The sequence below is a fragment of the Nocardia coffeae genome, assembly GCF_019890715.1.
In the GTDB taxonomy this organism is placed as follows: Bacteria; Actinomycetota; Actinomycetes; order Mycobacteriales; family Mycobacteriaceae; genus Nocardia; species Nocardia jiangxiensis.
Genome location: NZ_JAINZY010000007.1, coordinates 1 through 56238 on the forward strand (window position 1 = coordinate 1; position 56238 = coordinate 56238).

55 protein-coding genes (1 of these 55 only partly in view) are annotated in these 56238 nt (G+C 67.3%); 29 read left to right on the plus strand and 26 right to left on the minus strand.

The window, feature by feature from the left end:
- Positions 1–396 precede the first annotated feature (396 nt).
- Positions 397–885 carry a TIGR03618 family F420-dependent PPOX class oxidoreductase gene (locus K7711_RS24565; protein ID WP_222971820.1) on the minus strand — a complete coding sequence of 163 codons (489 nt, stop codon included), beginning with the start codon at positions 883–885 and terminating at the stop codon, positions 397–399.
- Between the two features lie 175 nt (positions 886–1060).
- Here K7711_RS24565 and K7711_RS24570 point away from each other — a divergent pair, with 175 nt between their 5' ends.
- From K7711_RS24570 to K7711_RS24585, 4 genes are all read left to right on the plus strand, one after another.
- Positions 1061–1423 carry a winged helix-turn-helix transcriptional regulator gene (locus K7711_RS24570; RefSeq protein ID WP_308014927.1) on the plus strand — a complete coding sequence of 121 codons (363 nt, stop codon included), beginning with the start codon at positions 1061–1063 and terminating at the stop codon, positions 1421–1423.
- A 376-nt stretch (positions 1424–1799) separates the two neighbouring features.
- Entirely contained in the window at positions 1800–2399 is a 600-nt protein-coding gene (locus K7711_RS24575) for a DUF6642 family protein (RefSeq protein ID WP_222971821.1), read from the plus strand.
- A gap of 516 nt (positions 2400–2915) precedes the next feature.
- Positions 2916–3950, plus strand: coding sequence for a glycosyl hydrolase family 18 protein (locus K7711_RS24580; RefSeq protein WP_308014928.1), 1035 nt, complete (start codon positions 2916–2918; stop codon positions 3948–3950).
- 21 nt (positions 3951–3971) lie between these two features.
- Positions 3972–4772 (plus strand): LysR family substrate-binding domain-containing protein, encoded by an 801-nt coding sequence (locus K7711_RS24585; RefSeq protein ID WP_222971823.1) that lies wholly within the window; start codon positions 3972–3974, stop codon positions 4770–4772.
- Positions 4773–5051: 279 nt separating this feature from the next.
- Here K7711_RS24585 and K7711_RS24590 read toward each other — a convergent pair whose 3' ends face one another.
- On the minus strand, positions 5052–5330 hold the full coding sequence (locus K7711_RS24590) for a DUF2631 domain-containing protein (RefSeq protein ID WP_222971824.1): 279 nt from the start codon (positions 5328–5330) through the stop codon (positions 5052–5054).
- A gap of 116 nt (positions 5331–5446) precedes the next feature.
- Here K7711_RS24590 and dxr point away from each other — a divergent pair, with 116 nt between their 5' ends.
- Both dxr and K7711_RS24600 read left to right on the plus strand, forming a co-directional pair.
- On the plus strand, positions 5447–6586 hold the full coding sequence (gene dxr, locus K7711_RS24595) for a 1-deoxy-D-xylulose-5-phosphate reductoisomerase (RefSeq protein WP_222971825.1): 1140 nt from the start codon (positions 5447–5449) through the stop codon (positions 6584–6586).
- Positions 6587–6607: 21 nt separating this feature from the next.
- Positions 6608–7822, plus strand: coding sequence for a M50 family metallopeptidase (locus K7711_RS24600; protein WP_222971826.1), 1215 nt, complete (start codon positions 6608–6610; stop codon positions 7820–7822).
- Positions 7823–7889: 67 nt separating this feature from the next.
- Here K7711_RS24600 and nfi read toward each other — a convergent pair whose 3' ends face one another.
- Positions 7890–8558, minus strand: coding sequence for a deoxyribonuclease V (nfi, locus tag K7711_RS24605; RefSeq protein WP_235747745.1), 669 nt, complete (start codon positions 8556–8558; stop codon positions 7890–7892).
- A 43-nt stretch (positions 8559–8601) separates the two neighbouring features.
- Positions 8602–9477, minus strand: coding sequence for a polysaccharide deacetylase family protein (locus K7711_RS24610; protein WP_222971828.1), 876 nt, complete (start codon positions 9475–9477; stop codon positions 8602–8604).
- A 65-nt stretch (positions 9478–9542) separates the two neighbouring features.
- Here K7711_RS24610 and K7711_RS24615 point away from each other — a divergent pair, with 65 nt between their 5' ends.
- Positions 9543–9920, plus strand: coding sequence for a MerR family transcriptional regulator (locus K7711_RS24615; RefSeq protein ID WP_222971829.1), 378 nt, complete (start codon positions 9543–9545; stop codon positions 9918–9920).
- A gap of 121 nt (positions 9921–10041) precedes the next feature.
- Positions 10042–10446: a hypothetical protein gene (locus K7711_RS24620; RefSeq protein ID WP_222971830.1), complete on the plus strand. Its 405-nt coding sequence runs from the start codon at positions 10042–10044 to the stop codon at positions 10444–10446.
- 3 nt (positions 10447–10449) lie between these two features.
- On the opposite strand, the gene K7711_RS24625 is transcribed toward K7711_RS24620, so the two are convergent.
- Together K7711_RS24625 and K7711_RS24630 are read right to left on the minus strand one after the other, a co-directional pair.
- Positions 10450–11787, minus strand: coding sequence for an MFS transporter (locus K7711_RS24625; RefSeq protein ID WP_222971831.1), 1338 nt, complete (start codon positions 11785–11787; stop codon positions 10450–10452).
- A 216-nt stretch (positions 11788–12003) separates the two neighbouring features.
- Positions 12004–12666, minus strand: a complete 663-nt coding sequence (locus K7711_RS24630) for a nitroreductase (protein ID WP_222971832.1) — start codon at positions 12664–12666, stop codon at positions 12004–12006.
- A gap of 319 nt (positions 12667–12985) precedes the next feature.
- Here K7711_RS24630 and K7711_RS24635 point away from each other — a divergent pair, with 319 nt between their 5' ends.
- Both K7711_RS24635 and K7711_RS24640 read left to right on the plus strand, forming a co-directional pair.
- Positions 12986–16267 carry a protein kinase domain-containing protein gene (locus K7711_RS24635; RefSeq protein WP_222971833.1) on the plus strand — a complete coding sequence of 1094 codons (3282 nt, stop codon included), beginning with the start codon at positions 12986–12988 and terminating at the stop codon, positions 16265–16267.
- A gap of 396 nt (positions 16268–16663) precedes the next feature.
- Positions 16664–16975, plus strand: coding sequence for a helix-turn-helix domain-containing protein (locus K7711_RS24640; protein ID WP_235747746.1), 312 nt, complete (start codon positions 16664–16666; stop codon positions 16973–16975).
- A gap of 265 nt (positions 16976–17240) precedes the next feature.
- On the opposite strand, the gene K7711_RS24645 is transcribed toward K7711_RS24640, so the two are convergent.
- From K7711_RS24645 to K7711_RS24655, 3 genes are read right to left on the minus strand one after another with little or no spacing between them, the layout of a single operon-like run.
- On the minus strand, positions 17241–17456 hold the full coding sequence (locus K7711_RS24645) for a hypothetical protein (protein WP_222971834.1): 216 nt from the start codon (positions 17454–17456) through the stop codon (positions 17241–17243).
- A complete protein-coding gene (locus tag K7711_RS24650; RefSeq protein ID WP_222971835.1) occupies positions 17453–17770 on the minus strand; it encodes a hypothetical protein in 318 nt (105 codons plus the stop codon). Before K7711_RS24650 ends, K7711_RS24645 begins: the two co-directional genes overlap by 4 nt.
- Positions 17767–17928 carry a hypothetical protein gene (locus K7711_RS24655; protein WP_222971836.1) on the minus strand — a complete coding sequence of 54 codons (162 nt, stop codon included), beginning with the start codon at positions 17926–17928 and terminating at the stop codon, positions 17767–17769. Before K7711_RS24655 ends, K7711_RS24650 begins: the two co-directional genes overlap by 4 nt.
- A 285-nt stretch (positions 17929–18213) precedes the next feature.
- Here K7711_RS24655 and K7711_RS24660 point away from each other — a divergent pair, with 285 nt between their 5' ends.
- From K7711_RS24660 to K7711_RS24680, 5 genes are all read left to right on the plus strand, one after another.
- A complete protein-coding gene (locus K7711_RS24660; protein ID WP_222971837.1) occupies positions 18214–19086 on the plus strand; it encodes a helix-turn-helix domain-containing protein in 873 nt (290 codons plus the stop codon).
- Positions 19083–19286: a DUF397 domain-containing protein gene (locus K7711_RS24665; RefSeq protein WP_222971838.1), complete on the plus strand. Its 204-nt coding sequence runs from the start codon at positions 19083–19085 to the stop codon at positions 19284–19286. Before K7711_RS24660 ends, K7711_RS24665 begins: the two co-directional genes overlap by 4 nt.
- A gap of 296 nt (positions 19287–19582) precedes the next feature.
- Positions 19583–20740, plus strand: coding sequence for a flavodoxin-dependent (E)-4-hydroxy-3-methylbut-2-enyl-diphosphate synthase (gene ispG / locus K7711_RS24670; protein WP_222971839.1), 1158 nt, complete (start codon positions 19583–19585; stop codon positions 20738–20740).
- A 163-nt stretch (positions 20741–20903) separates the two neighbouring features.
- Entirely contained in the window at positions 20904–21767 is an 864-nt protein-coding gene (locus K7711_RS24675) for a GNAT family N-acetyltransferase (protein ID WP_308014929.1), read from the plus strand.
- 72 nt (positions 21768–21839) lie between these two features.
- On the plus strand, positions 21840–23693 hold the full coding sequence (locus K7711_RS24680; RefSeq protein WP_222971840.1) for a penicillin-binding transpeptidase domain-containing protein: 1854 nt from the start codon (positions 21840–21842) through the stop codon (positions 23691–23693).
- Between the two features lie 418 nt (positions 23694–24111).
- Here the strand turns inward: K7711_RS24680 and K7711_RS24685 are convergent, their stop codons facing one another.
- The 3 genes from K7711_RS24685 to K7711_RS24695 form a co-directional block, all read right to left on the minus strand.
- Positions 24112–24273 (minus strand): hypothetical protein, encoded by a 162-nt coding sequence (locus K7711_RS24685; protein WP_157186380.1) that lies wholly within the window; start codon positions 24271–24273, stop codon positions 24112–24114.
- 205 nt (positions 24274–24478) lie between these two features.
- Positions 24479–24991: a peroxynitrite isomerase gene (locus K7711_RS24690; protein ID WP_051193447.1), complete on the minus strand. Its 513-nt coding sequence runs from the start codon at positions 24989–24991 to the stop codon at positions 24479–24481.
- A 90-nt stretch (positions 24992–25081) separates the two neighbouring features.
- Complete coding sequence (locus K7711_RS24695) at positions 25082–25540, minus strand: hypothetical protein (protein WP_222971841.1); 459 nt, start codon at positions 25538–25540, stop codon at positions 25082–25084.
- Positions 25541–25861: 321 nt separating this feature from the next.
- Here K7711_RS24695 and K7711_RS24700 point away from each other — a divergent pair, with 321 nt between their 5' ends.
- On the plus strand, positions 25862–26677 hold the full coding sequence (locus tag K7711_RS24700; protein ID WP_222971842.1) for an ABC transporter permease: 816 nt from the start codon (positions 25862–25864) through the stop codon (positions 26675–26677).
- Positions 26674–27486, plus strand: a complete 813-nt coding sequence (locus K7711_RS24705) for an ABC transporter permease (RefSeq protein WP_222971843.1) — start codon at positions 26674–26676, stop codon at positions 27484–27486. The genes K7711_RS24700 and K7711_RS24705 overlap by 4 nt, the downstream gene beginning before the upstream one ends.
- A gap of 6 nt (positions 27487–27492) precedes the next feature.
- Here the strand turns inward: K7711_RS24705 and K7711_RS24710 are convergent, their stop codons facing one another.
- Entirely contained in the window at positions 27493–28356 is an 864-nt protein-coding gene (locus tag K7711_RS24710) for a helix-turn-helix domain-containing protein (protein ID WP_040825841.1), read from the minus strand.
- An 802-nt stretch (positions 28357–29158) separates the two neighbouring features.
- Between K7711_RS24710 and K7711_RS24715 the strand changes: the two genes are divergently transcribed.
- Complete coding sequence (locus K7711_RS24715) at positions 29159–29602, plus strand: DUF4254 domain-containing protein (RefSeq protein WP_040825839.1); 444 nt, start codon at positions 29159–29161, stop codon at positions 29600–29602.
- Between the two features lie 18 nt (positions 29603–29620).
- Here K7711_RS24715 and K7711_RS24720 read toward each other — a convergent pair whose 3' ends face one another.
- The 6 genes from K7711_RS24720 to K7711_RS24745 all read right to left on the minus strand — a co-directional run bounded on the left by K7711_RS24720 (position 29621) and on the right by K7711_RS24745 (position 35745).
- On the minus strand, positions 29621–30418 hold the full coding sequence (locus tag K7711_RS24720; RefSeq protein ID WP_222971844.1) for an ABC transporter permease: 798 nt from the start codon (positions 30416–30418) through the stop codon (positions 29621–29623).
- Between the two features lie 2 nt (positions 30419–30420).
- Positions 30421–31311 carry a 2-aminoethylphosphonate ABC transporter permease subunit gene (locus K7711_RS24725; RefSeq protein WP_222971845.1) on the minus strand — a complete coding sequence of 297 codons (891 nt, stop codon included), beginning with the start codon at positions 31309–31311 and terminating at the stop codon, positions 30421–30423.
- Positions 31312–31615: 304 nt separating this feature from the next.
- Positions 31616–32794, minus strand: a complete 1179-nt coding sequence (locus tag K7711_RS24730) for an ABC transporter ATP-binding protein (RefSeq protein WP_222971846.1) — start codon at positions 32792–32794, stop codon at positions 31616–31618.
- A gap of 23 nt (positions 32795–32817) precedes the next feature.
- On the minus strand, positions 32818–33864 hold the full coding sequence (locus K7711_RS24735) for a 2-aminoethylphosphonate ABC transporter substrate-binding protein (protein WP_372460193.1): 1047 nt from the start codon (positions 33862–33864) through the stop codon (positions 32818–32820).
- Positions 33865–33917: 53 nt separating this feature from the next.
- On the minus strand, positions 33918–34601 hold the full coding sequence (locus K7711_RS24740; RefSeq protein WP_222971848.1) for a phosphonatase-like hydrolase: 684 nt from the start codon (positions 34599–34601) through the stop codon (positions 33918–33920).
- Positions 34602–34629: 28 nt separating this feature from the next.
- Positions 34630–35745, minus strand: coding sequence for a TIGR03364 family FAD-dependent oxidoreductase (locus K7711_RS24745; RefSeq protein WP_222971849.1), 1116 nt, complete (start codon positions 35743–35745; stop codon positions 34630–34632).
- 279 nt (positions 35746–36024) lie between these two features.
- Between K7711_RS24745 and K7711_RS24750 the strand changes: the two genes are divergently transcribed.
- Positions 36025–36729, plus strand: a complete 705-nt coding sequence (locus K7711_RS24750) for a GntR family transcriptional regulator (protein WP_222972172.1) — start codon at positions 36025–36027, stop codon at positions 36727–36729.
- A gap of 12 nt (positions 36730–36741) precedes the next feature.
- Here K7711_RS24750 and K7711_RS24755 read toward each other — a convergent pair whose 3' ends face one another.
- Positions 36742–37749: an LLM class flavin-dependent oxidoreductase gene (locus K7711_RS24755; protein WP_222971850.1), complete on the minus strand. Its 1008-nt coding sequence runs from the start codon at positions 37747–37749 to the stop codon at positions 36742–36744.
- Positions 37750–37872: 123 nt separating this feature from the next.
- Here K7711_RS24755 and map point away from each other — a divergent pair, with 123 nt between their 5' ends.
- From map to K7711_RS24770, 3 genes are all read left to right on the plus strand, one after another.
- On the plus strand, positions 37873–38736 hold the full coding sequence (gene map, locus K7711_RS24760) for a type I methionyl aminopeptidase (RefSeq protein WP_222971851.1): 864 nt from the start codon (positions 37873–37875) through the stop codon (positions 38734–38736).
- A 375-nt stretch (positions 38737–39111) separates the two neighbouring features.
- Positions 39112–40647 carry a cobyric acid synthase gene (locus K7711_RS24765; RefSeq protein WP_222971852.1) on the plus strand — a complete coding sequence of 512 codons (1536 nt, stop codon included), beginning with the start codon at positions 39112–39114 and terminating at the stop codon, positions 40645–40647.
- Between the two features lie 157 nt (positions 40648–40804).
- Complete coding sequence (locus tag K7711_RS24770) at positions 40805–41368, plus strand: alpha/beta hydrolase (RefSeq protein WP_222971853.1); 564 nt, start codon at positions 40805–40807, stop codon at positions 41366–41368.
- Between the two features lie 10 nt (positions 41369–41378).
- On the opposite strand, the gene K7711_RS24775 is transcribed toward K7711_RS24770, so the two are convergent.
- Complete coding sequence (locus K7711_RS24775; RefSeq protein ID WP_308014930.1) at positions 41379–42395, minus strand: alpha/beta hydrolase; 1017 nt, start codon at positions 42393–42395, stop codon at positions 41379–41381.
- Positions 42396–42641: 246 nt separating this feature from the next.
- Here K7711_RS24775 and mqo point away from each other — a divergent pair, with 246 nt between their 5' ends.
- Positions 42642–44141, plus strand: coding sequence for a malate dehydrogenase (quinone) (gene mqo / locus K7711_RS24780; protein WP_235747748.1), 1500 nt, complete (start codon positions 42642–42644; stop codon positions 44139–44141).
- Between the two features lie 21 nt (positions 44142–44162).
- Positions 44163–44612: a GNAT family N-acetyltransferase gene (locus tag K7711_RS24785; protein WP_040825820.1), complete on the plus strand. Its 450-nt coding sequence runs from the start codon at positions 44163–44165 to the stop codon at positions 44610–44612.
- 54 nt (positions 44613–44666) lie between these two features.
- Here the strand turns inward: K7711_RS24785 and K7711_RS24790 are convergent, their stop codons facing one another.
- Positions 44667–45413 carry an EI24 domain-containing protein gene (locus K7711_RS24790; protein WP_308014931.1) on the minus strand — a complete coding sequence of 249 codons (747 nt, stop codon included), beginning with the start codon at positions 45411–45413 and terminating at the stop codon, positions 44667–44669.
- A gap of 212 nt (positions 45414–45625) precedes the next feature.
- Between K7711_RS24790 and K7711_RS24795 the strand changes: the two genes are divergently transcribed.
- A complete protein-coding gene (locus K7711_RS24795; protein ID WP_222971856.1) occupies positions 45626–47620 on the plus strand; it encodes a magnesium chelatase subunit D family protein in 1995 nt (664 codons plus the stop codon).
- Positions 47621–47904: 284 nt separating this feature from the next.
- Here K7711_RS24795 and K7711_RS24800 read toward each other — a convergent pair whose 3' ends face one another.
- The gene (locus K7711_RS24800; protein WP_222971857.1) at positions 47905–48753 is read right to left on the minus strand and encodes an NAD-dependent protein deacetylase; all 849 of its coding nucleotides are present in this window, start codon (positions 48751–48753) and stop codon (positions 47905–47907) included.
- Positions 48754–48871: 118 nt separating this feature from the next.
- Here K7711_RS24800 and cobO point away from each other — a divergent pair, with 118 nt between their 5' ends.
- From cobO to K7711_RS24815, 3 genes are read left to right on the plus strand one after another with little or no spacing between them, the layout of a single operon-like run.
- Positions 48872–49486, plus strand: a complete 615-nt coding sequence (gene cobO, locus K7711_RS24805; protein WP_222971858.1) for a cob(I)yrinic acid a,c-diamide adenosyltransferase — start codon at positions 48872–48874, stop codon at positions 49484–49486.
- A complete protein-coding gene (locus tag K7711_RS24810) occupies positions 49480–50940 on the plus strand; it encodes a cobyrinic acid a,c-diamide synthase CobB (protein ID WP_222971859.1) in 1461 nt (486 codons plus the stop codon). Before cobO ends, K7711_RS24810 begins: the two co-directional genes overlap by 7 nt.
- Positions 50933–51352 carry a cobalamin biosynthesis protein gene (locus K7711_RS24815; protein WP_222971860.1) on the plus strand — a complete coding sequence of 140 codons (420 nt, stop codon included), beginning with the start codon at positions 50933–50935 and terminating at the stop codon, positions 51350–51352. Before K7711_RS24810 ends, K7711_RS24815 begins: the two co-directional genes overlap by 8 nt.
- A gap of 30 nt (positions 51353–51382) precedes the next feature.
- Here K7711_RS24815 and K7711_RS24820 read toward each other — a convergent pair whose 3' ends face one another.
- From K7711_RS24820 to K7711_RS24830, 3 genes are read right to left on the minus strand one after another with little or no spacing between them, the layout of a single operon-like run.
- The gene (locus K7711_RS24820; RefSeq protein WP_222971861.1) at positions 51383–52417 is read right to left on the minus strand and encodes a DUF2293 domain-containing protein; all 1035 of its coding nucleotides are present in this window, start codon (positions 52415–52417) and stop codon (positions 51383–51385) included.
- A 53-nt stretch (positions 52418–52470) separates the two neighbouring features.
- Positions 52471–53601, minus strand: coding sequence for an Rv3169 family protein (locus K7711_RS24825; protein ID WP_235747749.1), 1131 nt, complete (start codon positions 53599–53601; stop codon positions 52471–52473).
- Between the two features lie 5 nt (positions 53602–53606).
- On the minus strand, positions 53607–54743 hold the full coding sequence (locus K7711_RS24830; RefSeq protein ID WP_222971863.1) for a phosphotransferase family protein: 1137 nt from the start codon (positions 54741–54743) through the stop codon (positions 53607–53609).
- A 287-nt stretch (positions 54744–55030) separates the two neighbouring features.
- On the opposite strand from K7711_RS24830, the gene K7711_RS24835 reads away from it, so the two are divergent.
- Positions 55031–56238, plus strand: the 5' portion of a protein-coding gene (locus tag K7711_RS24835; RefSeq protein ID WP_235747750.1) for a DoxX family protein. It continues 145 nt past the right edge of the window; only the first 1208 of its 1353 coding nucleotides appear in the window; the start codon lies at positions 55031–55033; its stop codon lies beyond the right edge, outside the window.

Here is a 56238-nt window from a genome sequence, read left to right on the forward strand (position 1 = left end):
CCACCCCCCACACCCCCCCCGCCTCGCCGCAACCCTCACCGACATCGCCGCAACCCTGCAGACCCCCACCGACCCCGGCGACCCGTCCCCCTACGGCACCCCCCTCCCACAGGGCTTGGAGAACACCCTCGACGACAACGGCCACCCCGCCGACGTCCTCCCGGACCATCCGCAGTAGCAGTCCGATGCCCATGGCCGCCATGCGGTCCGTTCCTTCGCGGCCTCGACCAGGACCACGCCGTCACGTCCCCTACAGCAACAGCGTGATCGAAGGCACCGACACCAAGACCATTCTGTGGAACCTGAAATGTCGAGCCGGTGAGAGGCGGGGTGGCGCTGGCTGACGTGAGCATGCCAAACCGTGAGTTCAACCGTCGGCACGCGAGTAGCGACTTGTCAGTAGTCGGTGGTGAGGGTGTCACCGTAGAGTTTGGACACGTGGAGCCTGATCACTAGCCGGTTGTCCTCGACCATGTTTGCGAGGAAAGTCGCTTCGTCGGCGGGGTTGTCGAATTCGGGGAACATCGCGAGCATTTCACGGCCGGTGGCGTCTCCGGGAGTGGTGCTGACGGGGGAGATTTCGGCCGTGCCCTCGGCGACCGCGAAGGTGAGCTGGTCGGCGCTGCTCACGTAGAGTGCGGCATGCGGGTCCTGGGTGAGCTGGCGCACTTTGACGCGATCGGCGGTCGAACCGATCGAGATCATGCGCGGGGCGGGATCCCATCTGTAGGCGACCGTTGACAGATGAGGGTGCCCGTCGCGCTTGACCGTTGCCAGTGCCCCCATCCGATGGGTGCCGAGGAAATGCTCCAGCCTCGAGGCGGACAGTCGCATCGGTGCCGCGCCGCGGCCTGGTTCGTACGAGGTTTCGTGGATGTCGGTCATGGACTGCCCTCCGTTGTCTTGGTGCACTATTTGTTACTAAGTGCATGATCTGTCACCATGACCTTCGGCGGAAGGAGGCACTTTGATGTCTCAGGGGCACATGGATGTTCCAGTGCAGGTAGAAGCGGTCAACGTTGGCGAGCCTGTAGATTCACCCGTCGGCCAGGCGTGTTCGGTGCTCGAGGTTCTCAATCGGATCAGCGGCAAATGGGCTATCGGCATCCTGCTGCTCACCACGCAGCGGCCGATGCGATTCACGCAGCTCGAGCGTGATATCGAAGGTGTGAGTCGGCGCATGTTGACCCTGACCCTCCGTAACCTCGAGCGTGACGGTCTGGTCGTCCGGACGGTCTATCCGACGGTGCCTCCTCGGACCGAATACGAAGCGACGCCGATGGCCCGAGAGCTGTACGAGACGCTGCTGGCATTGACGGGCTGGGCCGACCGTCACCGGCACGAGATCGATTCTGCGCGTGAAACTTACGACCATCAGTCGAGGTCCGAGGGCGCGGCGGCCAGGTCATTGTTTCGAACTTGACCAGTGGCTTGCCGAGGGGCACCGCCGCGCGGAATTCGTGCATGTCCACGCCGATGAGCCGGCCCATTCCTCGTCGACCCACGACCAGAAGGCGCGGCCGCTCTGCCGACCAGGGGTTACCGGCGCGGCCCACCGATTCGATTCCCGCAGACCCTCTTCCATCAGGAAGTCATAGAACAAGCGCACCGGCACAAGCCGCTGCTGAATCGCGGTAGGCCGAGACCGAGACTGACGTAATAGCCGGGGTTATCGCAGTCCCCGCGAAGAGACGTCGTCCGTGCACGGCTGCGGGCCTACCCTGGAATGGCGACGGTCGGCTGGAGTCGGTTCGCCGGAAACCGCAGTGGACATGGGGAATTGAGGGAGGGAGACCGCAGTGAAGCCACCGGGTGTGTTGTGTCTGGAGGGGGATTGGGAGAACTCGTTGGAGAGCCGACTCAGTATCGAGTCCGCGCTCCGTTTGCTCGAGCGTGCCGGAAGGATTCGGTTGGTCCACCGTGACGTCGGAACGTATGCAGAGCTCGAGCATTATGTCGACCGCTGGCTGAACGGCGAGTTGAAGGGATATGACTTCGCCTATCTCGGCTTCCACGGCACTGCCAACACCCTTTCCGTCGGCGATGGTGACGTCTCCCTCGCCGAGTTCGCCGACCTCGTAGATGGGCGATGCGCTGGGAAAATCCTTTACTTTGCATCGTGTAGGGTGCTCGCGTCCTCGGACCAGACTTTGATGGCGTTCTGCAAACAAACCGGCGCACGGGCGGTCGCCGGCTATACCCGCGATGTCGATTGGGTGGAGGCGGCCGCTTTCGAACTCTTGATGGTCTCCGATCTCATGGGCTCGGCCAACATGAGATCGGCCTACTACAGGCTGCGGAAGGATCATCCCGAGCTGACGAAGAAGCTCGGGTTCCGGATGGCCCACTCGCTGTGGGCATCTGAACGATCGATCGCTACCGCCGCCCTGGAAAAGTGAGCGTCGTGCACGTGGAATCCATTGTCGACAAATGTTTGGCGGGCCGGTTTTCAGCTGCCACGTAACCGCATCCTGTCGGCTCGACCACCGGAAGTGCACCAGAGCCGGAACTCCGGTGGATTCGCAGTCCTGATCTGCTCTCGGTCCTGCGAGCCGAACTGTGGTGATTCGGCGGGACGGGCCGGCGAATTTCGGCGACATCGCTCGCCGTGACGAAAAAGGTTGCGACGCAGACGAAGTGGCTGATCGCGGGGTCTGATGGATTCGGCAGGACCGGCATCCCGATCTCGGCTGATGCCCTTGCGCGACCTGCAATCCGATGCGGGATCTGAAGTCTGCCTCGGGGGACTGTGGAACTCTGCGTATCGGGACCGATTTCGTCGTCGTTGGTCCCGGGGAGGGATGTGCGAGGCGGACCGGAGGGGTCGGGAGCGTCGGCTCGACAGGGAGATGTCGTGCGGTCGGTACGATCCCGGGATGCGGTGTGGGGGAGTGGTGAGGCGCGGGACGGCGAGTGTGGGTGCTTGGTGGCGGGGATGGTCTTGGTGGCGGCGGGTTCTGGCGGTTGTGGTGCTGGTCGTCGTGGTGGTGATGGTTGTGGTCGGTGTGGGGGTGGTGGGGTTGCTCGTCGAGGATGCGGGCACGCCTGCCGCTGGTGCGCATACTCGCGGGCGGGACGCTTACTGGTTGGGGCATGCCTGGGTGGACGGGCGTAAGGGTGAGGCGGATGTGGCGGCGCTGGCGAAGCAGTTGTCGGGGACCGGGGTTCGGGATCTGTACGTGCACACCGGGCCGTTGTCGGACGACGGTGGGGTGCGGGCCGAATTGTTCTCGCGGGCAGGGTGGTTCGTCGCGGCGGTGCATCGGATGGCGCCGGGGGTCCGGGTGCAGTCCTGGTTGGGGGATGTGGTTGCGCCCGCGTTCGACGGATTGCACATGAACGATCCGGCGACGCGGGATCGGTTCGCGGGATCCGTGGCTCGGGTGCTGGAGCTCGGATTCGATGGTGTGCACCTGGATTTGGAGCCGGTTCGTTCGGGCTCTCCGGACTATCTGACGATGCTCGATCGGGCTCGCGCGGTCACCTCGGCCCGGCACGCGCTGCTGTCGGTGTCCACGCCGCAACTCGAGCCGCTGCCGGGTGTGCACCACGTCGGCGCGGTGCTGACCGGGAACGGAAAGTATTGGTCGCGAGGGTATTTCGCCGACGTTGCGCGCCGGGTCGATCAGCTGGCGGTGATGTCCTACGACACCTGGATGCCGTGGCGTCCGCTGTACAGCGGCTACGTCGCCGAGCAGACCGCCCTGGCGCTGGAGGCCGCTCCGGCCACGGTGGATCTGCTGATGGGTGTGCCCGCGTACTGGGCGGACGACTACGGCCACCACGGAAATGCCGAGACGGTTCCGGCGGCCCTGCGCGGCATCCGACTCGGGCTCGGCCGCACCGCGCCGGGGCGGGAGTCCTTCGGGGTCGCGATGTACGTCGATTTCACCGCGACGTCGCAGAACTGGTCCGACTACCGGCGCGACTGGGGTGCGGTGCGCGGATAGGTATCCCATACCCTTGGTCGGGTGAACGAGTGTGCTCCCGATGCGCTGCGGGTCGGATACGTGCCGGGCGTGACCGTCGCCAAGTGGGCCAGGATCTGGTCGGAGCGGTTCGCGGACGATTCACTGGCCGTGATCGGGATCCCGCAGTCGCAGCAGGAGTCCGCGTTGCGCGACGGTGCGGTCGACATGTGCTTCGTCCGCCTGCCCATCGACCGCGAGGGTATGCACGCGATCCCGCTGTACCACGAACTGCCCGTCGTCGTGGTGCCGAAGGATCACCCGATCGCGCTGTTCGAGGAGGTCGCCACCACCGATCTCACCGACGAGCGGATGCAGGACGCGGACGATCTGGACGCGCTGTCGGGCACGCTCGAACTCGTCGCGGCGGTGGGCGGCGCGGCGATCATGCCGCATTCGCTGGCCCGCCTGCACCACCGCAAGGACCTCGTCTACCGCACGGTCACCGACCTCCCGCCGACCGAGATCGCCCTGGCCTGGCCCATCGACCTGGACAATCCGGCCGTGGAGGATTTCATCGGCGTCGTCCGCGGCCGCACCGCCCGCAGCACCCGTGGCCAGCAGGAGGACGTTTCGTCGGGCGGCAAGAGTAAACCCGCGGACGGCAAGGCAGCCGACGGTAAGGGAGCGCAGTCGGGGCGAGCACGTTCGACTGGAGGTAAGACCGGGACGGGCAAGACGGGCGGCGGCACTGCCGGTACCAGGTCGGGTGCCGGGAAGGGCGGTGGCGCGCAGAAGAAGGGCGCACGATCAGGAGGTAGCAAGACCGGCCAACGAGACGTACGCGGGCGGCGGGGTCGCTGAGGTCCTGCGGCTCGAGACCGGGAGTCCTGTCGATCGGGGCGAGAGACCGTCACGGGCGTGTTCAGCCGAAGTGTCGACTGCCGCGCGAGCCGTCGGACGCACCCGGGTGCCTGGCTTGTGTGGCGCCCTTGGCTCGCTTGATTACCTTGCGTTGCAAAAGTTTCCGACGCAAGACCGGACACGGCAGCAGCTCTTGCAACGGACCCGGACAGCGAAAAGCCGCCCGGGACGATTACTCGTCACGCCCCCGCAGGGCTCCAGGCGGCCGGTTACCCGCTTTTACTTGGGCTTGTTCTTCAGCACGGTGTCGCGGATCAGAACGCCCGCGATGGCCGCGGCGAACAGGATCAGGTAGATGTAACCGGTCCAGCCGGTGGAGGCGCCCTGCTGGTTCTCGTACAGCATGGCGAGCAGAATGACGATGACGACGACGCCCGCAACCTTGAAGGTCATCCGGGATTCACCGCTCCAGCCGAAGGCTGCGGAGGGAACCTCGGCGGGGTCGACCTTGGTGACGACGCCGCTGCTCTCGGCGTGTTCCATTTCCGTGCCGGCCACTGCTCGCTCCCATCGGTTACAGGTAGAACTGTCGGTCATCATCGTTACATACGACTGCCCGTCGTAGCCAGTGGGGTGAGCAGGTGTCGGCGTCCGTAGTGCGGAACAATGAAGTGGTGTCCGACATAGTGAGAGTCCTGCTCCTGGGCAGCACCGGTTCCATTGGTACGCAAGCGCTCGAGGTGATCGCCGAGAACCCGGACCGCTTCCAGGTGGTGGGGCTGGCCGCACGGGGCGGCAACACCGACCTGCTGGCGCAGCAGATCCGGGCCACCGGCACCACCGAGGTCGCCGTCGCCGATCCCGCTTCCGCCGCGAAACTCGGTGTGTCCCTTGCCGGTCCGGACGCGGTCACCGAACTCGTGCGCCGCACGGACGCGGACGTCGTACTCAACGCGCTGGTCGGCTCGCTCGGACTCGAACCGACCCTGGCCACCCTGGAATCGGGTCGCCGCCTGGCGCTGGCGAACAAGGAGTCGCTGGTCGCGGGCGGTTCGCTGGTGACCCGGGCGGCCAAGCCCGGTCAGATCGTCCCGGTGGACTCGGAACATTCGGCGATGGCGCAGTGCCTGCGCGGCGGACGGGCCGACGAGGTGGACCGTTTCGTGCTCACCGCCTCGGGCGGCCCGTTCCGCGGCTGGACCACCGAGATGCTCGAATCGGTGAACCCGGACGAGGCCAAAGCGCATCCGACCTGGTCGATGGGCCTGATGAACACGCTGAACTCGGCAACCCTGATCAACAAGGGCCTCGAACTGATCGAGGCGCACATGCTGTTCGGCATTCCCTACGACCGCATCGACGTCACCGTGCATCCGCAGTCGATCGTGCACTCCATGGTCACCTTCGCTGACGGTTCGACGATCGCGCAGGCCAGCCCGCCGGATATGAAACTGCCGATCGCCCTGGCCCTGGGCTGGCCGGACCGGGTACCGGGCGTCCTGGCGCCGTTGGATTTCACGCGGTCGCACACCTGGGAGTTCGAACCGGTCGACAGCGAGGTCTTCCCGGCGGTCGAACTGGCCCGGCAGGCGGGGCAGGCGGGCGGAACCGTGACCGCGGTCTACAACGCGGCCAACGAGATCGCGGTGCAGGCATTCCTCGACGGGCTGATCGGTTTCCCCGGTATCGTGCGCACGGTCGCGGCTGTGGTCGAGTCGGCCGACCAGTGGCGCGTGGAACCCAGTACCTTGGACGAGGTGCTCGCGGCGGACGCGTGGGCGAGGCAGCGTGCGCGCACGTACGTAGGCAACTGACGCAGGAGGGTTCGACACCGCATGGGGTTCGTGTTCGGGTTCGTGCTGTTCGCCCTCGGTATCACGGCGTCGGTGGCGCTGCACGAGTGTGGGCATATGTGGGCCGCCCAGGCCACCGGTATGAAGGTGCGCCGCTATTTCATCGGATTCGGCCCGAAGGTGTTCTCCTTCCGCCGCGGTGAGACCGAGTACGGACTCAAGGCCCTGCCGCTGGGTGGATTCTGCGATATCGCCGGGATGACCGCGCTGGACGAGATCGATCCGGCGGATCTGGATCGGGCGATGTACCGGCAGAAGACCTGGAAACGCCTGGTTGTGATGGTCGGCGGCATCGTGATGAACTTCGTGCTGGGCTTCATCCTGATCGTGATCCTGGCCGTCGGCTGGGGTCTGCCGCGGCTGGATTCGCCGCCGGACAACCAGATCGCGGTCGCCTGCGTGGGCGCGGACAATGCCGACGGCACCCACCAGAAGTGCAGCGGCGAGGGTCCGGCCCAGCTGGCGGGTATGCGGCGTGGCGACAAGATCGTCGCGGTGGGCGGCGTCGCGGTGCAGAGCATCCAGCAGATCGCGTCCGAGACCAAGGACCGCACCGGACCGATCGACTACACGGTCGAGCGGGACGGCAAGACGCTGCACATCACGGTCGATCCGGTGCGGGTGAACACCTACCCGGTCGATTCGAAGACGAACAAGCCCGCCGCGACCCCGGTGACGGCGAGCAAGATCGGCGTCTCGCAGGACTACTACGACACCCAGCACTACAACGTCCTCACGGCCATCCCGGCCTCGATCGGGTTCACCGGCGAGATGTTCGGCAAGACCTTCGAATCGCTGGCGCAGATGCCCACCAAGGTCGTGAACCTGTGGCACGCGGTCACCGGCGGCACGCGCGACCCCAATACTCCGGTCAGCGTCTACGGCGCCAGCAAGATCGGCGGCGAGACCGTCGAGCACGGCCTGTGGAACGTGTTCATCCTGGTGCTCGCGAGCCTGAACTTCTTCCTGGGCGCGTTCAACATCCTGCCGCTGCTGCCGCTGGACGGCGGGCATATCGCGGTGGTGCTCTACGAGAAGGTCCGCAACATGCTGCGCGGTCGGCGCGGTCTGGAGGCGGGCGGCCCGGTCGACTACATGAAACTCCTACCGGCCACCTATGTCGTCGTGGTGATCGGCGGGGCGTACATGATCCTGGTGCTCGTCGCGGACATCGTGAATCCGATCAAACTCTTCTGAGCGACAGGCTTTTTCGCCGCACGCCGGTCGGCCCGGTGTGCGGCGAGTCGGGCACTCGGGGCACGCCTCATGCGTTCTCGTGCAACAGGGTTCGGCACAGATGGTCGGCCTGGCGGGTGGTCTCGGGTTGGCGGTAGCGCGGTGCGAGGGCGAGTGCGGTCGCGCAGGCGGTATCGAGCGAGATGCGGTGTCCTACCGAGACGAAGACGGGTTTGACCCCGGGCTGGGTGCGCACCGCCCGCCCGACCACCTCGTCGTCCAGGAGGATGTCGCTGACCGAGCCGCGTTCGCGTCCGGGCTCGGAAGCGTTGCCCCACACCGATTTCGCGACACCCATGGTGGGCACGCCGGTCAGCAGGCCGAGATGGCACGCCAGGCCGAAGCGCCGCGGATGCGCCAGCCCCTGCCCGTCGCAGATCAGCAGATCCGGTGTGGTGCCGAGCTTTTCGAGTGCGGTAATGACGGTCGGCAACTCCCGGAACGCGAGCAGTCCCGGAATGTACGGGAAGTCGGTCGTGCCTCGCGCGGTGGCCGTGTCGACCGGATCGAGTGTCGCGGCGTCCAGAACCACCACGGCCGCAACGACATTGCCCTGTTCGTCGTAGGCCGAATCCAATCCCGCGATCGTCTCGAACCGCGGTGGTCGCGGATCGGTCCGATCCACCTGCGCACGCAGCCGGTTCTGTAGCGCCACGGCCGCATCCGGGTCGTCCGGAAGTTCCGCCGTCATCGCCATCCGCATATCGTCTTTTCTAGCACTCCGGCGGATTTTCCGGAAACTATTCGCTGGTCAGGGCGTTTTTCCGGTAGTGTGCGGCGATCTCGTCGCTGGTGGTGACCCAGACGCCCGGGTGATTCGTGACGTAGTCCAGGGCCTCGTCCAGATAACGGCGGCGGAACGCCTGACCGGTGACGAACGGATGCAGTGCCAGGGGCAGCACACGTCCGCTCTCGGCCGAGTCCTCGTACAGCTGATCGAGCTGGTCGACGACCATTCGCACGAAGTCGGGTCCGGTGAGCCCCTTGCTGACGAAGATCCCGATGTCGTTGAGCTCCACCGAATACGGGACGCTGAGCATCCCTGGGACGTTCAGCGGGTAGGGCTGGTCGTCGTTGGTCCAATCCAGGATGTAGTCGACGCCCAGTTCGGCGAGCAGCCGCGGTGTTTCGAAGGTTTCGGTCAGGCCGGGGCCCATCCAGCCGCGCGGGCGCTGCCCGGTGCTGCGCTCGATGTCGGTGACGATGTCGCGCAACGCGATTCGCTCCTGCTCCGGCGGCAGTCCGGTGTGCATGTGGCTGTTGCTGCTGCCGTGCGCCAGCCATGCCCAGTCGCGGTCCACGCCCGCGCGGACGATCTGCGGATACCGCTCGCCCACATCGGAATTCAGCAGTGCGCTGGCCCGGATGCCGTACTTGTCCAGGGTGTCGATCAGCCGCCAGATGCCCACCCGCGGGCCGTAGTCACGCCAGCCGTAGTTGAGCGAGTCCGGGGTCAGCGCGGTGGTGCCCGGATAGGTCGCGGTGCCGGGCAGATCGACGTAGAAGTGCTCGATATTGAGTCCGACGTAGAAGGCCACGCGCTTGCCGCCGGGCCAGTGGATCGGCGCGCGATCGATGATCGGGCTGTAGTCGAACAGGGTGATGTCTGTGCTCATATCGCTATGCTCGAACCCTCACACATGTGTGAGGGTCAACCGGAAGTCGTTGTGAGGAGCGGCATATGCGGATCGGCGAACTGGCGCGGCGCGCGCAGACCACGCCACGTCTGCTGCGCTACTACGAGGAGCAGGGGCTCATTCGTGTCGGCCGCTGTGCCAACGGGTACCGCGATTACGGCGAATCTCTCGTCGATCAGGTGATGCACATCCGCGGCCTGCTCGACGCGGGCCTGCCGACGCGGATCATCAAGCAGATCCTGCCGTGTCTGCGGGATCCGAGTGATATCCACTTCGCCGACGCGACGCCGGAGATCATGGCCGTCCTGGAATCCCAGCGTGATCGCCTGACCGATCGCGTCGAACTGCTCACGCGCAACCGCGACGCCATGACCGCCTACATCGACTCGTTGCGCGGCTGTATGCGGCCTGTCGCGGGATGATCGGCCGGGGCCGGGTGGCGGCTGCGGGGTGATGTGCGGGACCATGGTCGTGCGGCGCGCGGTATGGCGCCGTGATGCGTTCTGAGTGTGTCCAGCGATCCATGTCCGCTACACAGGAGGAATGACGACCATGTCGATTCTCGGCAAGTTCCGGCATACCGCTCGATTGACCACCGTCGCAGGTGGGGTGGGTGCGGCCGTCGCGTTGGCCGCGGGTACCGCGTTCGCGGCCAACGGCATCGATGTCACGGGCATCGGGCCCACCAATGTCATGGTGAAGTACAGCTGCGATCCCTCTGCCGGGGTAACCGCGGTGAAGGTGATGGCAGGTGCGCCGGATGCCGACCAACCGTCCGCGACGGGTTCACAGAACCAGTTCACCTGTGACGGGGCGCAGCACTCGGCCGTGGTGATCCTGCAGGGCACGCCGATGGCGAGGGGACAGCGTGTTCAGGTCCGTGCCGCACTGGTGGACCGGAACGACACCGTCGTGAAGGGTACGGCCAAGGTGGCTACCCTCGGGTGATGCTCAGGCGGTGAGCCTGTCGTCCTCGTCGATGAATCGCGTCGCGATGACGCTCACCACGGCGGTCGCCACGAGATATCCGCAGGCCAGCCACGGTGAACCATGCGTCACGGCGATCAGCGCGGTGACGATCATGGGTGTGATGCCCGAGGCGTAGATCCCCGAGAACTGATAGACGAACGACAACCCGGTGTACCGCACCTCGGGCGGATACAACCCTGCGTACAGCGTGCCCTGCGCACCGTAGAACAGCGCGTGCGCGCCGCCGAACACCACGATGATCGCCACGGCGAACAGCACGATGTTGCGCGTCTCGAACACCGCGAAAACCGGATACACCAGCAGCCCGTACGCGGCGATGCCCGCGATGTAGACCCGGCGCGGGCCGAATCGGTCGGTGAGCAGTCCCGAGATCGGGATCAGCGCGGCCATCACCACGGCTGCGATGGTGACCGAGACGAGCACCGGAACCTGACGCAAACCCAGGCGGCCGGTGGCGAAGGTGATTGCGAAGACGCCCCAGGTGTTGAACGCCGCACCCTCACCCCAGCGCGAGAGCAGACCGAGGAACGTATTGCGCCGGTTGCGCACGTTGCGGAACAGTTCGACCACCGGCACCTTGGAGATCCGGTTGAGCCGGTCGATCTCCCGGAACGCGGGCGTCTCGTCGATCCGCAGCCGCACGATCAGACCGATCACGACCAGCACCACGCTCGCGCCGAACGCGATGCGCCACCCATAGCTCAGGAAGGCGGGCTCGCTCAGCGTCGAGCGCAGCAGTGCGAACACTCCGGTGCCCAGGGCCAGACCCAGCGCCAGGCCGATCTGCGGATAACTGCCGAAGATCCCGACCTTGCGTCGCGGACTGTATTCCACCGCGAGCAGCACAGCCCCGGCCCATTCCCCGCCGAGTGCGAATCCCTGCAGAATTCGCAACAGCAGCAACAGGATCGGCGCGGCGATCCCGATCGCGCTCGCGGTCGGCAGTACGCCCATCAGCGCGGTGGACACGCCCATCAGCGCCATCGTCAGCGCCAGTGTCCGTTTGCGCCCGATCCGATCGCCGATGTGCCCGAAGACGAGTCCGCCGATGGGCCGCATCAGGAATCCGACCGCGAACGTCGCGAACGACAGCATCGTCCCGACGAAACTGCTCGTATGCGGGAAGAACAACTTGCCGAACACGATTCCGGCGGCAGTGGAGTACAGGAAGAAGTCGTACCACTCGACGGTGGTCCCGATCAGGCTCGCCGCGATCGCGGTCCGGGTTTCGGTGACCGTCAGATGTCGGTCATCTTCCACCGCGCCTTCGTGCACCGACGCGGATTCCAGCAACGACATGGGTGATCCTCTTCTTCTCCAGCGTCGACTCGACCAGCCAGAGTAGGGGCGCGGCGCAGCGCTCAGAAGGGTTCTGATCACCGAGATTTCAGCCGGGAACGGCCTGGTCCGGGTGTTCGGGGATGGTGTGGTGTTCCCGCCGCCAGACCTCGAGGTCCGGCGCGGCGGCGTAGCGGCGGGCCACGTGGAGCATGGCCGAGTGGCCGCGGCCGATGCTCAGTCCAGGAACGTCACGGTCTCGGACAGTGGGGCTCGGACGCTGTGCGGGTGCGGGACTTCGGGGTCGGGGTGGCCGATGGACATGCCGCAGAACAGGATTCGCTCCGGTGGCGGTGCGATCGTCTGGGCCACGGCGCGGTGGTATTCGGACCAGGCGATCTGGGCGCAGCTGTGCAGACCCTCCTGACGCAGTAGCAGCATCACCGTTTGCAGGTACATGCCCGCGTCGGCCCATTGCGGGGCGGGCATGTCGCGGTCGAGGTAGCAGAACAGGGCGGTGGATGCGCCGAAACAGTTCCAGTTCTGGGCTCTGGCCTGGGCGCGTCCAGCGGCGTCGTCGCGGGCGATGCCGATCGCGCCGTAGCGGCGCGCGCCCATATCGGCAATGCGCTCCCGATACGGCGAACCCATATCGGGCGGGTAGACCGCGAACTCCCGCTCGTCCCCGGAATCACCCGCCGCGATCCGGTCGCCGACCCGTTTCTTCAACTCCGCCAACGGATCACCGCTGAGCACATAGATGTGCCACGGCTGCAGATTACCCCCGGACGGCGACCGAGTCGCCGCCTCGAGCACCCGCTCCAGGACCGCCCGATCCACCGGCTCACTGGTGAATGCCCGAATCGACTGTCTGGTCCGCACCGCATGGTAGACGTCCACCTCGCCATCCTACGGACACCGACGGACCGGATGATTCCTTTGTACGACAACGACTTTCGAAAGAAGGAACGCGGGAAGGTCCGCAGACTCCGGGTTGCGTGCGGACTGCCGGGCGATGCGTGAACGTGTCCGGCACGACCACAGCTGTGACGATGCGCGCGCACAGCGGCCGCCTGGTGCTCGGTGGCGCGGCATCCGCGGTTCGGCACGATCACGCGATCCGGGCCGAAACCCCGATTTCAGGCGATAAAGTGGACACGGCGAACGATCAGCAAAGGATGCCCGCTGTCCACGAACCCGCCGGATGCCCCAGTGGCCGATGAGTGACGACGACTCTCTCCATACCCGTCGTGAGGTTGTCACACCTCTCACGGCGGAGTTGGAAGCTGCAGGTTTCGAGGACGCGGTGGAGGTCGGCCGCGGCGGATTCGGCGTGGTGTACCGGTGCTGGCAGGCGGCGCTGGACCGGACCGTCGCGGTGAAGGTGTCGACCGATGACCTGGACCCCGACAGCAGAGCGCGCTTCCTGCGCGAACAGCGGGCAATGGGCCGCTTGACCGGGCATCCGAACATCGTGACAGTCCTCGAGGTCGGCACCACCGCCGGCGGCAGACCGTACCTGGTCATGCCGTTCCACTCGGCGGACTCCTTGGAGGTGTGGCTCCGCAAGCACGGACCGCTCTCCTTGGAGCGAACGCTGTCGATCGGGGTCAAGATCGCCGGAGCGCTCGAGAGCGCTCACCGTCTCGGCATCGTGCACCGCGACGTCAAGCCGGGGAATATCCTGCTCACCGAATACGGCGAACCGGCCCTGACGGACTTCGGCATCGCACACATCACGGGCGGTTTCCGCACCGCCGCGGGCACCTTGACGGGATCACCGGCGTACACCGCTCCGGAGGTTCTCGAAGGCGACACACCGGGTCCTGCCTCGGATGTGTACGGGCTGGGCGCGACGCTGTTCAGCGCCTTGACCGGTCACGCGCCGTTCGAGCGCCGCGAGGGCGAGAACGTGCTGACGCAGTTCTTGCGGATCACCACCGAGCCGGTGCCGGATCTGCGGGTCAGCGGCCTCACCGATGACGTGGTGTCACTCGTGGCGGCGGCGATGAGCCGCGACCGCACCGCCCGCCCGACCGCCACCGCGTTCGGCAGCTCCCTGCGCCGGATTCAGCAGCGTCACCGATTCCCGGTGGATGCCATGGCACTGCCCACCGAGCCGGGCCGGAAGGTCGATGTTCGGGAAACTCCCGTTCCGCCGCAGTATCTGGTGACCCCGGGGGAGCCGGGAAGCGGCCGGGGCCGTGGCAATCTGCCGTCGGAGTTGACCAGCTTCATCAACCGGCGCAGCGAGCTGGCCGAGGTCAAGAACCTCCTGTCCTCGTCCAGGCTGGTGACACTGACCGGAATCGGGGGTGTCGGAAAGACACGTTTGGCGTTGCGTGCGGCCTCCGCCCAGCAACGCGACTTCGCCGACGGAACATGGCTCGTGGAACTCGCCGAGCTATCCGACCCGGCACTCCTGGTCGACGCGATCGCAGCCGTTCTCGGCCTCCGGGATGTCCCGGGAGCATCGTTGCTCCAGGTGGTGATGCGCTTCTCCGCCGCTCGCGAGATGCTGCTGATCTTGGACAATTGCGAGCACCTCGTCGATGCGACGGCGAAACTGGCCGACACCCTGCTGCGCAGTTGCCCGGATCTGCGGATCCTCGCTACGAGCCGCGAGGCGCTGAACATCGCCGGAGAATCGGTGGTCCAGGTTCCGCCGTTGACGATTCCGGACCAGGACCGGGAACTCACTCCCCAGCGGACGCCCCGTTTCGACGCCGTGACTCTGTTCACCGATCGCGCGGCCGCAGCTCTGCCGGGATTCCAGCTCGATGAGCGAAACCAGTCGGCGATTGCGCAGATCTGTGCCCGCCTCGACGGCTTGCCGCTCGCGATCGAGCTGGCGGCGGCTCGGCTGCGTTCGATGTCGCCGACGCAGATCCTGCGGCACCTCGATGACCGCTACTCGTTGCTGACCCAGGGAAGCCGGGCCGCGCCCACGCGGCAGCAGGCTCTGCGGTCCTGTATCGACTGGAGTTACGACCTGTGTACGGCGGCGGAGCAGCGGCTGTGGGCCCGGCTGACGATCTTCGCCGGGTCTTTCGGACTCACCGCCGCCACGGAGGTGTCCGGCGCCGCGCTGACACCGGAGGACGTGCTCGACGTGCTGTCGTCGCTGGTGTACAAGTCGATTCTGGTCCGGGAGGAGGTCGGTACCTTCGTCCGTTTCCGGATGCTGGAAACCCTGCGCGAATACGGTCGGGAGAAGTTGCAGGAATCCGGTGAATACCAGGAGCTGAGGCGACGGCACGCGGAATGGTATCGACGGCTGGCCCTGGAGGCCGAAGCCGAGTGGCTCAGCGCCCGGCAACCGTACTGGCTCGCCCGCCTCGGCAGGGAGAAGCCGAGCCTTCGCGAAGCACTCGAATTCTTCATCGGTGATGGGACCGCGGAGTCGGCCCACGCGGCCCTGCAGATCGCTGTCGCACTGCACGGGTTCTGGTTCTTCGGCGGACTCTACGGCGAGGGTCGATCGTGGATCGAGCGTGCGCTGGCGTGTCCCGAGGCCCGGTCGATACCCGATCGCGTACCAGCGTTGTGGGTCGACCTCCAACTCGCCGCAGCGCACGGGGACCTCCGTACCGCTGAAACTTCTCTGGCGGAAGTGCAGTCGCTCGCGGAACAGGACCGCAGTCCTGTGATCCAGGCTTACCTCGATCACGCCGAGGGCACCTTCGCACTCCTGAGCGGCGACGCCGCAGGCGCATGCACATCGCTCGAGAGCGCGGTGCGGCGACTGCGCTCCCAGCCGGACTCCGGACTGTATGTCAGTGCCCTGACCTACCTCGGGTGGGCCTGTGAGGTGCACGGTGACCGGGAACGGGCGGAGGAATACTGCCGACAGCTACTGGCCGTCACCGAAGCGTCCGGCGAGCTGGCCTATCGCTGTGCCGCCCTGCGCGGAATGGGTGTAGCGGCGTGGCAGCAGGGCGATCAGGACCGCGCAGAGGGGTTGATCCAGACCGCAGTGCGTCTCTGCCACGAGTTGAACAGTCCGGTTTCGGTATCTTTCGTTCTTCAATCCCTGGCATGGATCGTGGCGGATATCGATCCCGAGCGGGCCGCGCTGCTGATGGGCGCCACCGACACCATCTGGCCGGCCGGGAACAGCGCAACGATCGTGTCGCCGGACATGTCGCCGCTGCACCGGAAATGCGGTGAGACAGCACGCCGCGCACTCGGCAATCGGAAATTCGCCAGTGCGTTCCGGCGCGGTCAGGCGATGGGCATGGATGCCGCACTCGCCTTCGCGGTCGGAAAGGACAGCGCCACCGCGACCTCCCGCCCCTCCGAACTCCTGACCAATCGTGAGCGACAGGTCGCCGACCTGGTCGCTCAGGGCCTGAGCAACAAGCAGATCGCCGCGAAACTCGTGATATCCCAACGCACCGCCCAGGGCCACGTCGAACACATCCTCGCCAAGCTCGGATTCAACTCCCGCGTGCAGATCGCCGCCTGGGTGATCGAGGACCCGAGCAGACAGAGCACCTGACGCGATCGACCGATCCATCACATCGACACCGAATATGTTGCTGGAGCTGCTATCCGGGAGGAGCGTTTCGACTCTGCTGCCTGCGCGTAGTTCGTCGACCAGCACTGCAAGGTGTATGCCAGTCCACCCGCCGATTGTACATAGCATTGATCCTATATAGGATCAATGCTATGGGGATCTATGCGGTCGAGATCGAGCCGGAAGTCGCTGACTGGCTGCGCTCGCTGTCGGATCGAGACTTCGGTCGCGTAGACACCTACGTGGGCATGCTCGCCGAGAAGGCGGAGACATTGAGCGAACCGTGGTCGCGCAACCTCGGCGATGGGGTGCGTGAGCTGCGGTTTCATCTGACCACGAGCACGCCCGGATCAGCTTCGACAGGGAGGCGACAGAACGATGAGCGACCACACGAATATGGATGCGCTGCGGCGTGAGCGGTTCGATCGGCCGGACTTCGATGCGGACGAGTACGGCGCCGGTCGGGAAGAGGCCAGGCTGGCGATCGAGTTCGCAAATGCCATTCGCGAACGCCGTCTCGAACTCGGGCTCACGCAGACTCAGCTGGCGCAGCGAGCCGGGCTGCACCAACCGGATGTCTCGCGTCTGGAATCCGGTGGCGGCACCCCCACGATCGGCATGCTCGAACGGCTTGCTCACGCGTTGGAGCTGCGGTTCGTCGCTCGATTCGAGAAGCCCGACGCCGCCTGACCCGATGTTCCTGGTCCGACGAGGATCAACCGGACCAACTCGTACCACTCCATCGATGAGTTCCACGGTTGTCGCGATCGACCGACAATCGACGTGGCTGGGTGATGTCTGGGGAACTGCGGGAGAGTTCGACTTTCGGTGCCCGGAAGGCTTTTCGCACAATGGATTTCCGGTCTGGGGTCTTGTGTTGTGTTGGTCGTTCTGCCTGCTGATGTGACCAGCTGTGATGGTTGGTCGGTGTAGGCGATCGGTGGTTCGGGGATTGTTATGTGTCGAGCCAGGTTTCGATGTCGTCGAGGGATTCGGCGGTGTGGATGGGGGTGTTGTCGGTGATGTCTAGTAGTTGCCAGGTGTAGGGGGTGGGGTTTTGGCGGACGAGGCGGTAACCCTGGGTGGTGGCTCGGGTGGTGAGGGCGATTGCTCGGATCAGCAGTGGGGGGAATTGTGTTGGGGTGGTTGGGGGTTCGTCTCGGTTGGTCATGGGCGGTGCCAGGGGCGGTAGGAGTCGGGGGTGATGTGGCCGGCGGCTACGAGGGCGGCGAAGGCGGCGCGTTTGCGGGCGCAGGTGTGGTCGCGGTGGAGTTGCATGTCGCGGTGGGCTGTGGCGAGGGTGAACGGTTTCGGGGGAGGGCTGCAGGACGGAACAGTGGAGCAGTGGGGTTGGCGCGAGTCACGGGGTTGTGGGGTGGGGCGGGGGTTCGGCCACAGGCAGCCGAGGGCGAGCAGGACGACCGCGCAGCCGGTGAGGACGGTGACGATGCTCGACAGCTCGTCCCAGGCGGACATCGGGTTCATCGGGCATCACCCTGGCCGTGCGACTTTCGGGCGGGACGCCGGTTGATTCGGTAGTTCAGGTGGCGCTGCGTCCGGTCGTGGGCGAGGTCGGGTCCGGCGTGTTCGCGCACTCGCGACGGGATGACGATGGTGTCGCCGGTTCTGGTGTAGTGCAGCATCTTCCGTTTCTTTGCTCGATGGATCGGATGTCGGCGCGGAAAAGCGCAATGCGGAAAAACGTTGTGGCATCGGCTGAATAGACCACTGATGGGTGAGATCCGGTGGCCGCGAACGTATGCCAGTAAATCACCGAACGGGTACGGTTGGGGGCCGTCGTTGGATTTCGCCCGGGAACGAAATCACTCCACATGGTTTGGAACGTTCGGAGCATTCCATGTGAAATGGAATGAATCTGAACGTCGCGTACGACGGTGGTCCCGCAAATGAAAGGTTGGTGTTTCCCTGTGTCGGTTCGATTGAGCAACAGCACCCTGCCGCGCCGTGTGCTCGGCCGTCGTCTGCGTGAGTTCCGGGAAGAGCGGAAGATGAGCCGGACCCACGCTGCCCGAGCATGCGAGATGGGCTCGCAGACGTTGTGGCGCTTGGAAACCGGCCGCAGTAGCGAGATCAAGCGTGTGACCGTCAATCTGCTGTGTGACCTGTACGGGGTCGTCGAGGAGGACCGACGGATTCTGCTGTGGTTGGCTACGGAGTCGCGCAAGGATGGGTGGTGGCAGTCCTTCGTTGGCGGGTTCACGGCCTGGGCGGAGCTGTTTATCGGTCTCGAGGCCGCGACCTGCAGCTACACGACCTGGCAGTCGGCGATTCTGCCTGGGTTGCTTCAGCTTCCGGAGTACCGGCGAGCGCTGTGGGAGCTGCGGGGGCAGCCGGTGGACATCAATACCGAACTCGGGCTACTCGCGAAACGTCAGGAAAGGCTTGGCGATCCGAGTTTCAAGTTGAAAGCCCTCATAAATGAATCGGTACTGCGTCAAAACGTCGGTGGCAACGATGTCATGGTCCAACAGATGCGCCATCTCCTCGAGATCGGTCGGCTCCCGAATGTTTCAGTTAGAGCTGTTCCATTCGGTGCTCCGGTGCACCTCGGTTTGCACAGCAAAGACTTTGTCTTCCTGGAGTTTCCGGAGCATCCGAATCCTGCTCTCACGGAGTCGCCGGTCATCTATGTCGAAAACTCTGCCGGTGCGCTCTACCTCGATAAGCCTGCCGAGATCGAAATGTATCGCGCCGCTCGGGCCGACATCGAACGAGTAGCCTTGAGCAAGAACGACACCCGCAGTCTCATCGAGGCGAGGCAGAAGGAGTACGGATCATGATCGTCGATCTATCGGGTGCGCGGTGGTTCAAGAGCAGCCGGAGTGTGAGCGGCGGAGACTGCGTCGAGGTGGCCCATCTGAACGGCGGCATGGTCGGCGTCCGTGATTCGAAGAATCCCGCCGGTCCGGCATTGATCTTCGGTTCGGCCGAGTGGGACAGGTTCACCGATCGCCTCGCGGAGGGTGGGTTCGATCGATAGGGCTCCACAGGAGCAGCGTTCCACCATCTGGGACCAACCGCTGTCGAGCGCTGGAGTGTGTGATCGGTCACACCGCTGACGAGTCCTGAACCGGGCCCAGTGGTGCGTCAGATGTGAAACCTGTTGCACAGAACCAGGCGTCGCCGCGCGCCGAATACCTTTCTGTACGGCTCAATCCCTGCCGCAGGCCCTTCCCGCCTGCCCTGCATCGAGGCTCACACAGCGCCCGCCAATCCGGCAGCACTAGACTCGGCGAAAGATCCGGTGGAGCAGATATGGAAAGTAGGCAGCCGAACGTGACCAGTGCCATCGCATTGGGTATGCCCGCCGCACCAGCGGCGGTCCTGTCACCGCGACGCAAAACGCGCCAGCTGATGGTCGGCACTGTGGGGGTGGGTAGCGATCACCCCATCTCGGTGCAGTCCATGACCACCACCAAAACCCACGACATCAACGCCACCCTTCAGCAGATCGCGCAGCTCACCGCTTCGGGCTGCGACATCGTGCGCGTGGCGTGCCCCCGGCAGGAAGATGCCGACGCGCTGGCCACCATCGCCAGCAAATCCAAGATCCCGGTGATCGCCGACATCCACTTCCAGCCGCGCTACATCTTCGCCGCCATCGACGCGGGATGTGCTGCGGTGCGGGTGAATCCGGGCAACATCAAGGAATTCGACGGCCGCGTCGGGGAGGTCGCCAAGGCGGCCGGCGCCGCGGGCATTCCGATCCGCATCGGCGTCAACGCCGGTTCGCTCGACAAGCGGATGCTGGAGAAGTACGGCAAGGCCACCCCCGAAGCGCTGGTCGAATCGGCGCTGTGGGAAGCCTCGCTGTTCGAGGAGCACGGCTTCGGCGATATCAAGATCTCGGTCAAGCACAACGATCCGGTGATCATGGTCGAGGCGTACCGGCAGTTGGCCGCGCAGAGCGACTATCCGCTGCACCTTGGCGTCACCGAGGCGGGCCCGGCCTTCCAGGGCACCATCAAGTCGGCGGTGGCGTTCGGCGCGCTTTTGAGCGAGGGGATCGGCGACACCATCCGCGTCTCGCTGTCCGCGCCGCCCGCCGAAGAGGTCAAGGTCGGCGACCAGATTCTGCAGTCGCTGAATCTGCGTCCGCGCAAACTCGAGATCGTGTCCTGCCCGTCCTGCGGTCGCGCGCAGGTCGACGTCTACACCCTGGCCAACGAGGTCACCGCCGGACTCGACGGACTCGAGGTGCCGTTGCGCGTGGCCGTGATGGGTTGTGTCGTCAACGGTCCCGGTGAGGCTCGTGAGGCCGACCTGGGCGTCGCCTCGGGTAACGGCAAGGGCCAGATCTTCGTGAAGGGCCAGGTCATCAAGACCGTCCCGGAACATCAGATCGTGGAAACCCTCATCGAGGAGGCCATGCGCATCGCCGAGGAGATGGGCGAAGGCTCTGGTACGGGCGAGCCGGTCGTCACCGTCAGTTGATGGTCTCCCGGCCGTGAACGGCCGGGTTTCCTGACCGAATTTCGCGCTGAGGCGGGTTCCTGTGTCACAGGGGACCCGCCTTTCGCCGTAGATGCCCTCCCACACGCGGTAACGACCTGAACAAATCTCCGCATCGTCGGGCTGTTCATGGCAGGCTGTGATCGTGCGGAGCGTGCTGGAACCCACTCGACGGAATCGACTGTCCGGTGCGCGTCAACTTGCCAATCGCGACCTTTCCCGAGTGCTGGAAGTGCTCGATGCCGATCCGGTGGCCTCCTGCATGGTGGTCGCGCGGCTACAGGAGTACGGCATCGAGACCAGGACCGGCCTGGGTGAGATCTGGAGTCGCGGCGGTCCGGCCGAGTCGCTGTGCTTCTCCGGCGCGAATCTGATCCCGCTGCGCGGTGGTCCCGACGATCTCAAGGCATTCGCCGATCGCGCGGCGCGCTGGCCTCGGGTGTGTTCGTCCGTGGTGGGTCGTCAGGAGCTGGCGCTGCCGCTGTGGGACCTGCTGAGCCGAAGCTGGGGTCCGCCCCGCGAGGTGCGGCCCGAACAGCCGCTGCTGGCCCTGGATGGACCGTCGGAGGTGCTCGCCGATCCGAAGGTGCGCCGGGTGCGCACCGATGAGCTCGATCGATATCTGGTGGCCGCGGTCGCGATGTTCACCGAGGAGATCGGGGTGGATCCGCGCGCCGGGGACGGCGGGCGCGGCTACCGGCGGCGCGTGGCCAGTCTGATCCAGTCCGGTCGGGCCTGGGCGCGTTTCGAGGACGGCGAGGTCGTGTACAAGGCCGAGGTGGGGGCGATGTCCCGGCGTGCCGGGCAGATTCAGGGTGTGTGGGTGCATCCCGATCGGCGCGGGCAGGGTTTCGGCACCACGGGCACGGCGGCCGTGGCCAATGCGGTGGTGGCCTCCGGGCGGACGGCGAGCCTGTACGTGAACAGCTACAACGAGATTGCCCGCTGCGCCTACGCGACCATCGGATTCCGGCAGATCGGCACATTCGCCACAATTCTGGTGGACTGACCGGCGCAGACCGCTCGTTCGTGCCGTGTGTCGCCCGGTTGGCGGGTCGTTTGCTGGATACCATTTCACGCGATGGTGAAACTGCGAATTCCGCTGTCACTCCGCAACTGTCGGCAACAGGATCTTCGGCCTCCGCTTCGCGGCCGGACGGCCGTGGCGTTGACGGCCGTGGTGGTCGCGGTGTCGGCGGACGCGTGCGCGTCCGGACCGCAGGGCCCCCTGGCCGCCGCGGCCGATTTCCTCGGCGACTTCGCCCGGCACGATGTGCACGCCGCGGCGGGCCGCACCAATCAGCCCGACCAGGCCGCCGCGGCACTCGCCTCGGCCTGGGACAACCTGGGCGCGCAGACGATGTCGGCGCATACCGGCTCGGCCCGGGTCAGCGGCGATACGGCCACCGTGGACTACACCTACGAATGGCATCTGGCGAAGAACCGCGTGTGGAGCTACACCGGGCAGTTGCAGATGGGCCGCGTCGACGGCGGCTGGCAGGTGCGCTGGACCGCATCGGACATCCATCCGCAACTCGGCGACACCCAGACGATGGCGTTGCGGGAGACGCCCGCCCCGCGCGCCCGCGTCAACGAGCGTTCGGGCACCGACGTGCTGATTCCCGGTGTGGTGCACCGGATCACGTTCACCCTCGCGCAGGCCACCGATCCGGGATACACCACCGGCGCGCTCGCCTATGCCCTGCACCGGTTCGACGACACCGTCACCGCGAACGGCATCGTGGACGCCGCACGCAAGGCCGGTGGCGCGTACACCGTCGCACTGCTGAGCGAGACGGAGTTCAACCAGGTCAGCGGTGATCTGCTGGGACTTCCGGGGGTCACCACCGCGAAGGAGTGGGATATGGTGTCCACCGATCGCGGATTCGCGCCCGATCTGATCACCCAGGTCCGCAAGACCGTCATCGACGAGGTCGACGGCAAGGACGGCTGGGACGTGGTCACCGTGAACGCCAACGGCGCGGACACCGATGTGCTGAAAGAGGTTGCCCCGCAGCCTGTTCCGTCGTTCGCGCTGAGCCTGGACCGCACGGTGCAGAGTGCTGCGCAGCGCGCGGTGGACGGGCGTCCGGACAAGACCGTGATGGTCGTCCTGCAGCCCTCCACGGGCGCGCTGCTCGCGGTGGCGCAGAACGAACCGGCCGATGCGGACGGCCCGATCGCGACGTCCGGGTTGTACCCGCCGGGCTCGACGTTCAAGACGGTGACCGCCGCCGCGGCGATGGCCTCGGGGATCGCCACGCCCGATACGGTGCTGCCGTGTCCGGGGCGAATCGTCATCGGGGAGCGGACGATTCCCAACTACGACGGCTTCAGCCTCGGTGATGTGCCGATGTCGCAGGCGTACGCGCGCTCGTGCAACACTTCCTTCGCCGAACTGGCCAGCAGACTCTCCGGCGACGCGCTCACCATCGCGGCGACGAAATTCGGTGTGGGCCCGGACTATTCGATCCCCGGACTGACCACGGTCTCCGGATCGGTGCCGCCCACCAACGACCCGACCCAGCGCACCGAGAACGGAATCGGCCAGGGCCGGGTGCTGGTCAGCCCGTTCGGCATGGCCCTGGTCGCAGCGACGGTGGCGCACGGTTCAGCCCCGGTGCCGTATCTGCTGTCCGGACACCCGACCAAGGTGTCCGCCACGCGCCCCGCGCCCTCGCCGAAGGTGATCGCCGCGCTGCGGCTGATGATGCGCAAGGTGGTATTGGAGGGCACCGCCACCCACATTGCCGACCAGGGCGAGGTGTACGGCAAGACCGGCGAAGCCGAAGTCGAGGGCGGTTCGCATTCCTGGTTCATCGGCTATCGTGGCGACATGGCCTGGGCGACAATGCTTGTCGACGGCGGCAGCTCCGACAATGCGGTGGCCGTGACCCGTGACATGCTCCTCGCGTTGCCGTCCGGCGCCACGTGAACTGGTCAGGAAGCCCGGGGTGAGGTCACCGCGATGTGCGGTGCAGCGGCGTCGAAACCCGCAGCTACTCGCAGGTGCGGACATTTGGCTATGGGTGGAACGGCCGTCGACGGGAAAGAGTCGCCATCGACCCAGGCGGACCGCGCGCTTTCGGCGTGCGGAGCGCCGGGATTGCGTGGGGTGGGCTGTCGCGCAAACATGCGAATTCGGCCTTGGGGCAGTGGGGAACCGAGTGCGGGACCGCCGGGAGTGCTGGGTCGGCCGCCGCACGACATGCGAATTCAGCTGTGAGGCAAGGGATTCCGGCTGATACCGAACGCCCCGGAGTTGGCGTGCGGGTGTGGCCGGGATTCGCGGACCGGAGTTTGCGCGGGCGAGTGGATCGTCGTGCGGGTGGCGCGAATTACGCCGTGGGGATTCAGTGCTGGGAGATGGGTTTCAGGTCGCCGTGGGCCGCCGCGGGGGCGGTGTTCTGGTCGGGGGTGGTGGAGCTTACCGAATAATCGCCGAGAATTTCGACGGCACCGGTTCCTGCCAGGATCATGCCCGCCGTGATGACGGCTAGTGTCGACCGCTTCATGGGCTTCTCCCTTGTCGATGAGGGTTTTTCCCGTGTGGGCGTATGAGAGTGAACGGTCCGTAACTGTGATCGCCAGTTGTTAGCTGGTCACGAAACGGTAGAACGGGACACTCCGTGCCGACAACCCCCGAATCAGGGGCGAAGCCGCTGGATGGCGCCTGTGCGCAGGTCAGCGGGTGGGTCTCGATTTGATCTCGCTTCGGTACTACTCCGCGCGTCGCAGACTGGCGGCGAGGTGATGCTGTTCCGGCTGCCCGACCGCGGCCATGCGCAACGTGTAGTCGATCGTGTCCCCGGACACCCGGAAGGTGCGGCCGAGGGCCGTGACCAGCTTGGCGGTGCTGGTCCGGCCGATCGAGGTGGAACCCATGTCCAGGTGCAGCCCGTCCTCGTCCACGACGAGGGTGCCCTCGCAGATCTCGGTGATGCCCGTCGGGTGGGCGAGGATCAGCTCGATGCGGTCCGGGCCCGCACAGCGCAGATAGCCGGTCTCCGCATGCAGCGAGCGGCCGTCGGCGGCGTGCCGGGTGCGCTGGCGATAGGTCAGGAACGGACGGCCCACGTGCCCGAACTGGATCTCCTCCTCGTAGTCGAAGGAGTCGATGGTCGGGTACTCGCCGTGACCGGAGCCCCGCCATACGCCCAGCAGGGGAGCCAGGCGGGCGATGTCGGGGTGGGGCGCGACGGGGCTGTTGGGTTCGAGCACGGCGGCCAGCATAGTGGTCGGCCGCGTATCAGGCGCGATGTCACCGTGCTGATTCGTCACAAGGACCGTACGGGGGCTTGACAGCGCGCCGGCCCGCCCCGATCAGTGCACTCGGTGCGCCGCGCGACGTTCGGCGTCCGTGATCGGGGCGTCCGAGCCGGTCAGATAGCGGACCAGCGTGGTGTGGTCGTCCAGCAGCAGCCAGGTGACGTCGTCGGAGAGTCCGGGACGGGCGGCCTTCGTCGTCACCCCGAGGTGAGCGCGGCCCCGGGTGTCGGTGCATACCGCCGGGGTGGGCCGCGCGCCGATCTTGGCGATGGCACAGCGGGTGACCGCGCGCTCGAGCGGCGGCAGACCGGCCGTGGCGATCCAGCTGCCGGGACCCGCTCCCTCCTGCACGAGCATCCGGGCCAGGCGGTTCGACCAGCGGTCCAACTCGTGCGGATCGGGTGCGTCGACACCCGCCACGCCCGAGCGGCGACGTTGTCCGGCGGCGGTGGGGGTGCACCGAGTCCGGGTGGTGAGGCAGGTATCGCCGGACGGCGTGATCGGCTTCGACATCGTGATCTCCTTCGGGTCTGAGCACCCCCGCATTCGCGGTAGTTCAACTCTCGTTTCCCGCAACGAGATTCGGCAGCAACCCCAGTGCTGCGTGTGGGCCCCGCAGGGTGCGGTGATCGCCACCCTGGGGTGATGACTTCGGGCCGCGGTGAACCGGCGCGGCGGTTCCGACGTGGCGCGGGCGATAGCGAATGCCGTCGCGGCGGGACCGGATGCGACAATCCGGTGAGACCGGCCGTCATGTCAATGTGCTGTTCCGGATGCCTCATCTGGTGAGATGGATGCTCATCCGGTCGGCGTGAGTCGGAACGAGGTGCGGCTATGCAGACGTACGTCGAGGCCGTCGGCAGCGGAGTATCCGCGTCCGCGCCGTCTACGGTCCAGCAGTGGTGGGTATTGACGCTGCGTGTGGTGCGGGCGTCGGTGCGCAACGGTGAGTTGATGACGGCGCTGCTGGCGCCGAGCGTGTTCACGCTGGGGTTCTATGTTCCGCTGAATCGGGTGATGTCGTTCGGGCACGGGTTCGGCAGCTATGCGCAGTTCCTGATGCCGATGATCGTCATGCAGGCGGTGTCGTTCTGCGCCGCGGCGGCGGCGTTGCGGGCGGCCACCGATGTGCGCGACGGGCTGGACGACCGGTTCGCCTCGATGCCGATGCCGGTGAGCGCGCCGCTGGCGGCCCGGACCACCGCCACGGTGTACCGCATCGTCGTCGCGGTGTCGGCGGCGATCGTGTGCGGATACGTGATCGGCGCCCGATTCCAGGGAAATATCTGGCGCACAGCCGGATTCGTGATCTTCGCGGTGCTGGTCGGGCTGCTGCTCGGCCTGCTGGGCGATCTACTGGGCGCATTGACGCGCAGTCCGGAGGCGACGACGCAGGTGCTGGTGCTGCCGCAGCTGATCCTGGGCATGGTGTCCACCGGATTCGCCCCGGTCGATCAATTCCCGGACTGGATCCGGGGTTTCGCGCGGAATCAGCCGATATCCGCATTCGTGAACGTGCTGCGGGCGTTGTCCGGTGACACCGGTCCGGTGACCTGGGCACTGCTCGAGCCGGGACTGCTGTGGCTGCTGGGCGGGCTGGTGCTGTTGGGTGCCGTCTCGGCGGTGGTCGCGGGACGGAGGCATCGATGACTGCGGTCACGGACCTGCCCCGGGTGGTCGGCCGCACCGAGATACTGCGGAACCTGGTGCCACAGACGCTCATCCAGACGCGTCGGCTGCTGGTGCGGTGGCGTCGTGATCCGGTGACGATGGTGCAGTCGCTGGGATTTCCGGCGCTGCTGCTGGTGATGATCAATACCGTGCTGGGACATCAGGTCTCGGCGTTCTCCGGGGCGAACGCCCTCTACGGTTCGGTGCCGATGGTGACGCTGGTGGGCGTGATGTCGGGTTCGCTGGCCGGTGCGATCACCCTGGGGCGGGAACGTGACGCGGGGCTGCTGGCCCGGCTGTGGGTGCTGCCGGTGCATCGTGCCTCGGGGCTGCTGGCGCGAATCGTCGCCGAGGCGGTCCGGATCGTGGCCTGTACGGTCGTGTTGTTCGCGGCGGGTATGGCGCTGGGATTTCGTTTCCACGAAGGGATTCCGGCTGCGGTCGCACTGCTGGGCGTGCCCGTGCTGTACGGTCTCGGGTTCGCCACCCTGGTCACCGCAGCGGCCGTGTTCACCGCCAAATCCGCGCTGGTGGAGGTGATTTCGCTGGGATCATCGCTGATGATGTTCTTCTCCACCGGATTCGTGCCGCTCACGGCCTATCCGGGATGGGCCCAACCCATCGTGAAACACCAGCCGATGTCGTATGCGATCGAGGCGATGCGCGGCCTGTCCCTGGGCGGTCCGGTCCGGGGGCCGCTACTGGCGACCATAGCCTGGTCGGTGGCTGCGGTACTGGTCTTCGCGGTGCCGGCCGTCGTCGGCTACAACCGCGCGAGCCGGGTCTGAAACCGCTCAGCGCAAGCGGGCGGCGGCCTCGGCGACCAGGGTGGCCGAATCGCGTGGACTCAGGGCCATCGCGCGGAGCTGGTCGAACATCACCCCGAACCGGCGAATCTCGTTGTGGCCCTCGACGATGTCGTCACCGGCGATGCCCTCGACGTAGACCAGTTCCGGATCGGCGGGCTCGTGGAAGTCCAGCACCACGAACGAGCCGACCATCGCCGGATGAGCGCCGGCGTCGAAGGGCAGCACCTGCAGGATGACGTTGCGTTTGTCGGAGTACTCGCTGAGCCGTTCGAGCTGGTCGCGCATCACGTCCCGGCCGCCGACGACGCGCCGGATCGCGGCCTCGTCCAGTACGACCCACAGCTCGAGCGGATTGCCCTCGCGGGCCAGCACCTTGCCGCGTTCCACGCGGGCGCGCAGCCGCTGTTCGATCACCGACGCCTCGACCTTGGGCATCGCGGTGTCCAGCACCGCCCAGGCGTAGCGCTCGGTCTGCAGCAGACCGGGGATGAACGAGGTCTGGAACAGTCGCGCCGAGAGCGCCTCGGTCTCGAAGTTGATGTAGGCGGCGTACACCTCGGACACGGCCGCCTCGAACGGACGCGACATGCCGGGCTTGAGCGCCTCGGACAGCAGCTTCAGTGCGTCGTTGCGGCGTTCCTCCGCGACGTCGTACAGGTCCAGCATCGTCATCAGCGTGCGCCGTTGCGGGCGGGCCTGCGCGGTTTCGATCCGGTACAGCGTGGTGACGTTGATACCGGTCTGGGAGCTGACCTCCTCCTTGCTGATGCCGGCCTCCTCCCGCATCTCCTGCAGCAGTACCGCCAGCCGTCTGAGCTGAACCGTCAGCACAGTGCGCTTACCTGCCATCGAGCCTCTCCCGTGTGCACTCGTCGCGTTCCGTGTGCGTCGATCTGTCTGTGCCAGAGCCTATTCGCCTCGCTCGCGGTTCGGAACCCGAACCGATTCATCTGCGCAGATCGGTGACTGTGGACCCTCGGCAACCGGTACGCAACGATGTGAATCGGACATCGGCGCGATGTTCGATTCGTGATCTTCCGGACGTTCCGGACATCGGCTCGACTGTGCGGGGTTGCGGGATGATGGCCGCGCGCGGTGTCCCGCGGGTGGTCGCGATGGGCGGAAGTCGGCGTCGGATGCCGTGCGGTGGGTACCGAGTTCCTGATGCCGGAGGTGTGCCGGGCGTTGTCGCGGAGTGGACACGCCGACTGCGACCGGGATATCCGACCGTTCGGCCGGGTTGATACTTCGGTTATTTCGGACGTCTTTTCAGCATACTTTCGGCGATCTCCGACTGCGGTCCGGATTGTTCCGGCCGGAATCGAGTCCGGTCGGTGATCGGATACCGGCGCCGGGTAATCCGTACCGTTCGGTCTCGGGATGACGTGTCCAGTAAATGATCCGAAACCGGGCGGCCGGTGTGCTTCCCGTGCGGAAAGCCGGTGTGGCTCAGTCGATCCTTGTGCAGGTCGGAGGTAACGGAGGTTGACCGAACCGATGCGGATGCAATCTTGCGTTCTTGCATTTGTGCGTGCATGATTCGGGTTAGCCTTGTGATGTTCCACCGATCCGATGACCGGTACAACTCAATCCGGAGACCAATCATGTTGGTGCAAATATTGGTGCAGCCCCGAGTTTTCGGGGTGCGGCAATGACTATGTCGATAGCTGGTGTGCTGCCGACCGCGCCGCAATTGTTATGCGCGTTCCAGGGGCGACGGTTCGACGACCAGGTACTCCTGCGATCGGCGCGCGCGCTGGCCGAGGTACACACCCGTCGCGTGCAACTGCGCGACCCCATCGTGACCGCCGAGATCGACTGTCGGCGCAGCGAACTCGTGGACGACATCAACGGCTGGGTCGAACGCGCCATGCCCCAGCACCGCAACGGCGCCTCGCTGCACACCGAGAGCCTGGGCGCGGTGATCGACCGCATGGCCCGCAGCTGGGTCGACGCGAATCAGGCGATCGACCGCGAGGGCGCCCGCAGCGACGCGACCCACAAGCACTGGTACCACCTGGCCGAACTCGTCGACGGGTACACCGATCTCGTCATCGACGTCGCCGGTGGCCGCCGCCGACTGCCCGAGCAGTAAACCGGGACGACCTGCGGCTCAACGCAATACCGCGCGCCCACGCACCCGGCCCAGGATCAGCAGGACCACGAGCGTCACCGCGACCAGCAGCGTGGTTCCCGCCGCGGCATCGAACACCCGGCCGCGATCGGTATCGGCGAAGATGCTGATCGGCAACGTCTTCCAGGTGGCCGGATACACCATCACGGTCGCCCCCAGCTCGCCCATGGACAGCGCGATCGCCAGACCGGCCGCCGCGCCCAGTGCGGGCAACAGCAGTGGCAGCGTGATCCGCGCCAGCACCCGGGCCGGACTCGCCCCCAGCGATTCGGCGGCCTGCCGGAAACTCGGATCGAGCCGGTCCAGCGCCGCGGCGACCGCGCTGAACGCATAGGCCAGCACCAGCACCGAATGCGCCACGATCACAATCCATTTCGTGCCGCCCAGCAGGATCGGCCGCTGGTTGAACGCGATCAGCACACCCAGTCCGATCGCCACCGACGGCACCGCGACCGGTAGATGGAACACCGCGTCGGTCACCCGCCGCCACCAGGTCGGCGCTTCGCGGGCGGCCAGTGCGGCCCACGTGCCGAGGATCAGCGAGATCGCGCCCGCCAGCAGGGCGGTCTGCAGGCTCACCGACAAGCTCGCGGCCTGTTCACCGGACAGTTCGTGCCGGAAATTGCCCAGCCCGAGTTCCGAAGGCAGTGCGCCGGTCCAGCGGCCCGCCAGTGCCGCGGCCACCACCGTGGCGATCGGTGCGGCGAACACCACCAGGACCACCACCGCGAAGACCGCGAGCACCACCGCGCGTCCGCGGCGCGTCCACACCAGCATGATCAGCCCTCCTGGGTCGTGCGGGAGCCGGTGAACCGCGCGAAGATCAGGCGGTAGGCGAGGTACAGAGCCAGCGACAGCGCCACCTGGATCGTGGCCAGCACCGCCGCGCCGGGCAGGTCGAAGGTGACGATGCCGCGGGTGTAGATCAGCGCGGGCAGGGTGATGACGCCCTTGGCCCCGGTGAACAGCACGATGCCGAATTCGTTGAGCGTCAACAGCAGGACGAGACTGCCTCCCGCGGCCAGCGCGGGCCAGGCCTCGGGCAGCACGACGCGTCGCAGCACCCGCCACGGTGAGGCGCCCAGGCTCGCGGCCACGTCCAGTTGCTCGCGCGGCAGCTGGGCGAACGCGGCCAGCAGCGGCCGGACCACGAACGGGGTGAAGTAGGTGATCTCGGCCAGCACGACGCCGGTGGGCGTGCTCAGGAAATTCAGTGCGGGGGAGTGGTTTCCGGTGAGCCGGGCGATCAGTGCGTCCACCGCGCCCGCGGTGCCGTAGAGGAAGGTGAACGCCAGCGTGATCAGGAAGGACGGCAACGTCAGCACGGTATCGATCAGCCGCCCCACCGTGTTCGACCCCGGAAACGGGACGAAGGCCAGCACCACCGCGACGAACGAGCCGAGCACCAGGCATCCGGCGGTCGAACAGACCGCGATGGACACCGTGCGCCACAACGCATTCCGGAAGGATTCCGAACCCAGTACCGCAGACCAGGATCCGGACTTCGCCGTGGATTCGGTCAGCACCCGCACCACCGGATACACCGCGAACAGCAGCACCACCAGCAACGGTGGCGCGGACCAGGCGATCGGACGCCAGTTGCGCTGCGGTGCGGCGGATTCGGACGCGTCCGGGGCGGCGGACGGTTCGAGGGCGAGCGACGCGCTCATCGGGTCCGCTCCCTTCCGACAGGTTCCGACCGGCCGTGTACCCGGACCCCCTCACGGACCGGGTACACGGCCGACGAAACCGCCGAGAGATGTCGTTGCGCCGCCGCTACTCCCGCGCTGTGAGTGCGGTTCGTGCGGATGCGCGCGGAGATCGAATCGGCAGCGGGTTCGGTCGGCGTGTGTTGTGGGGTGGGCGGAGTGCGGTCGGTGCGAATACGCCCAGGGACCCAACCGGCGGCGGGCGTATGGCGCGAGGTGGGCGGAGTCCGTTGCGCCGGAATGGTTTGCGGTGTCCGGGCGCGGTTCATGCGGCCGCGCCCGGGGTCGAGCCGACCGCGGTCGGAATGAGTACGCCTGCCGGGTCCGGCAAGCGGACGCCGACCACCGCGCCGACCGCGATGTCCAGGGGGCCCGGGACGTCGGCGGTCAGTTCGATCGGCAGGCCGTTGACGTCGAGTTGGAGTCTGCTCGTCGCGCCGCGCCACACGCTGGAGACGATGGCGGCCAGGACCGCGTCGCGCTCGTTGGTGGAGCAGATCTGTACCGTGTGTGGGCGCACGCACAGCAGGCCCTCGTCATCCGGCTTCCAATCCAGTTGGCCTACATTCGGTTTCGGTGCCTGGGCGCGCAGTGTGCGTTCGCCGCACTGGACCAGTGCGGTGGTGCCGGAGATATGCTTCACCGTGCACGGCAGCAGATTCGCGCCGCCCAGGAACGCCGCGGTGAAACTGCTCGGCGGTCGTCGCCACAGATTCTCGGCGGTGTCCACGTCGACCAGGCGGGCATCGCGCATCACCGCGATCTGATCCGCCAGGGCCAGCGCCTCGGACTGATCGTGCGTGACGTACAGCATCGCGGTGTCCGGCAGAGCTTTTCGCAATTCCTGCAGTTCGGCGAGCATGGCTTGGCGCAACTGCGCGTCCAGGGCCGCGAGCGGCTCGTCCAGCAGGAGCACCGAGGGGCGAATCGCCAGGGCGCGGGCGATCGCCACCCGCTGCTGCTGTCCGCCGGAGAGTTCCCGGGGCAGCCGTCGGGCGTAATCGGCCATGCCGACCATCTCCAGCACCTCGCGCACTCGATCGCCGATCTGCGTGCGCGGCACGCGATGTGAGCGCAGACCGAAGGCGACGTTCTCGAACACCCGCATATGCGGGAACAACGCATAGGACTGGACGACCACACCGATACCGCGCTTGGCCGGCGACAGATCGGTGACATCACGTCCGGCCAGCCGGACCGCGCCCGCGGTGGGCCGGACGAATCCGGCCAATGCCTTGAGCGCGGTGGATTTCCCGGAACCGCTGGGACCCAGGAGCGCGACCGTCTCACCGGCAGCCACCCGCAGAGTGAAATCGGTCAGGGCGGTCGTGGCCCGGCGGCCGCGACCGTAGCTGACGCCGACCCGATCGAAGACGATCGCGGGTTCGGTGGATGTTCCGGTGGCGGCGTCGGTGCCGGTACCGGAGGTCGCCGGTGCGAACATGCTGCGCTCCTGGGGGTTTCGGTCTAGCTGCCGGTGGCCTTCTGATAGGCGGTGACGTCGCTGTCGAGATCGTCGAGGACCTTGTTCCAGTCCGGCGTCACCACGGTGACGTCCTTCAGATACGAAGCGGGAGAGGGCGTTCCCGCGGGAGCATCCTTCAGGTCCGTGCGGGCCGAGACGGCCATCGCGTCCGGGCCGAGGGTCTTCTGCACGTCGGCCGAGAGCAGGAAGGTCATCAGCTTCGCGGCCGCGTCGTGGTGCGGCGCGCGGTTGGCCATGCCCATCACGTACGGCAGGGCGATCGTGCTGCGCTTACCGTCCGCCGTGGCGGGGGAGAACAGGCTGAACTTGGCCCCGTTGTTCTTGATCTCGGCGAGGTTCATCTGGATGTCGCCGTTGGCGACCAGCAGTTCACCCTTGTCGACCTTGGTCTGCAGTTTGCCGGTCGAGGAGGACGGGCCGACGTTGTTGGCCTGTAACTTGGCCAGGTAGTCCAGCGCGCCCTGTTTGCCGTAGAGCTGTTGCAGCAGAACCAGAACCGCGGTGCCGTCCCCGGCCTGTCCGGGCGTCGAGTACTGCAGCTTGCCCTTGTACTCCGGCTTCAGCAGATCGTCCCAGGTCAATCCGTCGGTGTGCACCGACGGATTGGCGATGAAGGTCAGGTAGTTGCCCGCGAGGGTGACGTACTTGCCGCCGGGATCCTTGTCGCCCGCGGCGATCGCGCCGGTGTCGACGCCGCTGTCCTGGAGCAGATTCTGCTTGGCGGCCTTCTGGATGAACGGCGGCAGCGTCACCACGAGATCGGCCTGCGGGTTGGACTGCTCCTTGTCGATCCGGTTCACCACCTCACCGGATCCGGCTTCCACATAGTTGACCGAAATGCCGGTCTGCTTGGTGAATTCGGCGAATTCGGGTTTGTACCAGTCGGCCATGCCGTCGGCGGAGTACACGGTGACGGTCTTGCCGTCGCCCGCGCTCGTGCCGGTGCCGCCGCAGGCCGCGACGGACAGGGTCAGGGTTGCGGCGGAACCCAGGATCAACGCGGCGCGTGCGAGGCGGGAGATCGGAATACGCACGATGACTGCAACTTTCGTTCAGAGCGGAAGAGAGGGTGGGAGATGGGTCAGGGGTGTTCGGCCAGCAGCAGGTCGGCGAATTCGACCACCGAGGGCACGATGTGGGTGGCTCCGGCCTCGCGCAGCCGGTCCTCGGTGTGCGCGCCGGTGAGCGTGCCCGCCACGACGCGTGCGCCCGCGGCCAGGCCGGTTTCGATGTCGCTGGCCGTATCGCCCAGCACCGCAACGCGATCCACCGCGCCCGCACCGAGGCGCAGCAGTGCGGTGAGCACCATGTCCGGATAGGGGCGCCCGCGCCCGGCCTCGGCGGGGCACAGGGTCAGATCGGCGATCTCGTGCCAGGCCAGCGCGTCCAGCAGACGATCCTGGGTGCCGCGGCTGAAACCGGTGGTCAGCGCGACCTTGATCCCGGCCTCGCGCAGCCGCGTGATCGCCTCGGCCGCACCGGGAATCGGGGTCGCGTCGGCGGCGAACTCGTCGTAGGCGGCTTCGAAGGCGCGGTTGGCCTGCTGGGCGCGGTCCTCGTCACCGAGTATCGCGCGGAACACCGCGATCTTGGACTGGCCCATCGTGCGCACCACGTAATCGGTGGCCGCCTCGCGTTCGGGACCCTGCGCCGGGATGCCCGCGGCGGTTGCGGCGGCGTCGAAGGCGCGCAGCACCAGGCCGCCATCGGCGACGGTGGTTCCGGCCATGTCCAGGACGGCCAGTTCGATTCGTTTGTCGGACAAAGTATTTCCCTTCAAGGGTTCGAGACCGTCAGAGGTTCAGCAGGTCGGCGGTTTCCTCGCCGATGGCGGGGCCCAGCGTCATACCGCGCCCGCCGGGACCGGTGACGACCCAGACGTCGTCGGCGGCCTGCGCGCGGGTGACGATGGCGTTCGGGTCGGTGCTCTGGCTGTAGACACCGGCCCAGCGGCGCACGATCGGGGGAAGTCGGCGGCCGAGGAGTTCCTCGGTGACGGCGGTGAGGTGTTCGTACGGGGCCTCGTCCACGTCGAAGCCGAACGGCTCGTCGTATTCGTGGGTGTCGCCGATGGTCAGGCCGCCGTGCAGCCGTTGCACGCACAGCAACTGCATGCGGTGCTGCGCGGCGGTGAAGGTCTGGGCCTCCTCGAGTCGCAGGCGCTCGAGCGCCTCGCCCGCGAAACCGGGGTAGTAGCGGAAGCTGTCGCCGTCGGCGATGGCGGTGGTGAGCGGTTCGCCCAGCGGCGCGGTCTGCATCATCTGCAACCGGACCCGTCGAACGGGTATGTCGCCCACCAGTTCCCGGGTCAGGCCCGAATGTGCGGCACCCGGGCAGACCAGCACGAGATCGGCCTCGAAGCGGCGGCTGTGATCGTCCACGACGACTCCGCCGCTGATCGTGCGCGCCTCGGCGCCGGCGTGGAAGGTGTAGCGGCCGGTGCGTTCCATATGGGCGCGCAGCGCGGGCATGGCCTGGCGGGACTCCACCGCCGCATCGGTCGAACAGTGCAGTCCGGCAAGGAATTTGCCGCGCAGGGCCGGATTGATCTCCCGCACGCGACCGGGATCGAGCAGTTCGAATCCGCGCTCGCCCGCGCTCGGTCCGGCCGCGGCGGCCTCGGCGACGGCGAGTTCGGCCGCGGTGCGCACCAGCGTGATCGAGCCCGCGGGGCGGAATCCCACCCCGGCGACCCGGCCGCCGATCTCCTCCCACAGCCGGCGTGAGCGCAGCGTCAATTCCAATTCGCCCGTGCTGCGGCCCGATACCCAGACCAGGCCGAAGTTGCGGACCGTGGCGCCGCGGGCCTCGGTCTCGCGTTCGAGCTGAACGACCGTATGTCCGCGGCCGATCGCGGCCAGGGCATGTGCGGTGCCGAGGATCCCGCCGCCGATGATGACCAATCGCATAGTCAAAATGATGCGCAATGGTCTAGACCGTAGGGTGTTTCCTGCCCCAACACTGGGTTAACAATTGGTATAGACCAATTGGGGTATGCTGTGGGGGTGAATGCGAGGGACGCCGGGCGCCACGATCCGGCGAGCGGGCTCGCTGGGCGCGGGGCCGGTGTGCGCGGCGAGAACGGGATTGCCGAGAATCATGGTGTGAGCGATCTCGCGAGCGAACCGCGGGTGCTGCCCGGTCCGCAGGCCGCAGCATCGACCCCTGCCGAGATATCCGGCGTGAGTATCGATTTCGGGCGGACGTCCAAGGCGTACCGCGTGCGGACCGAAATCGAGGCGATCCTGGACCGATTGGGCGAGGGCGACCAGGTGCCGCCCGAGCGCGAACTCGCCGCGCGCTTCGAGGTCGCCCGCGAAACCGTCCGGCAGGCGCTGCGAGAACTGCTGGTGCAGGGCAGGATTCGCCGTCAGGGCCGGGGCACCGTGGTTTCCCGCCCGAAGATGGTGCAGCCCTTGTCGTTGCGCTCGTACACCGAGGGCGCGATCGGCCTCGGCCGCCGCCCCGGCCGCCTGCTGGTCGGCTGGGACGACATCCCCGCCGATCCGGAAACCGCTGCCGCACTCGATATCTCGACCGGATCCACGGTCATGCACCTGGAACGCGTCCTGCTGGCCGACGACGAGAAGGTCGGCCTGGAGAGCACCTACCTCACCCCTGCCCGGTTCGGCGCGCTGCGCACGACCTACGACCCGACCACCTCCCTCTACGCGGCCATCCGGGCCTCGGGTGTCGTGTTCGGTTCGGCGGTCGAACGCATCGAAACCGTCCTGGCCTCCCCGCGCGAGGCGGCGCTGCTGGAATGCACCACCGCCCTGCCGATGATCCTGCTGCATCGCCGCACCATCGACGCCGAAGGCGTGCCGATCGAACGTGTTCGCGCCCTGTATCGCGGTGACCGAATGGCGTTCGAAACCCAACTGCGCGAATGACATTCGCGCAGGTCAGCGGACCTGCGGGGCGACCTTCTCGCCGAGCAGCTCGATGGTGTGCAGGACGTTGTCGTGCGGCAGTGTGCCGACGCTCGGGTGCAGCATGAAGCGGTCCAGATCGAGGGTGTCGCGGACGGCGGCGATCTTCTCCGCGACGCGGTCGGGGGTGCCGACGAACAGCGATCCGGCGGGGGAGCGCAGGGCTTCGAACTGATCGCGAGTCATATTGCCCCAGCCGCGTTCGCGGCCCAGGCCGCTCATGGCCGCGGCGTAGGGCTCGTAGAACTCGGCCACGGCCTGTTCGTCGGTGTCGGCGATATAGCCGTGCGCGTGTACCGCGATCGGTTGCCGTTCGTGTCCGCCTTCTTCGAGGGCGCGGTGGTACAGGTCGACCAGGGGCCGGAATTGGGCGGGCCGGCCGCCGATGATGGCGAGTGCCAGTGGCAGGCCGAGCAGCCCGGCGCGCGCCACCGACTGCGGGTTGCCGCCGACCGCGATCCATACCGGCAGCGGCCGGTCGGTGCGCGGCTGGACGATGGTGTCGTGCAGTGCGGGACGGAATCGGCCGGACCAGTTCACCGGCTCGTCCGCACGCAGGCGCAGCAGCAGGGCGAGCTTCTCGTCGAAAAGGTCGTCGTAGTCCGCCAGGTCGAATCCGAACAAGGGAAACGACTCGGTGAAGGAGCCGCGTCCGGCCATCAGCTCGGCGCGACCGTCGGAGAGCAGATCGAGGGTGGCGAACTCCTGGTACAGGCGTACCGGATCCGCGGAGCTGAGCACGCTCACCGCGCTGGTCAGCTGGATGCGTTCGGTGCGCCCGGCGATGGTCGCCAGGACCACCGCGGGTGCGGACGCCGCGAAGTCCTCGCGATGGTGCTCGCCGACGCCGTACACGTCCAGGCCCGCGCGCTCGGCGGCGACGGCCTCCTGGACCACGTGCCGCAGCCGTTCGCCCGCGCTCGGTGCGGGGCGGTCGCCGACCGCGTGCCGTTCGGCGAAGGTCGTCAGTCCCAGTTCCATTGTTCTTCCTCCCGTGATGCCGATGTCGACAGCCTAAACGGACCATGGTCCGGATAAATTCCGCGGGGATCGGCGTCGCGGAGTGCCGAGAATCTCGGCGTCGAGTGCGGATACTCTGGTCGCATGGCAGTCCGCACTCGCAAGCCGCTCGTCCCCGGCGTTCAGTCCCCGACCCGTGAGGTTCCCCGATCGATCGCGCGTCCGGAATACGCGTGGAAGAAAACGGCCAACGAGGGTCACGAGCCGTGGGTGCAGACGCCCGAGACGATCGAGAAGATGCGCATCGCCAGCAAGATCGCCGCGCAGGCGCTGCAGGAGGCGGGCAAGGCCGTCGTCCCCGGGGCCCTGACCGACGACCTGGACCGCATCGCGCACGAGTACATGTGCGATCACGGCGCGTACCCGTCGACCCTGGGCTACAAGGGATTTCCAAAATCCTGCTGCACCTCGCTGAACGAGGTGATCTGCCACGGCATTCCGGACTCGACGCTCATCGAGGACGGCGACATCGTCAACATCGACGTGACCGCCTACATCGACGGCGTGCACGGCGACACCAACGCCACCTTCCTCGCCGGTGATGTGGACGAGGAGGCGCGGCTGCTGGTCGAGCGCACCCACGAGGCGACCATGCGCGCGATCAAGGCGGTGCGGCCGGGCCGGGCGCTGAACGTCATCGGGCGCGTCATCGAGTCCTACGCCAACCGCTTCGGTTACGGCGTGGTGCGCGATTTCACCGGCCACGGCGTCGGACCCACCTTCCACAGCGGGCTGGTCATCCTGCACTACGACCAGCCCGCCATCGAATCGGTCATCGAGCCCGGTATGACCTTCACCATCGAGCCGATGATCAACCTCGGCGGCATCGACTACGAGATCTGGAACGACGGCTGGACCGTCGTCACCAAGGATCGCAAGTGGACCGCCCAGTTCGAGCACACCCTCGTCGTCACCGACACCGGCGCGGAAATCCTCACCCTCCCGTGAGCGCGCGCACGTCCCGCGACTCGAACTGCGCACGTGGCGCCCGGTTGTGCCGGGGCGACAGGTGAGCCGGGTCCGCGGCGGTGTGCGCCGGTTCGCTGTGCACTCACGAATGCGGCTGTGTGACACGGGAGTTCGGATGCGGCAGGAGGTGACATTGCGAGTCGCCTCGGTTCGTGCCGACGAAGGGCGGCTGTTCACCGACAGGAGCGGATGGCCGGGTGATGGGCTGGTCCCAGAGCGTCGAAGTCCGCATGCGATGGCGTGCGTGTCGGCGGTGACCTCGGTTCGCGGTGGTCGACGGCTCGTCCACAGGGGGAATGCGCGGTCGGCGGAGGTGTCGGTGTCGAGTGGGCCGCATCCGCGTGCGGTGGCGTGGTGAAGGGGGCGTTGCTGGTCGCTGGGACGACCTCGGACGCGGGCAAAAGTGTCGTCGTGGCCGGGTTGTGCCGGATGCTGGCTCGGCGGGGAATTCGGGTGGCGCCGTTCAAGGCGCAGAACATGTCGAACAACTCGGTGGTCGCGCTCGACGGTGGGGAGATCGGGCGGGCGCAGGCGTTGCAGGCGCGGGCGTGCGGGCTGGAGCCGAGTGTGCGGTTCAATCCGGTGCTGCTCAAGCCCGGGAGTGATCGACGCTCGCAGTTGGTGGTTCGGGGGCGGGCCGTGGATACGGTCGGGGCGCGGGACTATTTCCGGCATCGGCGGCAGCTGCGGGAGGTGGTGGCCGGTGAATTGGCCGCGCTGCGAGCCGAATTCGATGTGGTGATCTGTGAGGGCGCCGGATCGCCCGCCGAAATCAATCTGCGGGCAACGGATCTGGCGAACATGGGGCTGGCGCGGGCGGCGGATCTGCCCGTTCTGCTGGTCGGCGACATCGATCGCGGCGGTGTGCTCGCGCACCTGTTCGGGACCGTGGCGATTCTGGAACCCGAAGACCAACAGCTCATCTGCGGATTCATCGTGAACAAATTCCGCGGTGACGTCGAGTTGCTCCGACCCGGGCTCGATACGCTCACCGAGCTCACCGGACGTCCCACCCTCGGCGTCCTGCCCTTCGCCGAGGACCTGTGGATCGACGCCGAGGATTCCCTGGGCACCGTCGCCGACGCGCCGGTAGGTCGCCCGCGCCCGCCGCTCGGGACCGAATGGCTGACCGTCGCGGCGATCCGGCTGCCGCGCATCTCCAACTCCACCGACGTGGAGGCGCTGGCCTGCGAACCCGGCGTCTCGGTGCGCTGGGCGGACGATCCGTCCCGGCTGGCCGACGCCGACCTGGTGGTCCTGCCGGGCAGCAAATCCACCGTGAGCGATCTGGAATGGTTGCGCCGCACCGGAATCGCCGATGCGCTGTGCGCGCGCGCCGCGGCCGGACGGCCGATCCTGGGCATCTGCGGCGGGTATCAGATGCTGGCCCGGCGCATCGTGGACGAGGTGGAATCGACTGCGGGGGAGGTCGCCGGACTCGGCCTGCTGGATCTGGACATCGAGTTCAGCGAACCGAAGGTGTTGCGCCACACCGTCGGCCGGGCGGCCGACTCGGGTATACCGTTGAGTGGCTACGAGATCCACTACGGTCGCGCGCGACGCACCGGTGATCCGGCCTGGCTCGAACTCGACGACGGTCGCACCGAAGGCAGTGTGCGCGGGGCGATCCGCGGCACGCACCTGCACGGTCTGTTGGAGTCCGACGACTTCCGCCGGGCCTGGTTGCGCGAGGTCGCCGCACAGGCCGGACGCTCCGGATTCCGTGTCGCCGAGGATGTTTCGGCCGTCGCTGAACGGGAGTCCCAGCTCGACCTGCTCGCCGATCTGATCGAGAAACATCTCGATATGACAGCGCTGGAACAGCTGATCACCACCGGCGTTCCGGACGGACTGCCCACCCTCGCGACGTCGCGGAGCACGAACCCCTGAGCGCGATGCGTTCAGATCGGTGAACAGCCTCTCGACCGGCCGAGAAACAGTCTGCGCGCCGATTCGGCGGCGGCTCGTGGCGGAGCTCTCCGCGGGCGTCGGTACGTGGGCAGCGACACGAGGTCTCGCGGGCGTCGGCCGTGTAGCGTGGGTCGGCATGGAAATACGGCGGATCGCGGTCGGTGACCGCGCCTGGACCGTTCGAATCGATGGCTCGCAGTTCCGGCATACCGTCGTCCTGCTGCCCGACGCGGGTGCTCCGGCAGATGTGTACGACGCGGTGTGCGCCCGCCTGAACACCTCGGACCTCCGCACGATCGTGCTGGAATCGGTCGAGGGACTCGATCCCGCGGGCGTGTACGCGATCCTGGACGAACTCGGCGTCCCGTGGGCGAACCTCGCCGGTTACGGTGCGGGAGCCGACCTGGCCTGGCAGCTCGCCGCCCGCGGGTTCGGCCGATTCATGGGTCTGGTCGCCGCCGGACGCGGACATCCGGCCGCCCCCGGCGCGGACGGCGCCGTCGCCGATGCGAGCTGCCCCGCCGTGGAGATCCCCACCACCGTCGTCGCGACCAAGAACCTGGCCCGCCCGGCCGCCGAGGCCGCCGCCCGCCACGTCTACGGGGAATTCCGCGTCGCACAGGTCGACGTCACCGATCCGGCCGCCGAGGCGGCCCAGGAATTCGCCACCGAGATCGTCCTGCGCAGCGGCCAATGGTGAGGGGCGGACGCTAGGCGCGGAAGTCCGCGAGCCAGCGCAGCCAGGAGTCCAACTCGGTGAACGCCTGCTGACGCACTGGTCCGGCGGATAGAAACACGTCGTGGCGGGCGCCCTCGATCGGCACGATGTTGGTGCGTTCGCCCAGGCAGCCGGACCAGCGTTGGATCTGGCGCACGTCCAGTACCGTGTCCGCGACATCGGCCGCGGGGCCGTAGGCGCGCATGAACTTGGTCACCTTCGAGCGCAGGATCAGCGCGGGAACGCCGATGTCCAGGCCGCGCTGCAACTGGGCGTGCCCGCGCCGGATCGCGCGCAACCAGCCGAAATGCACCGGAAATCCGCTCAGCGGCTTCCAGTCCAGGTCGTAATCCCATTCACCGGACGCGCTGCGATGCAGGCTGTCGCCGTAGGTGGTGACCTTCTGCCCGGGCAGGGTGGCCATGGCGCGCAGGCGGCCCAGCCCGCCGATCACGGTGTTGCCGACGATGGTCCGGTAGTAGGCCGGGCCCTGCAGATCGAACCAGGGGCTGTTCAGTGCCAGTCCGGTGATTCCCTGTGCGGCAACGCCTTCGGAGGCCTGGAGTCGATCGAGCCACAGCGAGGTCACCAGTCCGCCCGTGGAGTGGCCCATCACCAGTACCGGCAGGCCGGTCTCCTCGCGCACGATGCGCAGCGCCTCGTTCAACTCGGCGTCGTACAGCGCCAGGTCGGTGACGTAGTGCGGGGTCTGCCCCGGTTGCAGCGACCGCCCGCACTTGCGCAGATCCAGGGCGAAGAAGCGGTAGCCCTGGTCGGCCATGTGCTCGGCGAGGTGCCGTTGGAAGAAATAGTCGGTGAATCCGTGCACGTACAACACCGCGCCGGTCGCCTCGGCCGTGGCGAGATATCGGACCAGGGTGGCCTCGACCGTGCCTTCGCCGTCCGGGTCGGGTCCCAGGGGTATCCGTCGCTGTTCGTATCCCTCACCGAGGACATCGGGCTGCCAGGAGTCGGTCCGCGGCCCGGCCAGCGGCGTCTCGTTCGTCACAGCCCCCACGATATTCGACCCGCTCAGCGGCGTCGCGGCACAGGTAGGCCGCTCACAGTGGGTGTGGCGGTTTCGGAATCGGGCATGTCGAGGGGCAGAATCAGGTTGAAGTGAACGACGGGTAACCTCGAACCCGCCGTATTCGCCGGAATTCCGGTGACGCACAACACAATGCCCAGGTGGTCCGCCCGGGGCGGGACCGCGCATAAGGACAAGGAAGTCGATCTACCCGTGCCGAACGCTGCGATGACTGAAAAGACCGATGTAGTCCTCATCGGTGCCGGCATCATGAGTGCCACCCTGGGCGCACTGCTTCGTCAGCTGCAGCCGGACTGGTCGATCACGATGTTCGAGCGCCTGGACGCCGCCGCCCCGGAGAGCAGTGACCCCTGGAACAACGCCGGTACCGGGCATTCCGCGTTGTGTGAGCTCAACTACACCCCGCGCACCGCCGACGGCGGCGTCGACGTGTCCAAGGCCGTCGACATCAACGAGCGGTTCCAGGTCTCCCGGCAGTTCTGGTCCTACGCGGTGGAGAACGGCGTGCTCGGCACGCCCTCGGAATTCATCAACCCGATCCCGCACGTCAGCTTCACCCACGGCGCGGACGGCGCGGAGTACCTGCGCAAGCGCTACGAGGCGCTGGTACGGCACCCGCTGTTCGAGGGTATGGAGTTCATCGACTCGCCCGAGGAGTTCACCCGGCGGTTGCCGCTGATGGCCAAGGGCCGCGACTTCAGCGATCCGGTGGCGCTGAACTGGAGTGCCAAGGGCACCGATATCAACTTCGGCGCGCTCACCAAGCAGCTGCTGGCCTACCTCGGCCACTCGGGCGTCGACATCGGGTTCGGCACCGAGGTGCGCAACCTGTCCAAGCAGTCCGACGGCAGCTGGGACGTCAAGGTGCGCAACACCCGCACCGGCTCGACGCGGCGGGTGAACGCGAAATTCGTCTTCGTCGGCGCGGGCGGTTACGCGTTGCCGCTGCTGCAGAAGGCCGGTATCCCCGAGATCTCGGGCTTCGCCGGCTTCCCGGTCAGCGGCCAGTTCCTGCGTTGCACCAACCGCGAGTTGATCACCCTGCACGAGGCCAAGGTGTACGGCATGGCCGCGGTCGGCGCACCGCCGATGTCGGTGCCGCACTTGGACACTCGCGTCATCGACGGTAAGCGCGGCCTGCTGTTCGGCCCGTACGCGGGTTGGACGCCGAAATTCCTCAAGGACGGCAAATACGCCGATCTGTTCAAGTCGATCCGTCCGGGCAACCTGACCCCGATGCTCGGCGTCGGCGTGACCGAGCTGGGCCTGGTCAAGTACCTGGTCAGCGAGCTGCTGAAGTCTCCGGCGGGCAAGGTGAGCGCGATGGAGGAATTCATTCCGCGCGCCGACGGTCACGACTGGGAGCTGATCACCGCCGGTCAGCGCGTGCAGATCATTCGCCGCAAGGGCATCGGCGGCGTGCTCGAACTCGGCACCGCGGTCATCACCGCCTCCGACGGCTCCATCGCGGGTCTGCTCGGCGCCTCGCCGGGCGCGTCCACCTGCGTCTCGGCCATGCTGGACGTGCTGCAGCGCTGCTTCCCGCGCGAGTACTCGGACTGGACGCCGCAGCTCAAGGCCATGGTTCCGTCGCTGGGCGTGAAGCTGTCCGAGAATCAGGCGCTCTACCACGAAGTATGGGACTGGTCGAACAAGGCGCTCGGTCTGACCGAGAACACGCCGAAGGCAGAACTCGCGCAGAGCTGAGCGATGTGATAGCAAGACGCGATGATGTCAACGGTTGTTCTCAAAAGGTCGTGGGCCGCGGATCTGGACACCGCAACCCTGTACAAGCTGTTGAAGCTTCGCGTCCAGGTTTTCGTCGTGGAGCAGAAGTGCGCGTATCCGGAGCTGGACGGGCTGGATCTGTTGCCGGAGACCCGGCACCTGTGGCTCGACGACGAGGGTGAGGCGATCAGCACGCTGCGCCTGAGCGAGGAGCACGAGAACGGGGTGAAATCGTTCCGCATCGGCCGGCTGTGTACCACGCCGTCCGCCCGCGGGCACGGTTACACCACTCGGCTGCTGCAGGCCGCGCTCGCCGAAACCGGTTCGGCCACAGTGCGACTCAATGCGCAGACCTACCTGATCGATATGTACACCAAGCACGGTTTCGTCACCGACGGCGAGGAGTACATCGAGGACGGTATTCCGCACATTCCGATGCGGCGCGGTTAGCCTGCGGGTCCCGCAGCCCGGAAGTGGTTGCGGGACCGTCTGTTTCGAATCCGATCAGTTGCCCGAAGCGATCGGCTCGCCCCGCACCTCGCGGGTGAGCAGTGTCGCCCCGGCCACCGCCCCGGGCATCAGCACGATCGCGACGAACGGCACCAGGAACGCCGCCGCGAGCGGAATTCCGAAGCCCCACACCAGCATCCGGCGTGAGCGCAGCAACTTCAGCTGGTCGCGCAGGGCGATTCCGCGACGTTGCATGGCCACGGTGGTGAGTTCCTGCACCAGGAAGAATCCGGTGACGCCGATGCCCACCACGGGCACCACCGTCTGCCCCACGACGGGTAGAAACCCGGCCGCGAACAGCACCACGGCCCACACCAGAGCACGCAGCACCAGCGCGATGCCGTCCTTGATCGACCGCCAGGTCGACAACCCCGGTCCCGGCACCTCGTCCGGCGACTGACTCCGGTCCACGTGCTCGGCCAGCGCCTCGTAGAACGGCTGTCCCAGCGCCAACGTCAGCGCGGTGAACGTGATCACCGCCAGGAACAGGCACAACACCAGCAGCAGCACGTCCAGGAAGCCGCGCAGCACATCTGGCCAGGGCGAGGCCCAATGATCAGCGAACGGCGTCGCCCACGCGACGACATCGCCCACGAACCACGCCACCGCCACGATCGCGACCACGTACAACACCAGCGCGATGAGCCCCGGCACCAGCGCGTACCCGAACCGCCGCCGATGCGTCGCCACCCACCGCTGCCCTTGCAAGAGATACCCGAACCCCGCAGCCAGATCACGCACGCGCGCAGTCTATTCGTTCGCAGTCGAAAACGCTTGAGCGGTGCGCGTTTCCGTGGCCGGTCCGAATCGCGCCACCGGCCGCGGGAGGTGGGGGCGGGTCTGCTGTGGCGCGGTGATCGTCGGTGCGTGGGTGTTGCGAAGAGTTGTGTGGGTGCGGATCCTCACAGCAGGGGCGGGGAAATCCCTCGCCGGCGCGGCAATAGAGTTGGGGAATGTCCGAGTCCGTCGCTGATGTCGTCGCTGGTCCGTCCATTGCTGCCGTAGGGGGCGGGGAGGCCGGGTTTCCGTTCTCGGCGGTGGTGGGGCAGGAACAGTTGCAGTTGGCGCTGATTCTGTGTGCGGTGCATCCGGGGATCGGCGGTGTGCTGGTCCGCGGGGAGAAGGGGACCGCGAAGTCGACGGTGGTGCGGGCGCTGGCGCAGTTGTTGCCGCCGGTGGCCGATGAACGTGGTTCGGAGCGGCCCGCGCGGCTGGTGGAGCTGCCGGTCGGGGCGACCGAGGATCGGGTGGTCGGCTCGCTGGATCTGCAGCGGGTGCTGCGCGACGGGGAGCAGGCGTTCCGGCCGGGTCTGCTGGCGGCCGCACATCACGGCGTGCTCTACGTCGACGAGGTGAATCTGCTGCACGACCATCTGGTCGACGTGCTGCTGGACGCCGCGGCCATGGGACGGGTGCATATCGAACGCGACGGGGTCTCGCATTCACATCCGGCGCGGTTCGTGCTGGTCGGGACGATGAACCCGGAGGAGGGTGAGCTGCGTCCGCAGTTGCTGGACCGATTCGGGCTCACCGTCGACGTGGCCGCCTCCCGCGATGTGGACGTGCGCATGGCCGTCGTGCGCCGCCGCCTGGACTACGAGGCCGATCCGAACGGATTCGCCACCCGGTACGCCGAGGCCGACCGGGAGATCGCCGACCGCATCCTCATCGCCCGTGACCTGGTCGGCGAGGTGGCGCTGGACGATGTGGAGCTGCGTCGGATCGCGGCATTGTGCGCCAGCTTCGACGTCGACGGTATGCGTGCGGATCTGGTGGTCGCGCGCACCGCTACCGCACATGCCGCGTGGCGCGGAAGTCGTCGTGTGACAGCCGATGACGTGCGTATCGCCGCGGAACTCGCACTGCCGCACCGACGTCGGCGCGATCCGTTCGACGAGCCCGGCATCAGCGAGGAACAGCTCGAGGAGGCGATGCAGCAGGCCGCCGAGGAGGCCGCGCGGGCCGAACAGGACTCAGACGAATCTTCCGGTCCGGCAAGCGAATCGGAGCCCCCGCCGTCCGATGATCAGGGAGGCGCCGAGGGGCCCGACGGGCCACCCGAGGACGATCCGGACGGTAGCCCCGACACGCCCGGCGGTGGTGGCGGTGCGCCGGAGGGCCGGGCGGGTGCTCCGGCGAATTCGGTTGCCCGGCCGCCGCGTTGGGAGGTGCAGGGTGTCGGCGAGGGTGCGCCGGGACGGCGTTCGCGGGCGAGCACCCGGCACGGCCGCGTCGTGCGGTCGGTGCCCGATGCCGCGGCCGGACTGCATCTGCTCGGCACAGTCTTCGCCGCCGCGCCCCATCAGCGTGCTCGCGGCCGGTTCGAGGGTCCGCTGGCGCTCGAGTCGCAGGATCTGCGCGGTGCGTATCGCGAAGGGCGCGAAGGCAATCTGGTGATCTTCGTGGTCGACACGTCGGGTTCGATGGCCGCCCGCGATCGGCTTTCGGCGGTCACCGGCGCGATCGTGGCCCTGCTGCGCGATGCCTATCAGCGGCGCGACAAGGTCGCGGTGATCACGATGCGCGGCAGCGAGGCCGAGCTGGTGTTGCCGCCGACCTCCTCGGTGGATATCGCGGTGCGTCGTCTGGCGGGGCTGCGCACCGGCGGGAAGACCCCGCTGGCCCGTGGACTGGTCGAGGCGCGGGAGGTCGTGCGGCGCGAGCGAGTGCGCGATCCGCAGCGTCGCGCGATGGTTGTCCTGCTCACCGACGGCCGCGCCACCGGTGGCGCGGATCCGGTCGCGCGCGCCCGCGCCGCCGCTCGCGTCCTGGCACGTGACGGTGTCGCCGGTGTCGTGGTCGACTGCGAACGCGGCATGATCCGCTTGGGTCTGGCCGCCGAATTGTCCCGCGAACTGCGTGCCACCTACATTCGCCTGGCCGAGATCACCGGCGATTCCGTGGCGGGCGTCGTGCGGTCGCAGGTGTCCGGGATCCGCGCGGCGTAGCAGTTCTGCGGCGTGTGCGCCGGCCGTCGTGTGGTGGCGGTCGGTTGTATCGCCTCGATTCGCTTGGGCGGCAGTCGAACTCGTCAAGGTGCACGTCACCGGAGTTTGTCCGGCTGAGATTGCCGGGGAATCTGCGGTGGGCGCCGTGCCGGCGAAGTGTGTCCGGGTGGATCGGCGGTCATTCCGTGGTGCCGCTGTCCGGCCGCCGGGCCGACTTGCGACCTGCGCGGCATCACACCGGCATGGCCGGGATCCTCGGTAGAAGATCCGACTCGGGTGTGCGGCTAGCGCGAGGGGGGTGTGGTGAGTTGGTCGGCGAGGGCGGTGAGTAGTTCGGAGCAGCCTTCGTCGACGGCGAGGCTGGCCAGCGGATCGCCGCGCGTGTGGCCGCGGTTCACGATGACGACCGGGCGAGAGGTCTTGGCCGCGTGGCGGACGAACCGCAGACCGGACATGACGGTGAGGGAGGAGCCTGCGGTCAGGAGTACCTCGGCGTACTCGACCAGGTCGTAGGCCGCGCGCACGCGGTCCTTCGGCACGTTCTCGCCGAAATAGACGATGTCGGGCTTGAGCATTCCGCCGCAGTGCTCGCAGTCGACCATGCGGAAGTGTGCGGTGTCGGTGACCACGGCGTCGGCGTCGGGGGCGACCTCCAGGCCGTCGGTGACCGATTCGGCGAAGCCGGGATTGGCGGCCTCGAGCCGGTCGGCCAGCCGCATCCGGGAGATCAGGGACGAGCAGCTCAGGCAGCGCACCCGCGCATAGGTGCCGTGCAGGTCGATCACGCGGCGACTGCCCGCCTTGGTGTGCAGCAGGTCCACGTTCTGGGTGATCAGGCCGCTGACGACGCCTGCCCGTTCGAGCCGGGCCAGCGCACGATGTCCGGGATTCGGTCGCGCGGCATCCATCCGCCGCCAGCCGACGTGGTTGCGGGCCCAATACCGTTGCCGGAACACCGGATCCCCGACGAACTGCTGGTAGGTCATCGGATTGCGCGGCGGCGAACTCGGCCCCCGATAGTCCGGAATCCCGCTGTCGGTGGACAACCCCGCCCCGGTCAACACCGCCACTCGACGGCCCGCGACGATGTCGAGCACCCGATCGACAGCGCTCACGGTCAGAACTTCCGGCATGAATCCAGCGTACGACCCGGTCCGGGCAGGCCGGTTGTGCAGGCCGGGGCGGGGGTCGGGCTGTGGACCGGGTGTGGCAACGTGGAGCAGCAGTTCACGTGCGGAAGGAGCGGTGTCGATGCCCAAGGGTGTTCCCGAGGCGGTGCCCGATGACGGGTTGACCACCCGGCAGCGGCGTAATCAGCCTGTTCTGGCGGTGCACACCGGGCCCGGCAAGGGTAAGTCGACCGCCGCGTTCGGGATGGCGTTGCGGGCCTGGAACCAAGGGTTCGACATCGCGGTGTTCCAGTTCGTGAAGAGTGCGAAATGGAAGGTCGGGGAGGAGGCGGCGTTCCGCACCCTCGGCCGGTTGCACGAGGAGACCGGTGCCGGCGGCCCGGTCGAATGGCACAAGATGGGTGAGGGCTGGTCCTGGACCCGTAAACACGGCACCGAGGACGACCACGCCGCCGCGGCGCTGGCCGGTTGGCAGGAGATCGCTCGCCGCCTGGCCGCCGAACAGCACCGGTTCTACGTGCTCGACGAATTCACCTATCCGCTGAAATGGGGGTGGGTCGATGTGGACGAGGTGGTCGAGACCCTGCGCAACCGCCCCGGCAATCAGCACGTGGTGATCACCGGACGGGACGCACCGCAGGCGCTGATCGAGGCCGCCGATCTGGTCACCGAGATGACCAAGACCAAACATCCGATGGATGCGGGTCGCAAGGGCCAGCGCGGCATCGAATGGTGAGCACACCCGCGGTGGTCATCGCCGCACCGGCCTCCGGAAGCGGGAAGACCACTCTGGCAACGGGTTTGATCGGTGCGCTGCGTCGCGCGGGACATTCCGTCGCCCCGTTCAAGGTGGGCCCGGACTATATCGACCCCGGATATCACGGTCTGGCCGCCGGACGTCCGGGGCGGAATCTGGATCCGGTGCTGGTGGGCGCGCAGCGGGTGCTGCCGCTGTATCGGCACGGGACGCACGGCTGCGATATCGCGGTCGTCGAGGGCGTGATGGGCCTGTTCGACGGTCGTATCGATGAACATCAGGTGCAGTCCGTCGCGGAGGGATCCACCGCCCAGGTCGCGGCGCTGCTGGGCGCACCGGTCGTGCTGGTCGTGGACGCGCGCGGGCACAGTCAGAGCCTGGCGGCCCTGCTGCACGGATTCGCCACCTACGACAGTGAGATCCGGCTCGGCGGAGTGATTCTCAACCGCGTCGGCAGCGAACGACACGAACAGGTGTTGCGCGCCGCATGCGACCGGGTCGGTCTGCCGGTGCTCGGCGCATTGCCGCGAATGGCCGAATTGGCGGTCCCCTCACGACATCTGGGCCTCATCCCGGCGGTGGAGCACGGCGTGGCGGCGCGGTCGGCGGTCGAGGCGATGATCGAACTCGTTTCCGCGCACGTGGATCTGGCCGCGATCGCCCGGCTGGCCGGTGCGCAGGTGTCCGGGCCGGGCTGGGATCCGGTGGCGGAACTGCGTGCGCCGGTGGACGGTGCGCCGGTTGTGATGGATTCGGCTGCCGGTACGCGGGAACCGGAGGCGGACGGCGCGCAGTGTACGGCCGACGGCCCGGTGATCGCGATGGCCGGTGGCGCGGCGTTCACCTTCGGCTATGCCGAGCATCGCGAACTGCTGGCGGCGGCGGGCGCGCAGGTCGCGGTCTTCGACCCGCTGCACGACGACTTGCCCACCGGGACAGCCGGTGTCGTTCTGCCGGGCGGATTCCCGGAGGAGCATGCGGCGGAGTTGTCGGCGAACGATCGGCTGCTCGACGCGCTGCGCGCCGCGGCCCACGCGGGTATGCCGGTGCACGCCGAATGCGCGGGACTGCTGTATCTGACCCGCAGCTTGGACGGACATCGCATGGCCGGGGTCATCGACGCGGCAGCCGAATTCGGGCCACGATTGACACTGGGCTATCGGGATGCGGTGGCGCTGACCGATTCCGCGCTCTGGACTGCCGGGCAACGAGTGCGCGGACACGAATTCCACCGGACCCGACTGATTTCCGCCGCAGCCGCCGATCCGGCGTGGGCCTGGCGGGCACCGGATCGCGAGACCGTTCGCGAGGGTGCGGTGATTCATCGGGTGCACGCGTCGTACCTGCACACCCATCCCGCCGGGAACCCCGCGTCGATCGCCGGATTCGTCGCTGCCGCAGCGGATTACGCCGCTCTGCGCGCCGATGTGTGAATCGGGTCCGGGCAGTGGCGAACTCGTGGTCGGCGTGGGCTGCCGTCCGGCGACTGCCGCGGCGGATATTCTGCGTGCGGTGCGGGAGGTAGTGGGAAGCAAGAAGGTTCGCGCTCTGGCGACTATCGACCGCCGAGCGGGCGAACCGGGGATATCAGCCGCCGCAGCCGAACTGGGAGTTCCGGTCATCGCATTCACCGCGGATGAACTCGCCGAGGTGCGTGTCCCGAATCCCGCGGCACGAACCAGCGCCGCTGTCGCCACCGCGAGCGTCGCGGAGGCTGCTGCACTGCTGGCCAGTGAAAAAGACTGCGGCACAGCATTTCTCGTGACACCGAAAACGGTGCGGGGGCCGGTGACGGTTGCCGCGGCCAGCTGTCGACAGCGAATGGTGCGGTCGGTCGGGTTGTGATGACGAACCGCCGATAGCGGTCCGGCCGAGTCAACCCCGCCAGGATTCGAGCACCCGGTCCAGCGTCGGGCGGATCTTCGCGCGGGCGTCCTTGCGCGGCGTGCCCGCCATCAGCAGCCGGTCGTACTCGGTGTCGAGATGCCGGATCGAGGCGATCACCGCGAGCGTCACCGCCTCGGCGGCAAGGACTTTCGCGGCCGCGCTGCGCCCGACGCGCCCGCTGCCGCGCACCGCGGCATGGTCGGCGATCTCGGTGGCGCGGTCGGGCGGGCAGTGCGGGAACAGCCGCTGGATCTCGGCGGCCATTCGCGCCTGGAATTCGACGTCCTGTGCCGCGCGCCGAGCGGTATCGCGCTCGCGGCGGCGCAACCGCGCGTCCTCGTCGGCCAGGCACTGCTCCTCCGCGCGGGCCAGCGCCTGTTCCTCCACCAGGATGCCCACGCGTTCGTGGCGTTTGCGCCGCGCGTTGAACCGCACGACGACCGCGGCCAGGGTGCTCTCCTTCTTGGCGCGTCGGCTCAGTGCCGCGTCCCCGGCGGGCAGGAATTCCAGATGGTCGAGATCCGCGCAGGTCAGGCACAGTGGCCCGGCATCGGACATGATCTGATACGGACCGGTGTCCGAACATTCCGCGCAGGTCCAGTCGCCGGCCACCGCCGTCACGACCGTGAGGTCGGGCGCCTTGTTCTGGCGCTGCACCATCTGCTCGCGGCGGGCGGGGCTGAGGTCGGGGGAGAGCCAGTGTGTGCGGAACACCGCCTCGTCACCGTCTCCGACGAAGATCAGCGGCGCACGGTCGCGACTGCCGGACAGGTAGGCGGTATCGCTGGGGGTCAGGCCGCACTCGCGCGCCCATTCCCCGAGCAGATCCGCGACATCACGCAGCCGCACTCCGTCCACCGGCGCCAGCTTCACCAGCGAGGGCGCCCGCCCCTGCCGCCAGCGCTCGACGTGCGCCGAGGTCAGCCAGCCCAAACCCACCAGCACATCGACCGTGGACACGTACTTGTGCTGGGCCAGTGCCGCTTCCGCAGCCGTGACCACCCGACGCCGGAGTTTGGACATGGATGGAACGATAGAACACGGCCACGACAGCTCCCGCGCTCCGTCGCCTCCGGTCAGGGCGCCACGGACGTCCAATCGGCGAAACCGGTCGGGTCGTGCCGCCCCAGGCTGGCGTGTTCGAACATGCCCCAGCCCTCGGCGTCACCGCACCGGGCGCGGGCGACATGATCGATCACACCCCACGGAATGCGCCCGGCGACAGCGGGATCGGTCAGGTCGTAACTACTGGACGAGGACCAGTCCGCACCTTTCCAGACACCGTGCTGCCAATCCGGATCGCCGCCGTAGCCGCAGCCGATGTGCAGCGCCATGAACGTCTGCGGCTCGATGTGCACCTCCACCGGTTTGCCGTCCGAGGCCGTCATCTCCAGCCGCGCGGCAACGGGAATCCTTGTGCCGGAGCGATAGTCGATGTGTACGCGCGGCCAGCCGAGTTGCTCGACCCGACCGTCGGCCCAGATCCGGGTGGCATCGTTGAGGGTGCGGAATCCGTCCGGATTCTCCTGCACTATCACCACGATGGCGAAGTCCTCGAAGCGCAGCGGCACGTACATCCACCAGAAGCCGCCCGGCCCGGAGGCGCCGGCGCGCCCGGCCGGTTCGGTCTCCCCGACCGGGCGGATACCCCACGACCGGTCCCGGCTGCCGGTCCAGACCTGCGGATCCACCGTCAGATCGGTCCCGTCCACGTGCAGCGTGCCCGCCCACGAACCCACCTGCGCGAATCGGGACGCGTCGATGATCGGCCGATTCCCGGCCAGGATGAGATGCGGCTGTTCCAGCACCGCGGGAAACGCCCCGGTCCAGGTCAGGTCGAAGCCGAGATCCTCGTGCTCGCAGACGATCCGGATGCGATCGAGCGGTTCGAGCACCTCGACGCGATAGCCGCCGACCCGCTGGTCCAGCCCGCGCTCGGTGAGTGCGGTCGAAAAGCGCACGGCCCGTTGGGTTTCGCCGTGTCGCACGGCCGCGTACGCGTCGATGACGCCCAGGTTCGGATAAACGCCCAGACCCGTCACCAGGAAGGTGCCACCGTCCCGGTCGTGGCCGTTGAAATAGCTGCGGTCGTAGAAGTTCCGGTCGCTGGTGCCGACTCTGGCCAGCGACAGCGGGGTCTGATGGATCGGATATTCGTCCAGCGGTGCGGGGGTCGGGCCGATGCCGCGGCCGTCGGATTCGCTCATACCTGTCAATCCCATTCGTAGGTGCCGTCGAGCAGAGCTTCGAGACTTCTGCGGTGCATGATGTAGTCGTCCCGGTCGGGGGTGTCGGTGTCCTCGCCGAAGTGGATCATCCGGCGCTTGACCCGGGCCATCACCACCCCGTGCCGCAACGCCGCGTAGACCAGGTAGAAGTCCAGGTCGCGCAGGCGATATCCGGCGGCCCGCTCGTAGTGCGCGACGACATCCTCCCGGCGCAGGAAATCCGGCAGTCCCGGCTGGCCGAATTGCGTTGCCAGATCCTGGAAGAACCGGTGGATGAAGATCACCCACGCCACATCGAGCTCGCGCGGGCCCAGTGCGGCCATCTCCCAGTCCAGCACGGCGACCGGATCGAACTCCTGGTAGATGATGTTGCCGGGCCGGGAATCGCCCCAGCTGAGCACGTCGGGGCCGGGATCGCTCGGCCAGTGCTGCTCCAGCCAGTCGAATGCGCGCTCCAGCAACGGAATCGGGTAGCCGTCGTCCGCGAGGGCCCAGCGGTACCAGGCGCGGGTGGCATCGACGTGCCGGCGCAGCGAGTCGCCGGATTCGGCCAGCTCCGGGAACTTCGCCGCCGGATCGGCGATGTCGTGGATTTCGGCGATGATGTCGATGGTGTTGCGGGTCAGCAGCATTCGCTGCTGCGCGGTGGCGTCGAACAGCCAGCCGATGAATACGTACGGCGGATTGTCCTCGGGGATGCGGCCCTCCACCCGCTGCATCACGAAAAACGGTGCGCCGAGCGCGGATTCGTCCTTCTCGAACCAGCACAGCGGTGGCACGGGCACCGAACTGTGTTCGGCCACGCCCGCCATCACCGCGTATTGCCTTGCCAGATCGTAGGTTTCGAAGACCGGGAAGGAGTCGTCCTCCGGCGCCATGCGGGCCACGTAGGAGCCGGTGAGCGTCTTCCCGTCCTTCTGCCAGGAGGCATCGAACAGGACCGACGAACTCGACATCCCACCGGCCTGCGGGCGGCGCAGATCGGTGAGCGTCGGTGCGTCGTCGCAGCCGACCTTGTCACCGAGCCATCCGGTCAGGCGTTCGGCGAGGTCGTAGAGATCCCGGGCGCTGGTGGTGAGCTGTCGCCGCTGTTCGGGATCTGGATCGGAATCGTCCGACATGATCGGGTCCTCCTGGCTTCTGGAAATGCCTGCGTGGGGTGCTTCGGACCGGTTCGGGAGGTCCGTGGCGACACGATGGAGGGAATGTAACGCGTTCTATTCGCCGCTCGTGGTGGAATCCGAGAGACGTTATTCGCCGATTCCGATGACCGGGACGGAGGTTGCCGGGATCGGGTGCGGCCTGCCTGGAATGCGGGTTGCGGGCTGTGTCGAGAGGGCCGGAAGATCGGTGGGAGGATCCGGCGGAAGTCGGTTTCGGGTGCGCTGGTTCGAGCGGGAGGTCGAGCATGAGCGACGGTGTCAAGGAGCGGGACGACATATCGGAGATCCGGTCGGGGGACGATGCTGTGACGGCGTGGAACCCGTTCACCCGCATCGTCTTCCGGTTCCTGCTGATCTACTTCGGGCTGTTCTGCCTGATGGTCCCGCAGATCACGATCGCATTCACGGGCTGGTTCCGCACCTGGTTGCCGAGCCGGACGGGGACATGGCAGCAGAAGCTGCTGGATCCGGTGTTCGGATGGGTCGGGCGCACGGTTTTCGGTGCGCACGACGTGCGGATCTACCCGAGCGGGAGCGGCGATCAGGCGATCTACTGGGTGCAGCTGTTCTGTGTGCTGGTCGTGGCGCTCGTCGCGACGGTGGTGTGGTCGTTACTGGACCAGCGCCGGCTCGAATACCGCACGCTCGCGGGCTGGGCGCTGCTGGTCCTGCGGCTGTTCCTGGGCGGGCAGATGCTCCTGTACGGATTCGTCAAGGTGATTCCGACGCAGATGGCCGCACCGTCCCTGGGCACGCTGCTCGAACCGTACGGGCAGTTCACGCCGATGGCGGTGCTGTGGAATCAGGTGGGGTCCTCCCAGCCGTACGAGATGTCGCTCGGAGTGGCCGAGGTGCTGGGCGGGCTGCTGCTGTTCATCCCGCGCACCGCCGTGCTGGGCGCGATGCTGAGCCTGGTGGACCTGGCCCAGGTGTTCCTGCTCAACATGACCTTCGATGTGCCGGTCAAGATTCTGTCCGCCCATCTGCTGCTGGCGAGCCTGATCCTGCTCGCACCGGAGGCGCGGCGGCTGGTCACCGTGTTGCTGCTCGGCCGCGCCGCCGGACCCTCGACAACGCCGTATCCGTTCCATACCCGGCGTTCCCGGCGCATCGCAGCGCTGGTTCAGGTACTGCTGGGGATCTGGGTGGTGGTCGGTCTGTGCCACATGCAGTGGCTGACCTGGCACCAGTACGGCGGCGGCCGGGAGAAGCCGCCGCTGTACGGCATCTGGACGGTCACGCGGTTCACCCGGGACGGACAGGACGTGCCACCGCTGGTCACCGATGCGGATCGCTGGAATCGGGTCGTCTTCGACTATCCGGGCGTGCTCGAATTCCAGCACATGGACGGCGCCCTGGAGGGCCTGCCCGCCACAGTCGATCCGGCGGCGCACCGGATCACGATCACGACCGTGCCGAACAATCCCGGCCCCACGGGCGTCCTGACCTTCCA

What these genes read in the sequence shown, in the direction of transcription:
- K7711_RS24650 (WP_222971835.1), bottom strand. Translation starts at nt 17,770, where the DNA reads ATGAACCCGATGTCCGCCTGGGACGAGCTGTCGAGCATCGTCACCGTC.
- map (WP_222971851.1), top strand. Translation starts at nt 37,873, where the DNA reads ATGGCAGTCCGCACTCGCAAGCCGCTCGTCCCCGGCGTTCAGTCCCCG.
- K7711_RS24680 (WP_222971840.1), top strand. Translation starts at nt 21,840, where the DNA reads ATGGTGAAACTGCGAATTCCGCTGTCACTCCGCAACTGTCGGCAACAG.
- K7711_RS24795 (WP_222971856.1), top strand. Translation starts at nt 45,626, where the DNA reads ATGTCCGAGTCCGTCGCTGATGTCGTCGCTGGTCCGTCCATTGCTGCC.
- K7711_RS24715 (WP_040825839.1), top strand. Translation starts at nt 29,159, where the DNA reads ATGACTATGTCGATAGCTGGTGTGCTGCCGACCGCGCCGCAATTGTTA.
- K7711_RS24615 (WP_222971829.1), top strand. Translation starts at nt 9,543, where the DNA reads ATGCGGATCGGCGAACTGGCGCGGCGCGCGCAGACCACGCCACGTCTG.
- K7711_RS24725 (WP_222971845.1), bottom strand. Translation starts at nt 31,311, where the DNA reads ATGAGCGCGTCGCTCGCCCTCGAACCGTCCGCCGCCCCGGACGCGTCC.
- K7711_RS24665 (WP_222971838.1), top strand. Translation starts at nt 19,083, where the DNA reads ATGATCGTCGATCTATCGGGTGCGCGGTGGTTCAAGAGCAGCCGGAGT.
- K7711_RS24810 (WP_222971859.1), top strand. Translation starts at nt 49,480, where the DNA reads ATGGTGAGCACACCCGCGGTGGTCATCGCCGCACCGGCCTCCGGAAGC.
- K7711_RS24690 (WP_051193447.1), bottom strand. Translation starts at nt 24,991, where the DNA reads ATGCTGGCCGCCGTGCTCGAACCCAACAGCCCCGTCGCGCCCCACCCC.
- K7711_RS24745 (WP_222971849.1), bottom strand. Translation starts at nt 35,745, where the DNA reads ATGCGATTGGTCATCATCGGCGGCGGGATCCTCGGCACCGCACATGCC.
- K7711_RS24645 (WP_222971834.1), bottom strand. Translation starts at nt 17,456, where the DNA reads ATGACCAACCGAGACGAACCCCCAACCACCCCAACACAATTCCCCCCA.
- K7711_RS24785 (WP_040825820.1), top strand. Translation starts at nt 44,163, where the DNA reads ATGATGTCAACGGTTGTTCTCAAAAGGTCGTGGGCCGCGGATCTGGAC.
- K7711_RS24720 (WP_222971844.1), bottom strand. Translation starts at nt 30,418, where the DNA reads ATGCTGGTGTGGACGCGCCGCGGACGCGCGGTGGTGCTCGCGGTCTTC.
- K7711_RS24565 (WP_222971820.1), bottom strand. Translation starts at nt 885, where the DNA reads ATGACCGACATCCACGAAACCTCGTACGAACCAGGCCGCGGCGCGGCA.
- K7711_RS24820 (WP_222971861.1), bottom strand. Translation starts at nt 52,417, where the DNA reads ATGTCCAAACTCCGGCGTCGGGTGGTCACGGCTGCGGAAGCGGCACTG.
- K7711_RS24625 (WP_222971831.1), bottom strand. Translation starts at nt 11,787, where the DNA reads ATGTCGTTGCTGGAATCCGCGTCGGTGCACGAAGGCGCGGTGGAAGAT.
- mqo (WP_235747748.1), top strand. Translation starts at nt 42,642, where the DNA reads ATGACTGAAAAGACCGATGTAGTCCTCATCGGTGCCGGCATCATGAGT.
- K7711_RS24635 (WP_222971833.1), top strand. Translation starts at nt 12,986, where the DNA reads ATGAGTGACGACGACTCTCTCCATACCCGTCGTGAGGTTGTCACACCT.
- cobO (WP_222971858.1), top strand. Translation starts at nt 48,872, where the DNA reads ATGCCCAAGGGTGTTCCCGAGGCGGTGCCCGATGACGGGTTGACCACC.
- K7711_RS24640 (WP_235747746.1), top strand. Translation starts at nt 16,664, where the DNA reads ATGAGCGACCACACGAATATGGATGCGCTGCGGCGTGAGCGGTTCGAT.
- K7711_RS24800 (WP_222971857.1), bottom strand. Translation starts at nt 48,753, where the DNA reads ATGCCGGAAGTTCTGACCGTGAGCGCTGTCGATCGGGTGCTCGACATC.
- K7711_RS24730 (WP_222971846.1), bottom strand. Translation starts at nt 32,794, where the DNA reads ATGTTCGCACCGGCGACCTCCGGTACCGGCACCGACGCCGCCACCGGA.
- nfi (WP_235747745.1), bottom strand. Translation starts at nt 8,558, where the DNA reads ATGGCGATGACGGCGGAACTTCCGGACGACCCGGATGCGGCCGTGGCG.
- K7711_RS24685 (WP_157186380.1), bottom strand. Translation starts at nt 24,273, where the DNA reads ATGAAGCGGTCGACACTAGCCGTCATCACGGCGGGCATGATCCTGGCA.
- K7711_RS24655 (WP_222971836.1), bottom strand. Translation starts at nt 17,928, where the DNA reads ATGCTGCACTACACCAGAACCGGCGACACCATCGTCATCCCGTCGCGA.
- K7711_RS24700 (WP_222971842.1), top strand. Translation starts at nt 25,862, where the DNA reads ATGCAGACGTACGTCGAGGCCGTCGGCAGCGGAGTATCCGCGTCCGCG.
- K7711_RS24770 (WP_222971853.1), top strand. Translation starts at nt 40,805, where the DNA reads ATGGAAATACGGCGGATCGCGGTCGGTGACCGCGCCTGGACCGTTCGA.
- K7711_RS24830 (WP_222971863.1), bottom strand. Translation starts at nt 54,743, where the DNA reads ATGTCGGACGATTCCGATCCAGATCCCGAACAGCGGCGACAGCTCACC.
- K7711_RS24695 (WP_222971841.1), bottom strand. Translation starts at nt 25,540, where the DNA reads ATGTCGAAGCCGATCACGCCGTCCGGCGATACCTGCCTCACCACCCGG.
- K7711_RS24710 (WP_040825841.1), bottom strand. Translation starts at nt 28,356, where the DNA reads ATGGCAGGTAAGCGCACTGTGCTGACGGTTCAGCTCAGACGGCTGGCG.
- K7711_RS24815 (WP_222971860.1), top strand. Translation starts at nt 50,933, where the DNA reads ATGTGTGAATCGGGTCCGGGCAGTGGCGAACTCGTGGTCGGCGTGGGC.
- K7711_RS24705 (WP_222971843.1), top strand. Translation starts at nt 26,674, where the DNA reads ATGACTGCGGTCACGGACCTGCCCCGGGTGGTCGGCCGCACCGAGATA.
- K7711_RS24755 (WP_222971850.1), bottom strand. Translation starts at nt 37,749, where the DNA reads ATGGAACTGGGACTGACGACCTTCGCCGAACGGCACGCGGTCGGCGAC.
- K7711_RS24610 (WP_222971828.1), bottom strand. Translation starts at nt 9,477, where the DNA reads ATGAGCACAGACATCACCCTGTTCGACTACAGCCCGATCATCGATCGC.
- K7711_RS24600 (WP_222971826.1), top strand. Translation starts at nt 6,608, where the DNA reads ATGGGGTTCGTGTTCGGGTTCGTGCTGTTCGCCCTCGGTATCACGGCG.
- K7711_RS24825 (WP_235747749.1), bottom strand. Translation starts at nt 53,601, where the DNA reads ATGAGCGAATCCGACGGCCGCGGCATCGGCCCGACCCCCGCACCGCTG.
- K7711_RS24620 (WP_222971830.1), top strand. Translation starts at nt 10,042, where the DNA reads ATGACGACCATGTCGATTCTCGGCAAGTTCCGGCATACCGCTCGATTG.